The sequence below is a fragment of the Flavobacterium nitrogenifigens genome, from assembly GCF_003254565.1.
Classification (GTDB): domain Bacteria; phylum Bacteroidota; class Bacteroidia; order Flavobacteriales; family Flavobacteriaceae; genus Flavobacterium; species Flavobacterium nitrogenifigens.
In genome coordinates this window covers 1-57,671 of record NZ_QJRI01000175.1, presented here as the reverse complement: position 1 = coordinate 57,671, position 57,671 = coordinate 1, and the positions used below count along the sequence as shown (strand labels likewise).

General features: G+C 34.7%; 52 protein-coding genes, 2 tRNA genes and 1 pseudogene (1 of these 55 running past the window's edge). 27 read left to right on the top strand and 28 right to left on the bottom strand.

All coding sequences use genetic code 11. The features are described 5' to 3' along the window. From DM397_RS12225 to DM397_RS12180, 10 genes are all read right to left on the bottom strand, one after another. Positions 1-2,365: the 5' portion of a hypothetical protein gene (locus tag DM397_RS12225; protein ID WP_111377804.1), read on the bottom strand. The gene continues 146 nt to the left of window position 1, outside the view; 2,365 of the gene's 2,511 nt are visible here — the first part of the coding sequence; it begins with the start codon at positions 2,363-2,365; the stop codon falls past the left edge of the window. Next, positions 2,365-3,570, bottom strand: coding sequence for a hypothetical protein (locus DM397_RS12220; RefSeq protein ID WP_111377803.1), 1,206 nt, complete (start codon positions 3,568-3,570; stop codon positions 2,365-2,367). Before DM397_RS12220 ends, DM397_RS12225 begins: the two co-directional genes overlap by 1 nt. Then, positions 3,563-3,940: a hypothetical protein gene (locus tag DM397_RS12215; RefSeq protein ID WP_111377802.1), complete on the bottom strand. Its 378-nt coding sequence runs from the start codon at positions 3,938-3,940 to the stop codon at positions 3,563-3,565. The genes DM397_RS12220 and DM397_RS12215 overlap by 8 nt, the downstream gene beginning before the upstream one ends. Then, a complete protein-coding gene (locus tag DM397_RS12210) occupies positions 3,921-4,334 on the bottom strand; it encodes a hypothetical protein (protein ID WP_111377801.1) in 414 nt (137 codons plus the stop codon). Before DM397_RS12210 ends, DM397_RS12215 begins: the two co-directional genes overlap by 20 nt. After that, on the bottom strand, positions 4,328-4,780 hold the full coding sequence (locus tag DM397_RS12205) for a hypothetical protein (RefSeq protein ID WP_111377800.1): 453 nt from the start codon (positions 4,778-4,780) through the stop codon (positions 4,328-4,330). Before DM397_RS12205 ends, DM397_RS12210 begins: the two co-directional genes overlap by 7 nt. A 277-nt stretch (positions 4,781-5,057) precedes the next feature. Further along, positions 5,058-5,438: a hypothetical protein gene (locus tag DM397_RS12200; protein ID WP_111377799.1), complete on the bottom strand. Its 381-nt coding sequence runs from the start codon at positions 5,436-5,438 to the stop codon at positions 5,058-5,060. Continuing rightward, positions 5,438-5,680: a hypothetical protein gene (locus tag DM397_RS12195; RefSeq protein ID WP_111377798.1), complete on the bottom strand. Its 243-nt coding sequence runs from the start codon at positions 5,678-5,680 to the stop codon at positions 5,438-5,440. Before DM397_RS12195 ends, DM397_RS12200 begins: the two co-directional genes overlap by 1 nt. Before the next feature lie 10 nt (positions 5,681-5,690). Further along, complete coding sequence (locus DM397_RS12190; RefSeq protein WP_111377797.1) at positions 5,691-6,896, bottom strand: phage terminase large subunit; 1,206 nt, start codon at positions 6,894-6,896, stop codon at positions 5,691-5,693. Continuing rightward, the gene (locus DM397_RS12185; RefSeq protein WP_111377796.1) at positions 6,880-7,335 is read right to left on the bottom strand and encodes a terminase small subunit-like protein; all 456 of its coding nucleotides are present in this window, start codon (positions 7,333-7,335) and stop codon (positions 6,880-6,882) included. The genes DM397_RS12190 and DM397_RS12185 overlap by 17 nt, the downstream gene beginning before the upstream one ends. Positions 7,336-7,372: 37 nt before the next feature. Beyond that, complete coding sequence (locus tag DM397_RS12180; protein WP_111377795.1) at positions 7,373-8,029, bottom strand: sigma-70 family RNA polymerase sigma factor; 657 nt, start codon at positions 8,027-8,029, stop codon at positions 7,373-7,375. A gap of 77 nt (positions 8,030-8,106) precedes the next feature. On the opposite strand from DM397_RS12180, the gene DM397_RS12175 reads away from it, so the two are divergent. From DM397_RS12175 to DM397_RS12165, 3 genes are all read left to right on the top strand, one after another. Further along, positions 8,107-8,868, top strand: a complete 762-nt coding sequence (locus DM397_RS12175) for a hypothetical protein (protein WP_111377794.1) — start codon at positions 8,107-8,109, stop codon at positions 8,866-8,868. 104 nt (positions 8,869-8,972) lie between these two features. After that, positions 8,973-9,620 (top strand): hypothetical protein, encoded by a 648-nt coding sequence (locus DM397_RS12170; protein ID WP_111377793.1) that lies wholly within the window; start codon positions 8,973-8,975, stop codon positions 9,618-9,620. A 92-nt stretch (positions 9,621-9,712) separates the two neighbouring features. Then, positions 9,713-9,919 (top strand): hypothetical protein, encoded by a 207-nt coding sequence (locus DM397_RS12165; RefSeq protein WP_111377792.1) that lies wholly within the window; start codon positions 9,713-9,715, stop codon positions 9,917-9,919. Between the two features lie 124 nt (positions 9,920-10,043). On the opposite strand, the pseudogene DM397_RS12160 reads toward DM397_RS12165, so the two are convergent. After that, a pseudogene (locus DM397_RS12160) lies at positions 10,044-10,892 on the bottom strand (YifB family Mg chelatase-like AAA ATPase); the annotation flags it as partial. 81 nt (positions 10,893-10,973) lie between these two features. Next, positions 10,974-11,948: a Gfo/Idh/MocA family protein gene (locus DM397_RS12155; protein ID WP_111377791.1), complete on the bottom strand. Its 975-nt coding sequence runs from the start codon at positions 11,946-11,948 to the stop codon at positions 10,974-10,976. 315 nt (positions 11,949-12,263) lie between these two features. Here DM397_RS12155 and DM397_RS12150 point away from each other — a divergent pair, with 315 nt between their 5' ends. Continuing rightward, entirely contained in the window at positions 12,264-13,580 is a 1,317-nt protein-coding gene (locus DM397_RS12150) for an ammonium transporter (RefSeq protein ID WP_111377790.1), read from the top strand. Positions 13,581-13,739: 159 nt separating this feature from the next. Here DM397_RS12150 and DM397_RS12145 read toward each other — a convergent pair whose 3' ends face one another. From DM397_RS12145 to DM397_RS12135, 3 genes are all read right to left on the bottom strand, one after another. Then, positions 13,740-15,821 carry a protein-disulfide reductase DsbD family protein gene (locus tag DM397_RS12145; protein ID WP_111377789.1) on the bottom strand — a complete coding sequence of 694 codons (2,082 nt, stop codon included), beginning with the start codon at positions 15,819-15,821 and terminating at the stop codon, positions 13,740-13,742. Then, on the bottom strand, positions 15,821-17,131 hold the full coding sequence (tilS, locus tag DM397_RS12140) for a tRNA lysidine(34) synthetase TilS (RefSeq protein ID WP_111377990.1): 1,311 nt from the start codon (positions 17,129-17,131) through the stop codon (positions 15,821-15,823). Before tilS ends, DM397_RS12145 begins: the two co-directional genes overlap by 1 nt. A gap of 269 nt (positions 17,132-17,400) precedes the next feature. Beyond that, on the bottom strand, positions 17,401-18,687 hold the full coding sequence (locus DM397_RS12135; protein WP_111377788.1) for an anthranilate synthase component I family protein: 1,287 nt from the start codon (positions 18,685-18,687) through the stop codon (positions 17,401-17,403). Between the two features lie 300 nt (positions 18,688-18,987). Between DM397_RS12135 and DM397_RS12130 the strand changes: the two genes are divergently transcribed. Then, on the top strand, positions 18,988-19,362 hold the full coding sequence (locus DM397_RS12130; RefSeq protein WP_111377787.1) for a DoxX family membrane protein: 375 nt from the start codon (positions 18,988-18,990) through the stop codon (positions 19,360-19,362). A gap of 58 nt (positions 19,363-19,420) precedes the next feature. On the opposite strand, the gene DM397_RS12125 is transcribed toward DM397_RS12130, so the two are convergent. The 3 genes from DM397_RS12125 to DM397_RS12115 all read right to left on the bottom strand — a co-directional run bounded on the left by DM397_RS12125 (position 19,421) and on the right by DM397_RS12115 (position 22,354). Further along, positions 19,421-19,963, bottom strand: coding sequence for a lipocalin family protein (locus DM397_RS12125; protein WP_111377786.1), 543 nt, complete (start codon positions 19,961-19,963; stop codon positions 19,421-19,423). Between the two features lie 144 nt (positions 19,964-20,107). Then, positions 20,108-21,511, bottom strand: a complete 1,404-nt coding sequence (lpdA, locus tag DM397_RS12120) for a dihydrolipoyl dehydrogenase (RefSeq protein ID WP_111377785.1) — start codon at positions 21,509-21,511, stop codon at positions 20,108-20,110. Between the two features lie 384 nt (positions 21,512-21,895). Then, a complete protein-coding gene (locus DM397_RS12115; protein ID WP_111377784.1) occupies positions 21,896-22,354 on the bottom strand; it encodes an Lrp/AsnC family transcriptional regulator in 459 nt (152 codons plus the stop codon). Positions 22,355-22,764: 410 nt separating this feature from the next. Between DM397_RS12115 and DM397_RS12110 the strand changes: the two genes are divergently transcribed. Further along, entirely contained in the window at positions 22,765-23,988 is a 1,224-nt protein-coding gene (locus DM397_RS12110; protein WP_111377783.1) for an aminotransferase class I/II-fold pyridoxal phosphate-dependent enzyme, read from the top strand. 291 nt (positions 23,989-24,279) lie between these two features. Beyond that, entirely contained in the window at positions 24,280-28,209 is a 3,930-nt protein-coding gene (locus tag DM397_RS12105; protein WP_111377782.1) for a starch-binding protein, read from the top strand. Positions 28,210-28,273: 64 nt separating this feature from the next. On the opposite strand, the gene DM397_RS12100 is transcribed toward DM397_RS12105, so the two are convergent. Next, a complete protein-coding gene (locus DM397_RS12100; protein ID WP_111377781.1) occupies positions 28,274-29,368 on the bottom strand; it encodes a DUF695 domain-containing protein in 1,095 nt (364 codons plus the stop codon). Positions 29,369-29,602: 234 nt separating this feature from the next. Here DM397_RS12100 and DM397_RS24105 point away from each other — a divergent pair, with 234 nt between their 5' ends. After that, positions 29,603-29,731 carry a hypothetical protein gene (locus tag DM397_RS24105; protein WP_260677849.1) on the top strand — a complete coding sequence of 43 codons (129 nt, stop codon included), beginning with the start codon at positions 29,603-29,605 and terminating at the stop codon, positions 29,729-29,731. A gap of 168 nt (positions 29,732-29,899) precedes the next feature. On the opposite strand, the gene DM397_RS12090 is transcribed toward DM397_RS24105, so the two are convergent. Together DM397_RS12090 and DM397_RS12085 are read right to left on the bottom strand one after the other, a co-directional pair. Next, positions 29,900-31,825 (bottom strand): amino acid permease, encoded by a 1,926-nt coding sequence (locus DM397_RS12090; RefSeq protein ID WP_111377779.1) that lies wholly within the window; start codon positions 31,823-31,825, stop codon positions 29,900-29,902. Between the two features lie 406 nt (positions 31,826-32,231). Next, positions 32,232-35,138, bottom strand: a complete 2,907-nt coding sequence (locus DM397_RS12085; RefSeq protein WP_111377778.1) for an FAD-binding and (Fe-S)-binding domain-containing protein — start codon at positions 35,136-35,138, stop codon at positions 32,232-32,234. Positions 35,139-35,653: 515 nt separating this feature from the next. Here DM397_RS12085 and DM397_RS12080 point away from each other — a divergent pair. Further along, positions 35,654-36,256: a hypothetical protein gene (locus tag DM397_RS12080; RefSeq protein WP_142479039.1), complete on the top strand. Its 603-nt coding sequence runs from the start codon at positions 35,654-35,656 to the stop codon at positions 36,254-36,256. 110 nt (positions 36,257-36,366) lie between these two features. On the opposite strand, the gene DM397_RS12075 is transcribed toward DM397_RS12080, so the two are convergent. After that, positions 36,367-36,801 carry a DUF6896 domain-containing protein gene (locus tag DM397_RS12075; protein WP_111377776.1) on the bottom strand — a complete coding sequence of 145 codons (435 nt, stop codon included), beginning with the start codon at positions 36,799-36,801 and terminating at the stop codon, positions 36,367-36,369. Positions 36,802-37,060: 259 nt separating this feature from the next. On the opposite strand from DM397_RS12075, the gene DM397_RS12070 reads away from it, so the two are divergent. The 17 genes from DM397_RS12070 to DM397_RS11990 all read left to right on the top strand — a co-directional run bounded on the left by DM397_RS12070 (position 37,061) and on the right by DM397_RS11990 (position 53,351). Further along, the gene (locus DM397_RS12070; RefSeq protein WP_111377775.1) at positions 37,061-38,269 is read left to right on the top strand and encodes an anhydro-N-acetylmuramic acid kinase; all 1,209 of its coding nucleotides are present in this window, start codon (positions 37,061-37,063) and stop codon (positions 38,267-38,269) included. A 351-nt stretch (positions 38,270-38,620) separates the two neighbouring features. Continuing rightward, the gene (locus DM397_RS12065) at positions 38,621-40,192 is read left to right on the top strand and encodes a glycoside hydrolase family 10 protein (protein WP_111377774.1); all 1,572 of its coding nucleotides are present in this window, start codon (positions 38,621-38,623) and stop codon (positions 40,190-40,192) included. Continuing rightward, positions 40,179-41,450, top strand: coding sequence for an MFS transporter (locus DM397_RS12060; protein WP_111377773.1), 1,272 nt, complete (start codon positions 40,179-40,181; stop codon positions 41,448-41,450). The genes DM397_RS12065 and DM397_RS12060 overlap by 14 nt, the downstream gene beginning before the upstream one ends. 21 nt (positions 41,451-41,471) lie before the next feature. Next, positions 41,472-41,813, top strand: coding sequence for a tetratricopeptide repeat protein (locus tag DM397_RS12055; RefSeq protein WP_111377772.1), 342 nt, complete (start codon positions 41,472-41,474; stop codon positions 41,811-41,813). 91 nt (positions 41,814-41,904) lie between these two features. Further along, entirely contained in the window at positions 41,905-42,354 is a 450-nt protein-coding gene (locus tag DM397_RS12050) for a GNAT family N-acetyltransferase (RefSeq protein WP_111377771.1), read from the top strand. A gap of 2 nt (positions 42,355-42,356) precedes the next feature. Continuing rightward, a complete protein-coding gene (locus tag DM397_RS12045; RefSeq protein ID WP_111377770.1) occupies positions 42,357-43,970 on the top strand; it encodes a glycoside hydrolase family 3 protein in 1,614 nt (537 codons plus the stop codon). Positions 43,971-44,093: 123 nt separating this feature from the next. Further along, on the top strand, positions 44,094-44,732 hold the full coding sequence (locus DM397_RS12040; protein WP_012024184.1) for a peroxiredoxin: 639 nt from the start codon (positions 44,094-44,096) through the stop codon (positions 44,730-44,732). A gap of 246 nt (positions 44,733-44,978) precedes the next feature. Continuing rightward, on the top strand, positions 44,979-45,287 hold the full coding sequence (locus tag DM397_RS12035; protein ID WP_008462030.1) for a thioredoxin family protein: 309 nt from the start codon (positions 44,979-44,981) through the stop codon (positions 45,285-45,287). A 110-nt stretch (positions 45,288-45,397) separates the two neighbouring features. Then, complete coding sequence (locus tag DM397_RS12030) at positions 45,398-45,655, top strand: DUF6952 family protein (protein ID WP_008462029.1); 258 nt, start codon at positions 45,398-45,400, stop codon at positions 45,653-45,655. A 397-nt stretch (positions 45,656-46,052) separates the two neighbouring features. After that, positions 46,053-46,550, top strand: a complete 498-nt coding sequence (gene tpx / locus DM397_RS12025) for a thiol peroxidase (RefSeq protein WP_111377769.1) — start codon at positions 46,053-46,055, stop codon at positions 46,548-46,550. 13 nt (positions 46,551-46,563) lie between these two features. After that, positions 46,564-46,938, top strand: a complete 375-nt coding sequence (locus DM397_RS12020) for a diacylglycerol kinase (protein WP_111377768.1) — start codon at positions 46,564-46,566, stop codon at positions 46,936-46,938. An 18-nt stretch (positions 46,939-46,956) separates the two neighbouring features. Then, positions 46,957-49,416, top strand: coding sequence for a DNA translocase FtsK (locus tag DM397_RS12015; protein WP_111377767.1), 2,460 nt, complete (start codon positions 46,957-46,959; stop codon positions 49,414-49,416). Between the two features lie 7 nt (positions 49,417-49,423). Continuing rightward, a complete protein-coding gene (locus DM397_RS12010; RefSeq protein WP_111377989.1) occupies positions 49,424-50,116 on the top strand; it encodes a LolA family protein in 693 nt (230 codons plus the stop codon). Between the two features lie 8 nt (positions 50,117-50,124). Continuing rightward, a complete protein-coding gene (locus DM397_RS12005) occupies positions 50,125-51,579 on the top strand; it encodes an LptF/LptG family permease (protein ID WP_111377766.1) in 1,455 nt (484 codons plus the stop codon). Between the two features lie 2 nt (positions 51,580-51,581). Beyond that, on the top strand, positions 51,582-52,715 hold the full coding sequence (gene ribB, locus DM397_RS12000; protein WP_162536276.1) for a 3,4-dihydroxy-2-butanone-4-phosphate synthase: 1,134 nt from the start codon (positions 51,582-51,584) through the stop codon (positions 52,713-52,715). Between the two features lies 1 nt (position 52,716). Continuing rightward, positions 52,717-53,115: an acyl-CoA thioesterase gene (locus DM397_RS11995; protein WP_111377764.1), complete on the top strand. Its 399-nt coding sequence runs from the start codon at positions 52,717-52,719 to the stop codon at positions 53,113-53,115. Positions 53,116-53,266: 151 nt separating this feature from the next. Next, a tRNA-Ser gene (locus tag DM397_RS11990) sits at positions 53,267-53,351 on the top strand. Positions 53,352-53,453: 102 nt separating this feature from the next. On the opposite strand, the gene DM397_RS11985 is transcribed toward DM397_RS11990, so the two are convergent. The 5 genes from DM397_RS11985 to DM397_RS11965 form a co-directional block, all read right to left on the bottom strand. Further along, positions 53,454-53,813, bottom strand: coding sequence for a putative quinol monooxygenase (locus tag DM397_RS11985; RefSeq protein ID WP_111377763.1), 360 nt, complete (start codon positions 53,811-53,813; stop codon positions 53,454-53,456). A 6-nt stretch (positions 53,814-53,819) separates the two neighbouring features. Then, the gene (locus DM397_RS11980; protein WP_111377762.1) at positions 53,820-54,815 is read right to left on the bottom strand and encodes a VOC family protein; all 996 of its coding nucleotides are present in this window, start codon (positions 54,813-54,815) and stop codon (positions 53,820-53,822) included. Between the two features lie 29 nt (positions 54,816-54,844). Further along, a complete protein-coding gene (locus DM397_RS11975; protein ID WP_111377761.1) occupies positions 54,845-55,702 on the bottom strand; it encodes an SDR family NAD(P)-dependent oxidoreductase in 858 nt (285 codons plus the stop codon). Positions 55,703-55,866: 164 nt separating this feature from the next. Further along, positions 55,867-56,445 (bottom strand): Crp/Fnr family transcriptional regulator, encoded by a 579-nt coding sequence (locus DM397_RS11970; RefSeq protein WP_111377760.1) that lies wholly within the window; start codon positions 56,443-56,445, stop codon positions 55,867-55,869. Between the two features lie 177 nt (positions 56,446-56,622). Further along, positions 56,623-56,820, bottom strand: coding sequence for a YqaE/Pmp3 family membrane protein (locus DM397_RS11965; RefSeq protein ID WP_111377759.1), 198 nt, complete (start codon positions 56,818-56,820; stop codon positions 56,623-56,625). Between the two features lie 267 nt (positions 56,821-57,087). On the opposite strand from DM397_RS11965, the gene DM397_RS11960 reads away from it, so the two are divergent. Then, positions 57,088-57,172, top strand: a tRNA-Ser gene (locus tag DM397_RS11960). Positions 57,173-57,469: 297 nt separating this feature from the next. Here the strand turns inward: DM397_RS11960 and DM397_RS11955 are convergent. Beyond that, on the bottom strand, positions 57,470-57,671 hold a 202-nt coding region (locus DM397_RS11955; protein ID WP_162615483.1), incomplete at its 5' end, for an AMP-binding protein.

Below are 57,671 nucleotides of genomic sequence, written 5' to 3'. Positions count from 1 at the left end.
CTAGAACACTGAAACGGGTTTCACCAATAATTATATCATTTTGAAGTCTAAACCCTGTTGGCGGTTCGTTCCCTCTTGTTGGGTTAACATAGATTTCGGAACTAGGCAAGTATAAATCGAACTTGTGAGAAAGTGAATTAACATTTAAAAGTCTTGTCGTTTGCGCCGAATAATATCTTTGGTACAATGATTCAGTTTTCTCTTTGTTTGCGCTGTCACCGCTCACGTCGTCAATTAGCACGCTGAAACCTAGAGACTGTTTAGTATTTGCAAACCAAGGCAACATTAACATATAACTGTTAATTGGGACGATATTCGTATCAGCTAATAAAAAACCAAGCTCCACACCATTAGACAAATATGTAAGATTGTTATTTACAAATAAAACAAGCTCGGTATTGATTGGTTTGTAACGGTTCTGTTCGTCGGCCGCTTCGTTACTAAATCCATAATACGTTTGCAGATTTGTATTTAAAACACCTCTTGGCGGTATGATTGTATAATTAGTCACGACGCTGTACTCGTTAGCCTTACCGCTGTTATTTTCCTGATTTATTTGTCCGTATTCCAACCCTGCTGTATTACCTGCCACGTAGTCAACGTTAGATTTATACTTGCTCGTTGCGTGTTTAAAGTTGTATTTATTGTATTTATCCTGAACCGATTTTGTATAAGTTGAAGCGTTTACATAAGCTGTGTAATCAACTTCTTTCTTAGCGTAAATCTTATGTTCTTCGTTAACGTCCTCAACACTTAAAATCTGCAATTGGTTTGTATTTACAATCGGGTTATAAATCGATAAGTTGAATGTTTTAAGGAATGATTGAAAGAAATCAACAACTTTCATTTTTGGCAGTGACTGCACAAAATCGATACCTCCTGAAGCCTTGAATTTTTCGCTACCATCTGAAAAACAACGCTGTGCAATTGTATTATAACCCTGTAACCACCCCCCGTCAGCACTGGCGTAACCGTATTGTGTGTATATGTTTGTAACTTCCCAGCTTGCTAGGTCGGCTTTAAATAATAAATAGAATTCAATCGATGGATATAGTTCGTAACCTTCTGTATAATTATCGAAAAGTGTGTCAGGAATATCAACAAATATGTTGTTATTACCTGTCACCATATCAACCGAAGCGTTAAGTATTTCTTCACAGTCTGCAGGTGCTTTTGTTCCGTTCGGTCTTCGTAATGAAATGTTTATTTTACCGCTTGTGGTCTGCAATACAAGGTTTGTCAACTGAACACTAAACCTGATATATTTTGTTGTTCTTTGCAACGTGAAAATATCGGGCATACTTGATGTTGCTTTATCACCAATATTGATTTTAATAGTACCGAAACCATTTTTTAAACTATTAGAAACGTGATACTTAAAAGGGTCTGAACCTATTAAAAAACCAGGCGGTACGTCAGTACCAAAAAACGGGATAATCTCAGGTGTGGCAGGAAGTTGCACACCTTGGTTCATTGCATCGAATATCAATAATTGACAATATATTGTATTGAATTGGTTACTAAAATTAATGACGTTGTTGTCGCTAAGCTTTTCTTCCGAAGCTGCACCGTTAACCCAAACATACATTTCATTAAACATCTTGTCATTTCTAAGTGGCATATTAACCTGCAAGCCGTATTTCTTAAACATCATTTCAACCAACGCACGATAACTAACTGCGGGCTTCAATTCAGTTGTTTCAATTGGCATTAACGTTGCACCGCTATACATTGCACTATATGCAATATTGTCGGTTACGTCCTCAACTTGGCTATAACTCCAAACACGGTTATTTGATGCAAGCGGTGTTATGTAGTTAATTACAATGTCGTTTGCGCTGGTTGTTCCGCTGTTAACATAATCTAATTCCTTGTACAATAATTGTTTTGCGTGTATTGAATCTCTTGCAACTGTTGGCGTAAACTGTAAACTGGTTGAACCTGTTAAGACTGTTGCCAAATCGCTGATTAAGTCCTCCCCGATTCGCTCCTTAAGGCTTTTAAAATCTGTTTCAAAACTTCCTTGTATTGAGGTTATACCATTATTATCATATTTCGCCTCTTCAACATTGAAGTTTCCTGTTAGGTTTAAATTTCCATCTGTGTAAATCTTGCAGGGAAAAGAACCCGTAATATTTGCTTTTAAAACGTCCGTATCACCGAAAAATAATAGAGCCTGCCTATTTTTTGGTGTCGCTGGAATTGTAAAAGAAAGCGAATAAGGCGCAAAAACTTTGCTCAAATCGGTTAGGTCTTTTTGCGTGTATTTTAAGTTAATAGATTCGTTATTGAAAAGGTCTAGTTTTACGTAATCTGTTGAACCGCTAAAAGGTGCTATATAAATTTCTGTAACTACTTGTTGCATTATTTTATGTCAAGTATCTTATTGTTAGTTTCATCAAATTTTAAGGTGTATTCGATGTTAACTTTATTATTAAGCCTCGTAAGGTTTATAAGTTCGTCGGGATTGGTCAGCAGTACTGGTATTTGCTGGAACGTTGAAAAGTAACCGACACTCTCGCTTGTCACTGTATCGTTATCAACTGTAATATTTGTGTTGTCTACCGTTATGTATGTGTTGTCAACTGTTATCCCAGTTATTGTGCTGGTCACTTTCTCACCACTGAAACGGATTAAATAAACCTTTGGACTGTAAACCAGCTCTTCTATTAACTGCGTTGCTGATTCATCTATGTGCCCCGTATTAATCGTGTATGTCTGTGAAACGTTTATTGTGTCTCTAAGGCTTGAATGCACTTGCGAGTTGTTAATCGTGCTTGGGTCTCTAAACATACGGTTAGAGCTGCTTGTCTCGGTTTTATTTGAAATAATTGTTTTGCCAAATGGCGTGAAATAATCCCATAAGCCCAACTTGTTTAAAAAAACAATCAAATAACTGTCCAGCGCACAAAACGTTTGTCTTGATAGCGGTATGATTTTGCTTTGCAATATCATATTACCACTTGTACAGGTTTCAACGCTTTGACCAAGATTGAAAGTGTTTTCAAAATAGTTGTCAATTGACTGGTTGTAATATCTGTAAGGCGTTGATTTAAAAATATCTGATTTATTCGGGTTCAATCCGTTTGTTGAACCTGTGTTTTGTTCGTAGTTCCATCGATAGCCAAGCGTTGCGAAGTATGTAGGACTTACAACCGTATTTTGTACTATAGCGTTGGTCGTTGGTTCTTCTTCCAAGACTTCGCTGATAAGTTGATAAAAAACGCCTTGCCCAGTTTGGGCCGCAAGTGTGTAGGGATTCCAAGCAAATTGAGGTTGGTTCGTGTTTCTTGCGTTCTCAGGACTGACAAGCCAAGCTTTGATTAAATCAGCAATGTTAACCGTAATGTAATCGTCTGCACGGCTTACAATTTCTTTTGCTATGATTTGGTTTGCATCACCGAGTGTTTTGCTTTGGTCGGTGTTCCAAATCCAAAGGTAATGCGTTACTTTTTTTATCAGATTTCCAACATTAAGAGCTGTCTGTCTAATGTGAATTGGACTATTGCAAAATTGGATTTTATCAGGTGTATCGATTATTGTTTTTAAGTCATTGGTTAGATTAGGCATTACTTGTGAATGGTTGTAAAAGTATTTGCGTTATGTTGGTTATTATGGTTTTCGTTGCTTCGGGCGTGTGCCTGTCAACCGACACTAATAACTCGTTGGGCTTTTGGTATGCTCCGTAATAAACTTGTCCAAGCATTAGTGTTGTGTCGCCCTCAACCCTGTAGTTTATCGAATCTCTAAGCGTTCCACCTGCTTTGTTAAGCGTTCCAGCTGGGCGCACTCGGTCAGTCGTGTAGTAAGTATCTTTTGCAACCCTAGAATTTTGCTTTGCTTCCTCATAAATGGTTTCGCCAAGCTTAAGAAGTTCTTCTTTGATAATCTTGTCGGCTTCGATTTGTTCTTTGGTTCGTCTAGTTCTCTGAATCGCCATCTTTTTTGCGTCTCTCTTTGAGTGTGTTCAGCAACTTTCTAAGATTTGAAGTTGTCTGTTTATTGCTGGTGCTTGGCGTTGGTGATTTTTCCAACGCTCGACCGCTTTTTAAAACCGTTCTTTCTTTTGTCTTACCGTTGAAGTCTGTACCGATTACCTGATATTCGACACCTTTCGGCATTAGTCTGCGGGCATTCGCTTCCAATTGTGAATTAATCCCACTTGGGTTGTCTTCACCATAAAAACCGTAATACATCTGTCTGAAAATGTACTTGCCGTTAGTTACAGTGTAGCTGATGGAACGTTTTAGCGTTCCTTGGTCAACGTGGGCAGTTCGTTTGGATTCGTCAACAATCTGCTGGGCTATTACTCGTATCTCTGCATCTGTCAGCATATCGTGCCTGCATTAGGGATTGCAAGCTCTAAATCGAATTGCACACCATCTAGCGAATTGCGAGACCAGTTTTTTAATTGTCTTAGAGTTGACTGTGATTGTATTTCAATATTCAAATCATTGTAGCCTCTAAGCAATTTATTTAAAAGCTTGTGAGCGATTGAATGTGTTTCGCTTACGTTGTCGATATAGTTCGAGTTTGTAAGCAGTTTGTTGTCGGTTATATCTGTTCGAGTGTCACGCTGCTGAACTATCGTAATGCGATAATTTGCTGAGATTTGACTTTCTGTTATGTCCGTATCTTGCAGGTCTAAATTAACCAGCGGGTAAATGTTGGCTATTTGGGTATCAATTTGAAGTGTTGGTAACGTTGAAATTGTGTTTACCAGTTCATTCTTTTGAAACTCTTTTACAAGCCAATCGTTGATTTGATATATTTCATTCATTTAATTTTTAAGTGTTAATGCTACTTTATGTTTTCAACCATACGCTTACGCAGTAAGTATTCGGCTTGGAATAAAAAACGGTCGGTGTTCCATTTCTCTACCTCGGGTATCTTTGTAAAGTCTCCGTTGGTAAGCAAATAAAACATTTCCATATAGCCTCCATAATGCTCATTAAACGCTTTACGCTCGTACGTGCCTTGCGTTTCCTCTTGGTGGGGTTGGTAGATGTAAGGCGGGTTGAAGATGTACGGGTAACGCTCTTTATAGTCTAATAAGCTTACAAGAAAGACTTTGTAATTACTTCAACTTCGGCAAGGCTCACTTTATGAACATCAACTGGTATCAATTTGTATTTTGGCTTAAGGAGTATCTGCAAAAGAGCTTCAAAATCATTTTCACGCTGGAATGTATCAACGTCAATAAATTTGTCGATTATGCTTAAATCACCGTCGTATTTGTATCGAAACTTAACCTGCTTCGGGTTGGTGGTTATCGCCTTGTTAAACGCTTCCAAATCGGTTGTTTTGAAATGTTCTTTAACCTTTGCCCTAACAAGTTCCAAATCGGTTTCATTTCCTTTAATTTCTTCGCCAAACTTAACCAGCGTCAAATATGGAATGTCGTTTTTGGTTTTATAAATTCTGTCTGTTACTCTCATTACTTGCTGATATCGTTTTTTAATTGCTGGTACTGGTAAACCGCTTTAAGCAATCCCAAATCAACTGTTGCATTATCGGGAAAAAGTTCTTTGAATACCTTTTCACTTTCTAGCTCTGCTTTTTTCAATTCCCTGTATTCTGCTTTTAGAATCGGAAAAAAGCTAACAAGCATTTTAATGTTATTTTCTTTGTTGTCCGCTGACTGCGATTTGCAACCCGCACAACCTGTATTTTTTGTCATAGTTTTATTTTTATAATACTTGTGATTTCATACCGTAAAGCTTTTTGAAAACTGCATAACCTCCCGCTTCAGTAATGTGGTCATAACCGCCTGACTTGTCAGGAATACCGTTTTTGTAAATTTGATTTTCCAGTGCTTCGGTATAGTTTGGACACTTTTCGTCGTTTACGTAATAGTTCCCATTTTCAAATGCTAAATTGACACCGTTAACCCTGTCGCTGATACTTGGATTTTTACGTGGCGCATCGATTATAAAACCGTTTGACTTGATAATATCGAAATTACTAGCTCCGTTACTGGCTCTTGCTGAACCCGAAGCATCAGGAATAACAAAGATTTTGAAACCTGCAAAGCGTTCTTTCAAAATGTCGCAAACATCTTGGGTATTAAACCCGTTGGTTATCTCGTCCACTGCGTGCAAAACACCGTTTCTTAAGACGTGTACAACCGCATTCATTTTGGTAACGTTAAAATCCAATCCGATAAAAAGAGCATCACCTGATTGGATTACTTCAACGCTCTTATTTATCTTACGATTGAACGATTTATATACGCTCGAACTATTTAAATTGACAAACTCACCGTTGATGTAGGCATTAAATAAAGCTTCGCTGTAAGATTCCCTTAAGGTTTCGATATAATTTGCTGGCAAAAATGGATTGTCATACGTTCTTGCTCTAATTACCCTCTTGTTTGAAGTAAATTCTTTGACAAAAAACTCGTATAACCAGCCGAACCCTTCGGGCGTTGAAACAGTATCGACGCAATTCGGCTCATTATTTGGCAGTTTAAGCCTATTTCGTCCTAGGATTCTAACGAAAATATCAGCCATTTTGCCCTTTGGCAACGTATCTGCTTCGTCAATCATACTGTATGCAACCTCATAACCAACTATCTTGTTGGGGTCTGCCATATTGCGAAGCAGGATTTTACCGTAATCTGTAGTAATTGTATTGTCGTGCTTGTTTATCTTGAACTTAATGCCAAAATCCGTTAGTATTTCACTGAACTTAGGCAAAGCAATATCTTTGATAAGCGCATACGTTGGCAAGTAATACGCTACATTAAGTCCATTGTACTCGATTTTTTTAATGACTGTCTTTAGTACTCCCGCGTGTGACTTTCCAGCACCATAACCGCCAATTAAAGCAGTATGCACCGCTTTGGATAATAAAAACTCCTTTTGGTGTTTAAGTGGTTTAATCGTCAGCTGCATTCACATCAATAAATCTAATAGCCGTTATAGGTGAACTGGTTGCATCGTCAACGATTACTTTCTCACCGTATTTGTTAGGGTTCATTTTACCCAAAGCCCATTTGATTGTATTGATTTTAATACGCCTGTCTTCAACGCTGTCTTTTACAATCGTTTCGTATAGCTCACCGTTGCGATATTTCTTGATTTCTTTCGGGCTTTCGCTGTAAGCGATTCGTAGCATTTCATCAAACAAATGCTGTTCTCTGTGCTTTTGCGCATCGTGGTACAAAAGTTTAAGCTCAGGGTTTTGGTTCAGCCAGTAGTTAAATGTTGAAATAGAAACAACGCCATAGCTTTGCAAGGTCTGCGTTAGCGGGCTGCCTGTTGCTATATCGTCGCAAATGCGCATTACTGCATCCTGTTTCTCTTCATCTGTAAATTTTTTGTATTTGCTCATACTGATATTATAGTATGAGGTCAAAAAAAAGTAAAACCTAAGCGTAGTATTTTTTTAATATTTCATTGCTTCTTAGCTTTTTAAGTATTCCGTTTAGCTTTTTCCACATCAATTGTGTTGGTGCTTTGCTAAGCTGGTCAGGCGCAACATTCCAATTGCTTCCAATCTTGGCAAGCGTTAGTTTTTCCTCATAGCAAAAGCGTTTGAGCAAAATATCGGTTTCCTCTTCGGTGCAAATCTGCTGCACAATAATCCAAAATAGTTGTCTATCAAAATCGCTTTCGTTCTCGGGGTCGGGTTCAAAATCGTCGATACTTAAAAAGCAGGGCTTGGTGTAGTCTTCTTTATTTTGGGCCGCAATTGGAACACTCACAATATTATTTACCTGCTTCAACCCTCTTTGTATTTCATTTGTGATGCATCTAGTTGCGTACGTGGAAAATCTAATATTTTTATCAGGGTCAAAGTTTTCGATTGCATTGACCAGTCCAATAAATCCGTATTGCTCTATGTCGTCAATGTCGGGTGACTGATATTTTTTAGAAATTGAAAAGACCAGCTTAACGTTTGCAAAAAAAATTTTGTCTCTTATCTGTTGGAATTTGTTTTGTTTGTATTCTGAAAAGAGTTTTATAAGTTCTTCGTACTGTAACTCTTTATTTACATTTTTAATTTCTTTATGAAATTGTTTCATTATTTTATATAAGTTTATAAAATAATTATAGTCCTTACTTATAAATTGTAAATACCTCTAAACAACATAAATGTAAAATGACATTAGTTTATATTTTCTTATTAGTAATCGCTGTTTTTGTTATTATGTCTTTTGTGAGTTTACGAAAAATTCAAAAGCAAAATAACCAATACAATTACAATGGAATAAGTGATGACCGATACTATGAATTGAAGTATAAGTTGCAATTCATAACTTCTGTTGGTGTTATAGTGATAGCGGTGGCTGGCTTTTTTGGCGTAGATAAATACGAAAATTTCGTAGCATCATTTCAAAAAAAAACCGATTCCTTGGATACTAAAATAAAATTGTTTGACCAAAAGATAAAATCATTGGATTCTAACATTGTAAAATATGATACTAGAATAAATGCTTATGATATTTTTCTGAGAAAAATGGATTTAAGCAAAGTCAAATTTTCTAAAGAAATGCTTGCATCCAACAAAGGTCTATTAGCATTAAAGGACACAATAAATAACATCAAAAAAAGAAATGTACTAGATAAAAGCTTTTATGTAATCGATAATTTACAAATTAGTAATTATGAAAATAATGCGACAGCTGAAATTAACAAAAAGTTCTATTTCAGAGATATGACAACAATAATCGGCGACCAATTACCAATATTTTTCCAGAAGCCTGTTGTTTTTGTAATACCGCAATCTAGTGCTGATATATCTTTAATCGAAGTCACAAATGAATATATTATTGTTGATTATGGAATGTTTCAACATAACGGTAATAAAGAAGTTCCTAAATCATTTGCTTTTGGATTATTAATTGCAAGAAAATCAGAGTAATCTAGTAAAACTTTCTATAATGAAAAACCCCTAGACAGAAGCAGTTTTGCTAACTACTCAAATTGGCTAATTTCGAATTTTTGTTCAATACAATCAGATATAAAATGACCAAACCAATTACAACAATTATACACGACACCATTGTTATTAGAGATACAATATATAAAACTCTTTCAACAACAAAAATTGATAAAGCAGATATATATAAAGACATACTTGAAAATCAAACTGAAACTTACAATACTATTCTAGTGGTATTTCTTGGAATAATTGCTTTGTTTGCTGGGGCAACTTATCTTTACAATACTAAAATTGCAAAGTCAGAAATGATTAAGCACGCTGATGAAATCTTTAATAAAGAAAAAGATGTCATATTGTCAAAAATCAAGGAAGATTTTGAGGAAGAAATGAATATGATGAAAGGGGACAATGCAAGATTGTATGCAGTAAACTCTAATGGTACAGAAGGTCACAAAATAGCAACTAGCTTACATTGGTGGTGTTTGTGTATAGACTACTATCGCTTAGCAAAAAATGGAGCCGCTGTACGATTCGCTGTCGAAAATGCAATTGTAATGGGAAACAAAAGCCTAACTAAACGGGTAGAATGCAAAGAAAAACTTTTACAAATAGTGCCAAATATTGAAACGTTAATTACAATTTTTGACAAACTCCCTGATGAACTCAGTGATGAAAAAAAAGAACTTAAAAAAATAATAACAGATATATTTTCAACAACAACCAAATCATAAATTTAAATAAACACGATGAAGAAAACTATGCCAAAACTAGGAATATTAATTTGACAAAGAAAATAGACCTGAAAATCTTAATTTAGTGAAAAATGGCTAATCAAGAATTAAAAGCAAAAATAATAGAGTTGGAAAACAAGTTAGCTGCTCTGAAATATTCGAAAGAAGAATTTGGAGATGTACAAGATTCCGAAATACAAACAGTCATTAATGAGATTAAAAAATATAAAAGACAACTTAAATTGAATAACATATTCAATTATATTAACCGCATTTTGAATAGAAAAATTACTAAGTAAACAAGTGAAGTTTTTTTTATCTTCAGCACTTAGATGCAAATAAGAAATAATTCACACTTGGATGTTATCCAGTGTCAAAAGCTTTCTTAAGCGGTCGTAAATCATTTTTAAACTCCATACATTAAATAAATACAAGATTAGAAATAGTATGATGCGGACTTCTAAAAGGTCTCTGATTCATTAATCCGACTTCTTTTAATTTCCCCGCAACGCTATGAATTTTAGTGGTTTCCAAAGCTTCACGCAAAGTCATTGGAGGCAAAATACTCGGAACACGTTTGGCCAGCATGGTTTTTCCTGCTCCTGGCGGACCAATCAAAATAATATTATGTCCGCCCGCTGCTGCGATTTCCATACAGCGTTTTATACTTTCTTGCCCTCGTACATCTGAAAAATCATGTTCTGGAAAATCTAATGTTTTATAAAATTCTGCGCGTGTATCAATAACTGTGGGTTCTAACGTTCCTTTTCCTTTAAAAAAATCAACTATTTCTTGAAGATTAGAAACCCCATACACATCTAAACCTGCTACAATAGCCGCTTCTTTTACATTCTGAATTGGGAGAAAAAATCCTTTATAACCTTCTTCTTTGGCTTTGATTGCAATGGGCAATGCACCTCGAATAGGCTGCAAACTTCCATCTAGAGAAAGTTCTCCCATAATAATATACTGTTCAATTTCTGGCGCTTTTATCTGATCTGAACCGACCAAAATTCCCATTGCCAATGTCAAATCGTATGAAGAGCCTTCTTTTCGAAGGTCGGCAGGAGCCATATTGACTGTAATTTTCTTTCCCGGAAAATTAAACCCGTTATTTTTTAAAGCAGCCGCAATTCTAAAACTGCTTTCTTTTATAGCATTATCTGGAAGTCCAACTAAATGATAACCAATCCCTTTATCCATATGAACCTCAACTGTAATCGTTGTGGCCTCAACTCCAAATACGGCACTTCCGTAAACTTTTACTAACATAAATTATCCTTTCATTAATTGTTTTTAAAACTAATGAAAAAATAATTAAATGTAAATATTTTATTACAAAATAATTTAATACTAAAAAGGCAACCCGATTTGATTTTTAATCTCCTCCACTATTCTACTCAAATCCAAACAATTCTGATGTGACCAAAGTGTACTTTCAATTTCATTATTCAGAATACAATTTTGACATTCTATTATTTCATGCGAATATCCTTTTCCTAAAGTTGGTAAAGTAAAAGTGGCTTCTTTTTCTTCATTTATAAATAGAGAATAACCATTGGCTATAAACCACGGAGCATTTAATTCTATTCGACCTTTTGTTCCTGAAATGATCGCTTTCATATCAGATTCAGAAACTATAGAAGCATGCAAAACAGATTGAGCTGTTTCGTATTGCAAAATCATCGAAGTCTGCAAATCGATATCATTTTTATGTTTGATTGCTTTTGCTACGATCTCTTTTGGTTTTCCTAATAGTATATAAGACAGAAATAAAGGATAAACACCAATGTCAAACAAAGCTCCGCCACCCAATTCTTTATCAAAAAGTCTTTTGTTTTCTGTTTCACTTCCGTGAAAGGCAAAATCGGCTTTTATATAATTTACGTCTCCAATTATTCCGTTTCCAATTTTTTGAAGAACATCTTGAACTGAAGGGATAAATCTTGTCCAAAAAGCTTCCATAAAGAATACATTATGTTTTTTAGACGCTCCTATCATTCTTTGGGCATCTTGATAAGACAAAGACATCGGCTTTTCGCAAAGTACATGTTTACCTTTTTCTAAAGCTTTTATAGATAATTCGGCGTGCGAATTATGAGGAGTTGCAATGTAAACAACCTCAACTTCTGAATCTTCAAAAAGCAAATCATAAGAATTGTATATTCTTGAAGCATTAAATTTTCCTCCAAATTCCTCGGCTTTAGCTAAATCTCTTGAAGCAACTGCTGTCAGCTCAGCGTTTTCAACCAATAATAAGTCTGACGCAAATTGGCTTGCAATGTTTCCCAATCCTACTATTCCCCATTTAATTCTTCTATTTCCCATTCTTATATTATAATCATCAAAATTGTTAAAAAGATTAAAAAATATCCTTTACAACATGTATAGAGCATTTTTTAAACAACAAATATCTATTATCCTACAAAAAATAGCAATCAATTACCCCAAAAATTATCAAAAATGACAGTAAGTGAAAAAAAAATGTTGCCAAATTGTAAATTTTAAGTTTGTTTTAAGAAATTCACGCAAAATCATGGGGGTTAAATTTTAAATTTAACAAAAATTAAACATCAAACCCTATTTTTTTATGGGGTATTAAATCATTTTATACTTTTATAAAAAATTTAAAACTAAATAACTATGCGAAAAATTATTTTAAGTGTGATTCTTATCACGATTTTGGTCCTAACCTTTATTTCGAACTTTATCATTGCAGACAACCCAATTCCTGCAGAAGCTGTAAAGTTTGATACGGGAGATACTGCTTGGATGATCGTTGCAACTGCTTTTGTATTGTTAATGACACCAGGACTAGGATTTTTCTACGGAGGTATGGTAGGTAAGAAGAACGTAATTAGTACTATGCTTCAAAGTTTTATGGCAATGGTAATTGTTACAATTTTATGGGTTGTTGTTGCTTTTGGATTGGCTTTTGGTCCTACAATTGGAGGAATCATCGGGAATCCATCTTCTAATTTATTCTTTGAAGGTGTTGGAACTAGCACTGCTTGGAGCCTTGCCCCAACGATTCCTTTTATGTTATTCGCATTATTTCAAGCAAAATTCGCCATCATTACACCTGCTTTAATTACAGGTGCTTTTGCAGAACGTATTCGTTTCTGGGCTTACTTGTTATTCATGGTTTTATTCATAATCCTTATATATGCTCCATTATGCCACATGACTTGGCATCCTGATGGATATTTCTTTAAAATGGGAGTTCTTGATTTTGCTGGAGGAACTGTAGTTCACATGAGCGCTGGATGGGCGGCATTGGCTGGAGCTATCTTCTTAGGAAAAAGAAAAGTTCAAAAAGTTAATCCTGCTAGAATTACTTATGTATTATTAGGAACTGGTTTACTTTGGTTCGGATGGTTTGGTTTCAATGCTGGATCTGCATTAGGAGCAAATGGTCTTGCTACTCAAGCTTTAGGAACAACTACTGTTGCTGCTGCAGCTGCTGCAATGGCTTGGGTTTTTCTTGATAAAATCTTAGGACATAAATTATCTGCTCTTGGAGCTTGTATCGGAGCTGTTGTAGGTCTTGTTGCTATTACGCCTGCTGCTGGTTTCGTAAGTATTCCTCACGCCATCTTTATTGGTTTATTCTCTGCAATTGTAAGTAACATTGTTGTGAGCAAATTCCCTAAAGGAAAAATCGATGATGCTCTTGACGTATTTGCTTGTCACGGTGTTGGTGGTATGGTAGGTATGCTTTTAACAGGTGTTTTTGCTTCAAAAGCTATCAACCCTGCAGTTGGCGATAATCAAGGTTTAATCTTCGGAACTCCAACTTTATTCATCAACCAATTAACTGCTCTTGTTGTGGTTTCGATCTTTGCTTTTGTTGCTTCTTATGCATTGTTTTTCATCGTAAACAAAATTACTCCGCTAAGAGTTACAGAAGAAAAAGAAGAACTAGGATTAGACATCTCTCAACACGGAGAATTCTTATAAGAATAAATTCCCTTTCTCACATTACTTGATAAATAAAAAAGCACTCTAAATTTGACTTAGAGTGCTTTTGCTTTTGAATTAATCCCTTTTATATTTTAGATTTTAGAATGTAGATTTTAGATTTTCTTATCTTGCTTCTACAATCTTTCTTCTATTCTCTTATTTAAAATTCGAAATTCCTTCTTTTAGCCATTGCAAATATTCTTCTGTACTCACATAACTAATTGTTGGCTTTTTACTGTTCAAATTATTCCCTTCTAAATCTGTAATTACATACAAAGGCTGCGTGTTGGTTTTATATTTAGAAATCATAAAATCTGTCCATTTATCTCCAACAGTGATGATTTTATCTCCTGCTTCAGTTGTAAACTGTTCTTCTTTCGGCAATTCACGTTTATCATCAACATAAAGCGAAATCAAAACCACATCATTTTTAAGAATTGGCAAAACTGAAGGATCAGACCAAACGTTGTTTTCCATTTTTCTACAGTTCACGCAAGCATAACCAGTAAAATCAAGCATAATTGGCTTATTGATTTCTTTTGCATACGCTAATCCGTCTTCGTAATCATGAAAAACCATAATTCCGTGAGGGCCTAATTCTGCTCCTTCCGGCATGCCTTTTATAGATTCTGCAGAAACCGCTCCGTTTCCTGAACCCCCTACTCCAAACGGACTTTCGCTATATTGCGGAGGTGGCGGAAATGCACTGATTAATTTTAAAGGAGCTCCCCAAAGTCCAGGAATTAAATACATGGTAAATACAAATGTCAATAATCCTAAATACAATCTTCCAACAGAAATATGATTGGTCGGACTATCGTGAGGCAATGTAATTTTTCCGAATAAATATAAAGTCAAAGCTCCGAAAATGGCAATCCAAATAGCAATAAATACTTCTCTTTCTAAGAAATGCAATTGTAAAACCAAATCGGCATTTGATAAAAATTTGAATGCCAACGCCAGCTCTAAAAATCCTAAAACTACTTTTACAGTATTTAACCATCCTCCAGATTTTGGTAAAGAGTTTAACCATCCTGGGAACATTGCAAATAACATAAACGGAAGCGCTAATGCCAAAGAGAATCCTAACATTCCAACAATTGGAGCAATTCCACCATTTGAAGCGGCTTCAACCAATAAGGTTCCAACAATTGGTCCTGTACAAGAGAATGACACAATTGCCAAAGCCAAAGCCATAAATAATATTCCGATCAAACCGCCTTTATCTGCTTGCTGATCTGCCTTATTTGCCCATGAATTTGGAAGCATAATTTCGAAAGCTCCCAAAAATGAAGTAGCAAAAATGACCAAAATCACAAAGAAAATCAGGTTAAACCAAACATCGGTTGATAAAGCATTTAGAGCATCTGCACCAAATATTTTAGTTACAATAAGACCTAAAATCACATAAATTGCAATGATCGAAAATCCGTAAATAATCGCGTTTCTAATTCCTTTTGCACGGCTTTTACTCTGTTTTGTAAAGAAGCTCACCGTCATTGGAATCATTGGGAAAACGCAAGGCGTTAACAATGCTGCAAATCCTGATAAAAAGGCAATAAAAAAGATTGACCACAAACTTCTTGCAGGTGCCGGTGCAGGAATTTCTTCTTTAGCAGTTTCTACTGTTTTCTCTACTTTTTGCTGTACAGCTTCTTCCTTTTTAACGGTATCAACCGCCAAGCCAGCAACTTTTGTTTCGTCTAATTTTGCCTCAGCTACAACTGGAACCTCATCCATTTTAAAAGTTGAAGGAACTGCAATAGAGAATTTTTTATTTGAATTGATACAAACTTCTTTACAAACCTGAAAATCAAACTCTACATCTACCGTTTTTAAATTTGGGTTTATGATTTTAATTTCTTGTTCAATATGTGCTTTTCCTTCAAAGAAAGTTTCATCTACACCAAAAACGTCATTAAAAGCTGTTCTTGTTTTACCTTCTTTGGCTTTTCCAACCAACTCGTAATTTCCTTTTTGGTTTTTAAACGAAATTTCCAAAGCAAGCGGGCCGCCGTCTGGTGTAAACTGAGAATACATATGCCAGTCTTTTTCGATCGTTCCATCAAAAATCAAAATGACTTTATCTCCTTTTTTCTCCATTTTAGAAGTCCATTTTACTGGTTCTAATATTTGAGCATTACTTGCTAATGCAAAAAAGAAAAAGAGTAAAAAAGCAGTTATTTTATTCCAGATACTTTTCGAAATTATCGACTGATGGGCTTGAGTAAAGTTCATTATTGTAATTCTATTTTTAGTATTTTATTTGTGGCTTTTTCTATTTTAAAACGTTCGTCCTGTCTCATTCCAACTACCCAGACTATTTGATCGTCTGAGCACAAAATCCATGTTTTCTCCTTTTCGATCAAGGATAGTTTTTCATCTTTAAAAAGCTTGCTTACTTTTTTCGATTTTCCATGCATTCCAAAAGGCTGAAAAACATCGCCTTCTTTCCATTTACGCAAAATCAAAGGATAGCGGATTTTATCAGAATCGACAAATATAACTTTATTTGAACCGAATGTTGTGTGACCTACGTTACAAAGACTCATTTTTAAGGGAAAATTAACTTCTGTATCGCTTTCGCCGATTTCATATTCGTCTTTTTCTGATGTTTCAAAAAACGGACTTAAAATGAGTGTTTCTCTATTCTTCAACAATCTAAATTCCTCTGAAAGAACTTGTTTACCCGATTGGCTTTCTATTAAATCATAAATATCATTCCAAGCCGAAAAACCAAATTCTTTCAGCCATTGATACAAATACGATTTATAATTAGGGAGTTTTTTTAGCTGATTTAAATCGAAATGAATATCATCTCCTTCTTCTTTTGCTACTTGCTGATACACCATAATCGATGCATCTTCAACCATTTCTTTTGATTCTTGAAGAAAAGATTGTGTTTTCTGAAAAGCATCCAAAAAATTCGGGTTGATTTCTTTTAAAACAGGAACCAAATTATGGCGGATTTTATTTCTGAGATATTTTGTCGATGCATTACTGCTATCTTCTCTCCATTCTATCTTATTTTCTTCTGCATATTTCAAAATTTCTTCTCTTGAAAAAGGAAGCAACGGACGAATAATTTTATCGTTTTGCTCAGGAATTCCGGTTAAGCCTTCTAGACCTGTTCCGCGAGTTAAGTTGATGATAAAAGTTTCCAGATTATCATCGGCATGATGTGCCGTTAGAATATAATCGAAGTTTTTTTCTTCTAATAATTCATAAAACCAACTATAACGAAGTTCCCTTGCCGCAACTTGCGTAGAGAGTTTATAATCTTTAGCAAAAGCTTCTGTATCAAAATGAGTGGTAAAAATCAGGATATTATTCTGATCGCAATAGTTCTGAATAAATTCCTGATCTCCAAAACTTTCTAGTCCGCGAAGTTGGAAATTGCAATGTAAAACGGCAATTTCATAAGGTAATTGATTCATTAAATGTAACAAAACCATACTGTCTAAACCTCCACTTACAGCCAGAAAAAGCTTTTTTTCGGCTAAAAACGGAAATCTGGATACGATATGATTTTGAAATTTTAAAAACATCTGATAAAAGTAAAAAATTAAATTTGATCTATTTTTAAACGAAATGTTAAGCATTGTTTTTCTGCCACGAATTCACGAATTATTTTTTTATGCTCATGGCGCATATTTTTTTTTACCACAAATTTCCACAAATTATTTTCTTCAACTAATAGCCACAGATTAAAGGATTAAAAAGGATTTAAAAAATCTGCGTAAATCTTTTTTAATCTGAGGCGAAAAAATATGCGTCATGATTAAAAATAATTCGTGAATTCGTGGCGAAAAAAAAATTACTGCAAAACTTCGTGCATTGCTTTTGCTTTCAATAAACATTCTTCATATTCTTTTTCTGGAATTGAAAGTGATGTTATAGCACTTCCAACCGAAAAAGAAACATATTTATTTTCCTGACTATATAAAATGCTTCTGATTACGACATTAAAATCAAAATCGCCTTCAGGCGTAAAATAACCAACCGCACCGCTATATAATCCTCTTTTGGTTTCTTCTATTTTTTCGACAATTTCCATTACTGAAATTTTTGGCGCGCCAGTCATGCTCCCCATAGGAAAAGTCGTTTTCAAAACCTCCACTGCCGAATATTTAGGATCTAATTTTGAAGTAATCGTAGAAATCATCTGATGTACTTGCAAAAACGAATAAATTCCGCAAAGTTCTTCAACCTCAACCGAGCCTTTTTGCGCTGTATGCGATAAATCATTTCGAACCAAATCGGTTATCATGATATTTTCAGCACGTTCTTTGACATCAGAGGCTAAAATATTTTTTGATTTTTCGTCTTCAGCTAAATCAGCAAAACGTTTTGAAGTTCCCTTAATTGGCTGCGAAATAATCTTATCTCCCACTTTTTTCAAATAGCGTTCAGGAGAAGCAGAAAGCAAATATTGTTGGTAATTTTTAAAGAAAACCGAAAAAGGCGCTTGCGAAATCTCATTCAGTTTCAAAAACTTTTCTAATGGATTTATAACGGCATTTTCAGCATAAAATTCCATACAGAAATTGGCTTCGTACATATCCCCAATATGAATATGATGGAGCATTTGATTCACTTTTTCAACATACAATTCTTTCGAAATGCGTTGCTGTATGATTATCGTTTCTTGACTTTCGCCTTTTGACTTTTGACTTTCGATTATCTCATTAAAATCTTCTTCAAGCTCATCATCGCAAAGCATTAAATACTGAATTTCGAGTTCATTTCCTTTTAGTATAAAAACCTTTTTAGGCTGAAAGAAAAACAAATCGGGAAAATGTAAACCATCAAAATTATTAGACTGAAGATTTTCAATATCGTTCTTTAAATCATAAGAAAGATATCCAAAAAGCCAGTCTTTTGTGTTTTGCTGATATTGTTTTAAATCTTCAAAAGCATTATAATAATCTGTTTTTAAAGAGGTAAAAGCATCAACTGCCAAAATGCAGTCAAAACTTGAATACTGCTGCGGATAAGAATTACTGTCTAGAAAAACGACTTCGCGAAATTGCTGCGCCCAACTTAAAAGCTGTTCCTTAAACAGTCTCGGATTGGCAATATTTTTATGGATGGAAACTCTCAAAAATGGTAATTTTAAAGGTCAAAATTACGACAAAATTATTTCATTAGAAGAAAACAAAAAAATATTCAAAATGATTTGGATTACATTGCAAAACTGTTAAAAAGACATTCATTTTATAAGAAAAAATTCGTTATATTTGATATACAATTAGATTAATCCAAAAACAGTATTGATTTGATTATAGAATCCTTAAAAAAGAACCTCAAAAAAAGTTAATTTGTGATTCTCTTTTAGGCTTTTAGATTGCATTTCTTCCAATAACTTAATTAATTTTTTAACCTTAAAAAAATCCTAAGTATTATGAAAATTGCCACAATTATTGTCCGCGTTTTAATTGGCCTTTTGCTACTGTTCGCCTCTATCAGTTATTTTTTCCACCTAATGCCTGAGCCTGAAACTACAGGGAATTTTAAAGCATTTAATGTAGGTTTAATGGCTTCGACGTATTTAATGCCAATGGCAAAATCTATCGAGTTATTGTGTGGTATTGCATTTGTATCTGGGCGTTATGTAACTTTAGCAAACATCTTGATCTTACCGATTACGGTAAATATTTTGTTTATCAATTATTTCCTTACTCCAGATGGTCTGCCAATTGCAGCTCTTCTTTTTCTAGGAAACCTATTCTTGATTTACAGATACTGGGATAATTATAAAAGTGTTTTTACTGCATAAGTATTTTTCAAATCGAAATAAAAAAGTCCGTCAATGTTATCTGACGGACTTTTTATTTTTAATTTACCTTATCGTGTTTTACCCAAACCAAATCGGTTACTATATATCCGATTTCCTGAGCTTTGATAAGAAAATCTGCTTTTACACTTTCCGGAATTGTTTTTTCTCTAGAAAGTATCCACATATATTTTAAGCTTTCACCAGCCACAAGTGCGTATTTGTAATCAGAATCGATTGCTACGACATTGTAACCAGAATAAAAAGGACCAAAAAATGAGACTTTCAGCATACCAATGTTGTCTTTTTTGACAAATCTAGCTTTCCCGACACTTTGTTCCCATTTGTCTTTTTTGACATTATAGCCCTTATTATCGACTTTTATTGTTTTATCTTCATTTAAAGAATACTCGGCCGTTACATTATTGAGATCTTTTTCCCATTTGTAATCCAATCTGGCAATTTCATACCATTTTCCGAGATATTTTTTGCTGTCAAAGTTTGCAACAGCTTGTGCATTTTTGGGAATTCCGCCTCCGCATGAGTACAGCGCGAGTCCAATTCCTGCTCCGATCAAAACCGGTACTACATATTTCGTTTTCATAATCCTATCTTTTTAATTATCATAAAGATAGCACCTGAAATACACATCTAATTTACAAAATTATTTTTGATTATTATATTATACAAAGCATAAAAAAACCGTCTCGTTTTTTAACGAGACGGTTTAAATATCTTTGAACGTAAATTATACGTGTAAAGCTCTATTTTCTGTCGCTGCCAATGCCGCTTCTTTTACCGCTTCCGCGAAAGTTGGATGCGCGTGGCTCATTCTTGAAATATCCTCAGCAGAAGCTTTGAATTCCATTGCAGTAACTGCTTCAGCAATTAAATCTGCTGTACGAGCACCAATCATGTGAACACCTAAAACCTCATCTGTTTTCTCATCAGCCAAGATTTTTACGAATCCGTCTAAGTCAGCACTTGCTCTTGCACGTCCTAAAGCTTTGAATGGGAAACTTCCAGATTTGTATTTTACTCCAGCAGCTTTCAATTGCTCCTCAGTTTGTCCAACTGCAGCAACTTCTGGCCAAGTGTAAACTACACCAGGAATTAAGTTATAATCGATATGTGGTTTTTGACCAGCTAAAATTTCAGCAACCATTACTCCTTCCTCCTCTGCTTTGTGTGCTAACATCGCTCCACGAACAACGTCACCAATTGCATAAATATTTGGAGTACTAGTTTGTAAATGGTCGTTTACTTCAACTTGACCTCTATCTGAAATTTTAACTCCAGCTTTGTCAGCGTTTAATCCGTCTGTATAAGGACGACGACCAACAGAAACTAATGAATAATCTCCTTCTAATGTAATAGTTTCTCCTTTTGCATTTTCAGCCTGAACTACAACAGCATCACCGTTTCTTTCAACCGATTTTACTTTGTGAGAAACGTAAAATTTCATTCCTTGTTTTTTCAATACTTTAGTCAATTCTTTAGAAAGAGCTCCGTCCATTCCAGGAATGATTCTGTCCATGAATTCAACTACAGAAACCTGAGCTCCTAAACGAAGGTAAACTTGTCCAAGCTCGATTCCGATAACACCACCACCGATGATAACTAAATGTTTTGGAACTTCTTTTAAAGCCAACGCTTCAGTAGAAGTGATGATTCTTTCTTTGTCAATTTTGATAAATGGCAAAGAAGATGGTTTTGATCCTGTAGCAATTACAGTATATTTTGCTTCGATAGTTTCAGAAGTTCCGTCAGCTTTTGCAACAGCAATGTGAGTTGCGTCTACGAATGAACCTAAACCATTGAAAACAGTAATTTTATTTTTATCCATTAGGTAGTTAATTCCACCTACAGTTTGATCTACAACAGCTTGTTTGCGTGCGATCATTTTCTCTAAATTGATTTTTACATCTCCAGAAACTTCGATTCCGTGATCTGCAAAATGAGCGATTTCTGAATAATGATGAGAAGAAGATAATAATGCTTTTGAAGGAATACAACCTACGTTAAGGCAAGTTCCGCCTAATGAATTATATTTTTCTACAATTGCAGTTTTGAAACCTAATTGTGCGCAACGAATTGCTGATACATATCCTCCAGGACCTGAACCTATAATGACTACGTCAAATGAACTCATAGTATTTTGTTTTTATTTTAGCGGTTACAAAATTAAGCAATAAAGTTCTGTTTGAGGTTTAATTTTCAATGTTTTTTGTGTGAAATATTAGCCTGTTTTAATCTTGAAGAAGTTAAGATCGTATAAGGATTGCTAAGTTTTGTTTTTAGTCTCGCAAAGACGCAGAGTCGCAAAGTTTTTACTCGTGCAAGAATGAATAGCGTCCAGCTTTAGCTGGATGGTAAATATTGTCAACACTAAAAGGGCTTTAGCCAAACTGTAGTAGATTTGGCTAAAGCCCTTTTCTATCTAAATATAAATCCTCCAGCTGAAGCTGGAGGCAACTTATAAATACTTTGCGACTCTGCGTCTTTGCGAGATTAAAAAACTTAGAACCTTAGCATCTTAGAAAGAAATCACTGTAGAATTCTTCACTTCACTAATCATGAACATACTTTGCGTACTTCCGATATGTTGCAGTGAAGTCAGTTTTGTGACTAAAAATTCTCTATACGCTTCCATATCTTTTACCAGAACTTTTAGAATATAATCGTAATCACCGCTTACATGATGACATTCTAAAACTTCATTGAGTTTGACGACTTCGCTTTCAAATTTGGTTAGAAATTCTTTTGTGTGTTGAATCAGTTTTAGGTGGCAGAAAACCACAAATCCTTTTTCAATTTTAGATTTATCGACTAAGGCTACATAGTTTTTTATTATGCCTTCGCGTTCTAACTTTTTAATTCGTTCGTAAACTGCTGTAACCGAAAGATCAAGTTTTAAGGATAATTCTTTGGTTGTTTTTTTACTATCGGTTTGAAGTAAAACCAGAAGCTTTTTATCTGTAGCGTCTAAAGTCATTTTTAGTTGATGGTTTTTGGTTGATGGTTGATAGTTTATCACAAAAGAAAGAAAATCTATTCAACTGTGCTTTTTACATCAAATTTAGATTAAAAATCAGTACAAATATATTTTTATAGTTTTAAAATCTAATTTTTCATTTTATAGTTGATTAATTTTCTTATTAAACCTTATTTTGGATAGAATTTCTTTTGAAAACGAGTGTCCTAGCCCTGATTGAAGTGGAAAGCCCGGAGTAAAAAAGGCATAAGTTTCTTGTTCTAAAAAAGCGACCAACGGAAGCTCTTTTTAGAACATTAGAAACTTTGCATTTTTTATGAGGACTTGAAACGGAAAGCAGGAAATAGCTTCTAAAAATCAATACAAGGCTCAAAAAACTTGAAACAAATAAAAACTTGAAACTAACTATAATGAAAAACTTCAACCCAGCAGATAAAATTCAAGATTTGCAATATTTTGGTGAATTTGGCGGTGTAAATCCGTCGATTTCTGATTCTTCGACTTATACTTTTCTTTCGGCTAAAACCATGTTTGATACTTTTGAAGGCAATATGGAAGGCTGTTATTTATATTCGCGTCATTCATCTCCAAGCAATTTATACTTAGATCAGGCTTTGGCGGCGATGGAAGGAACGGAAACAGCAAACGTTTCGGCTTCGGGAATGGGAGCGATTACGCCTACTTTATTGCAATTGTGCGGTGCGGGCGATCATATCGTTTCGAGCCGAACGATTTATGGCGGAACTTATGCTTTCTTGAAAAACTTTACACCAAGATTCGGAATTGAAACAAGTTTTGTTGATATTACAAAATTGAATGTTGTTGAAGCTGCGATTACTCCTAAAACTAAAGTTTTGTATTGCGAAACGGTTAGTAACCCTCTTTTGGAAGTTGCCAATATTGCTGGCTTGGCAGAAATTGCTAAAAAGCACAATTTAAAATTAGTTGTCGATAATACGTTTTCGCCATTATCGGTTTCTCCTGCAAAATTGGGTGCTGATATCGTGATTCATAGTTTGACAAAATACATTAACGGAAGTAGCGATACGGTTGGCGGTGTAACTTGCGCTTCTAAAGAATTTATCAATTCTCTGAAAAATGTAAATTCTGGAGCAAGCATGCTTTTAGGTCCAACAATGGACAGTTTGCGTTCTGCAAGTGTGATGAAAAACCTTCGAACACTTCATATTAGAATTAAACAGCACAGCCATAATGCACATTATTTGGCGGATCAGTTTGAAAAAGACGGTTTAAAAACGGTTTATCCGGGATTGAAAAGTCACCCGAGTCATGAATTATATAAAACGATGATTAATCCAGAATATGGTTTTGGCGGAATGCTGACAATTGACGTAGGTTCTTTGCAAAAAGCCAATGAACTAATGGAATTAATGCAAGAACGAAACTTAGGATATCTAGCAGTAAGCTTAGGTTTTTATAAAACATTGTTCAGTGCGCCTGGAACTTCGACTTCTAGTGAGATTCCGTTAGAAGAACAGAAAGAAATGGGATTAACAGATGGCTTAATTCGTTTCTCTATTGGCTTAGATAATGATATCCAACGTACTTATGAAATGATGAAGGCTTGTATGAAAGAGCTTGGAATCTTAAAAAAAGAAACATCACTCTATTAATAAATTTGCACATTTTTTTTAGATTGTTTTGGATCCGCTGGAGATTTTCTCTGAGCGGATTTTTTTATTTGCTAAAAACACTCATTTACAATCATTTAAAATTTATAAATATCAATTTCATATTAAAAAATAACAAATTTTACGATTAATGTTTTTTAACTCATTATTTCTAAAAAAGTTTTAAACACTAAAACGTTGTAGTAATTGAATTTCAAATCATTAGGTATTTTAAGTGTTAATAAAATATACTTTTATCAGAAATTTAACCATTTAACCAACTAAACTAAAATTATGAAGAAAAACCTACTCTTGTTTTATGCCTTGTGCATTCCCCTTGCTTTTCTGCAAGCACAGGTGCATACTTCTTACTTATGGCATCTGCATCAACCGACTTATTGGGGAGATATAAGTAAGAAAAATCCAAATCGATACCAAATCGTAAAAGAATCTCAAGACTTAAAAGTCTCAGGTGCCAATAACGACAAAAACGGATTGGCTCACCCAACAAACAATCTTGAAGAAATTTTTGGAGCAGGCGATCGGGTTGCCGCTTATCAATTTGCACCAAAAAATGCTATTAATTCTATTCGTGATTTAAGCAAAGCTGGCGCACAAATAACCTATGGTGGCTCTTTGATGGAAAACGTTAATGAATTGGCACAAGCAAATCAATGGGGCTATTCGAATTCTTGGACACAGAATATCAAAGACGCAAAAGCTTGGAAAACTTCTGGCGGATTTTCTCGAATGGAAGTAGTTTCTTTTACAATGCATCATGCGCTTTCTCCTTTGTTAAGCGACGAGGCTTTGAAGAAAGAAATAAAAGCGCATCAATATTATAGCGCTCAATTATTTGGAACTCATGATTCTAAAGGATATTGGCCTGCTGAATGTGCTTTTTCTGAAAGAATTATAAAAACTTTAGCTGAATGCGGTATTGAATGGTCTGTAATCGCCAACAGTCATCTATCAAGAACTTTGGCCGACTACCCTATAAAATATGGCTCTGGCGGAAGCATGTGTGATCTTCCAAATAAGGCAGATCAGGTAGAAACTCTTGGAGGAACTTGGTTCTCTGCGCAAAAAGATGCCCGTGGCGGACAGTTTGCCGTACCTTATTCTTATCTTCCCTATAAAGCCAAATATGTTGATCCTGAAACTGCTCAAGAATATAAGATTACTGTAGTTCCAATGGCTGATTATGAAAGTTACGAAGATGGATATGCTACAATAGGCACTTCATTAATTGCTCCAATTGTGGCAAAAGCATCGACTTCACCTCGACCTCCACTGGTATTATTTGCTCATGATGGTGATAATGCTTGGGGCGGTGGATCGTCTTATTACAACGAATCGGTGACGGGATTTTCTCATGCATCGTCTGCTAATGGAAACATTGCAACTACAATTCCACAATATTTATATGACAATCCTGTTCCAGAATCGGCGGTTGTACACGTTGAAGACGGCGCGTGGGTAAACGCAGATGGAGATTTTGGACATCCGCAGTTCACCAATTGGCTTTGGCCTTTCTTTGATCCAGTTACCAAAAAATTCAATCCAAATGGCTGGACTGAAGATATGATGAATCAAGCGATAACAACTGCTGGAGAAAACCACGCAATTATGGCTGAACAATTGGAAGGCAATAATCTTAGAATGAGCGAAATTGTAAATCCGACCTCTGCAGTAAGTCCAGCTGAAAAAGCATGGCACTTTTTAATGGCTGGCTATGACAGTGGAAATGCTTATTATGGGCTAGCTGAAGATTTAGAAATTAAAACCACTCTTGCTGTTAATAGATGCGTGCAATTTGCAAAACCTACTTTAGATGCACATCCAGGAGTTGATGCAACAAAACCATCTGTTTTTATTCCGCAGCGCTGGCCTTATAATCCTGGTGAAAAAGGATATGGAGCGCCTTATGCGTACAAAGATTTCTTAAACTCTGCCGATTTTACCGTATATACTTTTGCTTATGATGTGAGCGGAATTGAAAGGGCAGAATTAAAATATAGAATTGATGTTGACGGAAAAAACAATCTGAATTCCAATCAAAATGAAACTTATGCTGGCGGAGGCGAAGTAGGAAGCTGGATAACATTGTCTATGGCAGAAAGAGTTTTTCCGAAAGGAAATGTTACCAATAATCCGCAAGCTGATTTATACATGCTTCCAGATGTAATTGCAAATCAATATTCTGCTGAAATTGCAGGAATATCAGAAAAATTATTAGACTACTATGTAGAAGTGACTGATAAAAAAGGAAATACCACTAAATCTAAAATTCAACACGTTTGGGTTGGGAAAAACCTTGATGTTGCGCCAAAAATTGCTTTTACACCAGACGCTGGAAATTCGACTACAGCTATAGATGTAACTATTACAGCAACAGACAGCACAGATCCTAAACCAAAATTATATTACACTATTGACGGTTCTACTCCAACGACAGCTTCACCAGTTGTGGAGTCGACAAAAACAATCAACATTACGCAAACTACAACGATTAAAGCTTTTGCTGTTGACAAAGATGGCAATCAATCTGATATTGTAACCAAAACATATACTATTGGAGCACTTCCAGAATTTACGGTTTATTTCAAAAAACCATCTAACTGGAACTCTGCTGTAAAAATTTATTATTGGTCACCAACGGGAACAGCTCCTGCGGTAACTTATCCTGGAGTTGCAATGACTCAAGATTGTGGGGATTGGTATAAATATACGTTCCCATCGACAGTAAGCGCTTCAAATTTATTGTTTAATGATGGTTCACTAAAAACAGGCGATTTAAGTTCAACTGGTGGAATCAAATTTTATGATAACGGTTGGTTAAGCGCTGAACCAGCAAACAGATGCCCTTCTGTTGCACCAGATTTCACATTCTCGCAAGCAGGTGGAAATTTCACTACAGGAACCACTTTAAATCTGACTTTAACAGCAAACGAAAGCACTTCTGTAATTTATTATACTATTGATGGAACAAATCCCACTACAGCTTCTGCTTCTGCGGTGGGTTCAAAAGCAATTACAATAACTAGTACAACGACACTTAAAGCTTTTGTCAAGAATGCTGCGGGAGTTAGTTCTGCCATAAAAACAGAAACCTATACTTTTAGTACTCCTGCTGCTTTTACGGTATATTTTAAGAAACCATCCAATTGGAGTTCTTCAGTTAAAATTTATTATTGGTCGCCAACAGGAACTGCCCCCGCAGTAACTTATCCAGGAGTTGCTATGACGCAAGATTGTGGAGATTGGTATAAATATACTTTTCCGTCAACAGTAAGTGCTTCAAATTTATTATTTAATGATGGAAACCTAAAAACTGGAGATTTAAGTACTACAGCAGGAATTAAATATTACGATTCTGGCTGGCTAAGTGCAGAACCTGCAAACAGATGTCCTGTTATTGCTCCAGATTTTACGAATTCTAAACCAGGAGGAACATTTGCAACTGGAACCACTGTCAATGTTGTTTTAACCGCAAACGAAACTTCTTCTACTCTATATTATACTTTAGACGGTACAACTCCTACTACAAGCTCTGCATCGGCAATTGGCAGTAAATCTTTTGCTTTTACCACTAATACAACTTTAAAGGCTTTTGTTGTCAATACATCTGGAGTTTCATCAGCTGTAAAAACAGAAACTTACACTTTTACTGTAGTTCCAACACTTACAGTATATTTTAAACCTCCAACAACTTGGACTACTGCTCCAAAAGTATATTATTGGAATGCTGTTCCGTCAGGAAGTGTCGCTAATGCTACTTGGCCAGGTGTAACAATGACATCTGATACAAACGGTTTTTACAAATACACCATCACTGGACCAACATCAATCAATCTTATTTTCAACAATGGTTCTAGCGGTTCTGCAAATCAAACTGCAGATCTATTAAGTAAAACTGATGGCTACTCGTACACATGGGGAGCAAGTACAGCAAAAACGGCAATTAATGTAGCTACTAAAGAAGAAGCGCAGGAAACCTATGCTGTTCGTTTATACCCTAATCCGGTAGATCAGACACTTCTTGTAAATTCAACTGTTGCAATAAGCAATTACACTATTATTTCTGCACAAGGAAGTATTGTTCAGGAAGGGAAATCGAATACAAGCAGTATTGATGTAAGCCGTCTAAGCTCTGGATTATATTTTATTACCATCCGTTTAGAAAATGGTGCAGAAACAATGCAAAAGATTGTAAAAAAATAAATCTATTAAATTATTATTTCAATAAAAAAGCCGTTCTGAATAATTCCAGAACGGCTTTTGCAATTTATCTCGGCTCAAAATGTCTAAACGACTGCCAGTATTTGTCTTTATAAATTTCGTAACTTATTTCAAAAACACCATTGTATTTTTTAATTAACTCGTCAGCAATTTTGGCAGGTTTTCTAAAGTCCTTGCAAGCAAAAAAGATTTCTCTTTTATTGTTTGCGGTTTCTCTTCCGATATTTAAATAACCTTCAGAATCCGGCAAACTATAGATGATTTCTTCTTCGATTTCCTCTAACAGCTTGTATGTCTTTTCATCTGGCAATCCGCCGTTGTCACAGTCATCAAAAGGAATTCCTAGTATAAAAACCCAAGGATGAGACGCTTTTTTATCCCACTCAATAATTGTGGTATTGATCAAAGCCAAAACGATTGAACCATCTTGCTTTTTACCTTCAAAATTGGCATAACTGTCATTCTCTGTATGATGTCGTGTCCCTTCGTATTTCTCAACAAATTCCTTCTCTCTCCAAATTAAATAATCTTTTAATTTTTCTATCGGAATTAATTCTTCAGAAACATTTTCTGGACCTGTAACAACCAAATTATCAATTAAAGTTACAGAATGCAGTTCTCCCAAATAATTATCTAGAAAAATATACACTCCGTTAGCTATATTAGACTTTTTCTCTTCAACAAAGTGATCATAAACAATTACCAGATCTATTTCGTCTGGATACCCCTCATGAATGCGAGGATAAAATTTCAGGTTTTCTTTACTGAACTCAAAATCCTGATACGTAATACCTATATTGTTGATATCTGAGGCTGGTTTGAGAGCTGTAAATTTCCAGCCTTCAATTTTAGGAGCGTTAGCAACTAATTCTTCAATTGCGTAAATGTTTCTAATTGCTCCATCTGGCGTTAAAACTAATTCAGCTGTCTGATCATCAAACATTCCAGTAAGAAAATAGATTCCTTCGTGAATCTCATCCAGTTTTGGAGCTAGTTTATCAAAAAAACCTTGGTGTATATTTTCTCCGCTTTGAACGGTTTTAAAAAACGCTTTTTCATTTCCTGAAAACCAATTCCAGAAATCACTATAAGATTGTATTGGCGCTTCTTTTTTGCCCAATATTTTATCTAGAAAACCCATGTATTACTAATTAAATTTAAAATTTCACTAGAAACAAACTTAAGGAAAAGCGTTTTTAAAACATAGGAATATTTCTATGAAATATTAAAAATGCAAAAAGCCGTTCTGAAGTACTCAGAACGGCTTTTATATATAATTTTCAACTTTTCTCAAATAAAATTTAACAAAATTCGAACCAAAAAGAGTGCATAGAAAATAACTAAAATAAACAAGAATATTCTAATAAATCTTTTTTTGTATGAAAGCACTTTATTCATAAAAAGTGCAATTACAGCAGCTATAAAAGCAAAAAGTAAAGGAAAAGAAATTACAATTCCGAACAAAACACTTACAATTAATCCAACACTATTAGCTTCACTATAACTACCATTTAAATTATAAGCTCCAGTTTTTTGTGTTTGGAAAATCAATCCAATTATATCTAATATTAACAGGACGGCAAATATTGAGAATAGTTTTTTATTCGAGATATTTTTCAAATGATTTTAATATTAAGTGTAGAAATAAATGTCTAAGTCTTTAAAAAAACTTCTAAATAGTATTCAGCTTACTGTTTTTTCTACTGTAAGTAAAGTAAATCAGCAACCCAATAATTAACCAAATTGTAAAATAAATCCAGTTCCAAACGCTTAATTCGGCCATCATATAAAGACAGCAGATTAATCCTAAAAGCGGAATTAAAGACAGATTTTTTCTAAAAGCCCAAACAGCTAATCCAACTAAAACAAACAAGAATATCCACATCGGAATTTTGTGTTTGAATAAGCTAAATCCTGATTCATATTTTGCAGAATCAGCAATTGGAAGGCCTTTTACCACCTCAACATATTTGGCTTCATCATCTTGATATTGTCCTAATAAATGTTCTAAATCTGAGGTTTCGGCTGTTTTATTGTTTACTTCTATACTTTCCAAATATTTAAAAACCTGCTCAGATTCTGATTTATCTAAAGAAGTAACAATTGAAGTTGCATCATAAATCTGAGGATCGTTATTGATAAACGCCATTGTCGCTTTGTTGTTGAAAGCAAAAGCATAATACAATCCCGCAATCATTAATACTGGCAAAATGAATTTTGAATTGATATAAGGTGTTTTAAATTTCCCTCTCGGAATTTCAGGTTTATTCTGCAATACTAAAACTCCTGCGCAAACCAATACAAAGGCAAATAAAGTCCCGATACTACATAAATCGGTTACCATTGTTAAATTCAAAAATAAAGCTGGAATTGCTACTACGAATCCTGTTACGATTGTAGCGAAAGAAGGTGTTTTGAATTTTGGGTGAACAGTAGAGAATTTCTTTGGCAATAAACCATCACGGCTCATACTCATCCAGATACGTGGCTGTCCCATTTGGAAAACCAATAAAACGCTCGCCATAGCCACTACTGCACTCACAGCAATAATTCCAGACATCCATTTCAAGTCTAATTTATCGAATACAAATGCAAGGGGATCGCCCACATTCAATTCGTGATACTGTACCATTCCTGTTAAAACTAAAGCAATAGCAATGTATAAAAGTGTACAAATAATAATGGCCCACATCATGCCACGTGGTAAATCTCTCTGAGGATTTTTACATTCTTCAGCAGTTGTTGAAATAGCATCAAAACCAATATAAGCAAAGAATACAGCCGAAACTCCTTTTAAAACACCACTAACACCATTTGGCGCAAACGGATCCCAGTTTGCTGTATCTACATAAAAAACACCAACTGCAATAACTAAAAGAACCACGCAAAGTTTTACCACAACCATTAAGTTACTAGCATTACGAGATTCTTTCATTCCTCTGTAAACCAAAGCTGTAATCAAAATAATAATAAATAAAGCTGGTATATCAGTAACAAAATGAAAAGATCCTATTGTTGGAGCTGTCGCCCATGCTGTATGAGCCTGTTGTAAAGCAACACTTAAATTTTCGAATGATTTTCCGCCACGCATTAAAGCTTCGGCATCTTTAAATCCGTTTGAAGCAGTTAAGTAATCCATCTGAATCCATTGCGGCAAATGAATTCCGCCACTCTGGAGAAGTCCCGTAAAATAATCACTCCACGATATGGCAACGGTTATATTTCCAACGGCATATTCCATGATCAAAGCCCAACCGATAATCCAGGCAATTAATTCTCCAAAAGCTACATAAGAGTACGTGTAAGCACTTCCTGAAACTGGAACCATAGAAGCAAATTCTGCGTAAGCAAAAGCAGCAAAACTACACGCCAAAGCAGTAAATAAGAATAAGAAAATTACAGCTGGACCACCATCTGCACTGGCTTTTCCGATGGTACTAAAAATTCCCGCTCCAACAATCGCCGCTATTCCAAAAGCCGTTAAATCCCTAGTTGTCAAATGTTTCCCTAAGGCATTATGACCGTCTGTTTCGTTCTGTGCAACCTGCTTCAGAATATCCTGTACTGTTTTCTTTCGGAATAAACTTGAAAATGCCATATAATGTTTTACTGTTATAAATTAATTTAATTCAATTCTTTTTGTTTTATTTTGCAAATAATGCAAAAATTATCTTGATTTCAAATATATAAAACGATTTTGTTTTCGATGAAGTTTTTTTTGCCACGAATTACGCTAATTTCTCGAATTATTTTTTTCTGCCACAGATTAAAATGATTAACACAGATTTTTTTTAAATATTTATTTCACGCAGATTTAAAAAGATTTAAGCTGATGTTCGCAGATTATTTTTTAATAAAAATCTAAATTAAATCTGCTCAATCTGCCAAATCTGCGCGAAACAAAATCATTCTAATCTTAATAATCTGTGGCTAAACGTAAAATAAAAAATCCGTATTAATCCGCGTTTTCACGAAGTGAATCCGTTTCATCAGCGTGCCATTTCTCAACGCAAACAGTTTCTCAAAATACTAACCGGATGTTGCGCCTCGCGTTTTGTTCCGTCATAAATTTGATGACGACAGCTCGTTCCTGCAGCGGCGATTTTTACGTTTTCAGACGTATTACGCACTTTTGGGAAAAGCGTATCCTCTCCCATTTGCATACTTACCTGATAATGTTCTTTTTCGTATCCAAACGAACCCGCCATTCCGCAACAGCCCGAATTGTAAATTGTAACTGTGTTATTTTTAGGAAGATTCAGCATCGCAAAAGTCGCTTCAACCGAACTCAAAGATTTCTGGTGGCAATGTCCGTGAATTTTAATTTCTTTGGTTTCTTCTGAGAATGAATCCGAAGTGATTTTACCGTCTATGATTTCTTTTTTGAAGAATTCTTCAATCGTAAAAGCATTTTGCGAAATACGTTCTGCATTTTCTTTATCCGATGCCAATCGCAAATATTCATCCCTAAAAGTCAAAATCGCCGAAGGTTCAATTCCGATTAAAGGCGTATTGCTTGAAATTAAATCCTTGAAAATATTGACATTGATATCCGTGATCTTTTTAGCTTCTTCCAAAAATCCTTTTGAAAGATACGTTCTACCACTTTCTTCATGATCTACAACCAAAACCTGATAACCTAATTTCGTCAATAATTCAAAAGCATCAATTCCGATATTTACATCATAGTAATTCGTAAATTCATCCACAAACAGATACAATTTCCCATTTGGAAAATCTGATAAAGCAGGTTTATTGTTTTGATACCATTTTCTAAAAGTCTTTTTCGCCAATAACGGAACTTGTCTTTCTGGCGCAATTCCCACTGTTTTTTTTACCAAAGACTGATTCGAAATAAAATTCGTAATCGCAGGGAATTTGCTTCCCATTTTGTTCAATTTTGCATTGTTGGCAAAAATCTTATTTCTAGTCGAGAAACCGTTTGCTTTTTGATATTGATACAAAAATTCGGCTTTTAGAGTGGCAACGTCAACATTACTCGGACATTCGCTCGCGCACGCTTTACAGCTTACACACAACTCAAAAACTTCATATAATTCTTTCTGGTCAAATTTGTTTTCTTTTTCAGAATAGGTCAAATATTCGCGTAAAGCGTTTGCTCTTGCACGAGTTGTTTCTTTCTCGTTTCTAGTCGCACGATAACTTGGACACATCGCTCCGCCTGCCGATGGCATTTTTCTACAATCGCCAGAACCGTTGCATTTTTCAGCTGCACGCAAAATCCCCAAACTATCTGAAAAATCCTGAAACGTTTTAATATCTGGTTCTACTCTACCCGAAACTACACGATGATTTTCGTCCATTTTCAAGGCGTTAACAATCTTCCCGATATTTAAAACCGAATTCGGGTCAAACGCCAATTTGATTCTTTTCAGCAATTCGTAATTTTTATCACCAATCATAAACGGAATAAACTCTCCGCGCACAATTCCGTCGCCGTGTTCACCGCTTAACGAGCCTCTATATTTTTTTACCAAATGCGCTACTTCTGTCGCTATGGTTCTAAATAATTTTAGATCTTCCGTTTTCTTCAAATTCAAAACCGGACGCAAGTGCAATTCTCCCGCACCCGCATGCGCATAATAAATCGCTTCCTGTCCGTGACGCAACATCATTGCAGAAAACTCCGCAATATAAGCTGGCAAATCGCTTAATTCTACCGCTGTATCTTCAATCGAATCGGCTGCTTTGTCGTCGCCTACAATACTTCCTAAAAGTCCAAGACCCGCTTTTCTCAATTCATTGGCTTTGTCAATATCAGCTCCAAATAATTTAACGCTAGCATATCCAAAATTATGTTTCTCTAAATCGGCAATTAAAGCGTTTGCTTGATTTTCTGCATCTTCAAGATTATGCGAAGCCACTTCAAAAAGCATAATCGCTTTTGGTTCGCCAACCAAAAAGAAACGATTTTTAATATGTTCACGATTGGTTTTGGTACAATCCAAAATCGTGTCGTCGATCATTTCGCAAGTGTATAAATGATGTTTCATTGCTACGACAACAGATTCCAAAGATTCCTGAATCGTATGATAATGCGCCACAACCATAATACTGTGAGGTGGCGGCAAATCGTCAACTTTTAAAGTAATTTCGGTTGTAAAGGCCAAAGTTCCTTCACTTCCGCAAAGCAGTTTCCCTAGATTTATTGTAGGTTCAATTCCGCCAAATAATTCTGATTTTAACAGAATATCAACTGCATAACCTGTATTTCGTCTGTGAATTTCTGGTTTCGGAAACTCTTTTATAATTTCTTCCTGAGCTTCTTTTATAGTAAGCTCGTCGTAAATCGTTTTGTAAATTTTATTTTCTAAAGTATCGCCTTTGGTTTTCTCTATAAATTCGGCCGAAGTCAATTCGCCAAAAGCCACTTCAGTTCCGTCACTCAAAATCGCTTTTACCTCAGCAATTTTATCGCGCGTAACGCCATAACGAATCGAAGTGGTTCCAGACGAATTATTTCCTACCATTCCGCCAATCATGGCGCGGTTTGAAGTTGATGTAATTGGAGCAAAAAATACTCCGTAAGGTTTCAAAAATAAATTCAATTCATCGCGAATTACGCCAGGCTGAACCGTAACCGTTTTTTTCTCAGCATCGTAACCTAATATTTTGGTAAAATGTTTCGAAACATCTACCACAAGTCCGTCTCCTACTGCTTGTCCCGCAAGTGAAGTTCCTGCTGTTCTTGGCGTAATCGAAATATTATGTTCTCCCGCAAAGCGAATTAACTTGCTAATATCGGCCGTAGATTTAGGCAAAGCCACTGCATTTGGCCGAATCCGATACACCGACGCATCTGTCGAATAAAGTGTTTTATGAAGATCATCGTATAAAAGTGTGCCTTCGAGTTCGCTGGCTAATTGCTCTAAATCGTTAAGTAGTAACATTTTTTCTGAATATGATTTCACAAAAATACTTATTTTTTTAGGTTCTGAGGTTCTAAGGTTCCAAGGTTTTTTTGTGATTGTTTTTGGAGTTGGAATTTGGAATTTACATTCAATTGACACTAGTAACGATAGTGCGGATTTGTGTCGAAATAGATATTCAAAGATTTAGAATGTCAAAGATTTTTTTACTTATTTATTTTATTCGTAATATTATCTTCAAATTCAAAAACATCTAAATGGGAGATCATTTTTTCGACATTCAAACAGACAAATTATTCAAAAGAATTTCTTTTTTTATTTTGTTTGGAATTCTACTAAACCTGCTCTTATTTTTTGGAACCTCTTATCTTGAGAACAAAATAACAAATAGGTCATTTATTAATTCGTATGTAATTTATTGCGTTTTTTTAGGCATTTTTCATTGTTGTTTTTATAGAAAATTCATTCGCAATTTTCTAGCTATGACTATTATATTCTTTTTCATAGGATTAGCATTTTGTCTCTTTTATTTCGCAATGCTCATATTCAGTTTCGGAATTGAGGTCTTTGCTTTTCTTGCAGTCTTAATTATCTATCTATCCATTCAGTTAATCACTTTAAGACTATGCTTTAATCTAAAACCTACTGCTAGCATAAGTTTTATAACCATTTTAATTTTCATCGCAGGTTTTAGCATAACCTATATAAAAAAAGACTATGACCTTTATTATTATGGATTTTCATTTATCTGTTCTGTCTGGTCTCTAAATATTATCTTATCTGCATTACTTTTCTCTGATTTTGTATTTGACAAAAAACAAGAAAATGCATCAAAAGATCGTTCTAATACAGGAGAAATAAATGTAGAAAACTTCAAGGATTACTTAAAAACCATATTTGGCTCACAAATAACCTTTTACGAAGCCTTCAACGAATTTCAGATTTATGAAATTGATTGTTTTCCAGAAAATTTCGAACATAAATTAGCAATCGAATTTTCAAATGAAAACATCAAATTTGCAACCGTTACAAAAGAACCCAGTGTTGATTTTTCTTTATATGATTATGTAATCGAAACCAACAAAGAAGCCGAAGACTTTATACAACATATTTTAAAATTTGGGTGGCCAATCAAATAAGATATTTTTCAGAAGCTATTCCTGCTGTCCGCTATATCTTTTGTGGTGAACCCCACCACAAAAGGATGCCGCTTCCATCAGGGCTAGGGCACTTGGTTTCATAAGAAGGTTCATTGAAGAAAAAACGATTCCTGAACAACTCTATAACATTTAAAAACACATCCAAAAGCTTTTCCTTCAATTCTTTCGAAAGTCAACCATTCTAAAATTCCTTTATTTATAAGTTGGTAAAGTTCATACTCGATGTAATCTTCACTATAATTTAGTTTCTGATATTCTGGATGAGTTCTAATAAGCTCTGTAAGATCCCATTGTGTGAAAGTAATTTCATTTATTGAAATATCATAAGTATAAATAATTCCATCTTTTTTGACGGTGCATCCACTTCCATGAAAATAATATTCAATACCGTTAATTGAACCTAATCTTTCAAAGAAAGTAATTGAAAACGAACATGGATTTATGTCTTTTTGGTATTTATCTTTTAATAAAGCTTCGAAGCTTCTGATAAATGTGATGTAGTCGGTTAAGATTTTTTCGATCATAATTAAATCAAATGTAAATTGAATTTATTTGATTTACAACCATAATAGCACAACGTTAGCGCGGATTTGCAATCCGTGCCCACAAAGCATATCCTTCTTAACTTATATTGTGTCCAATCTTTGCGGGCACGGATTGCAAATCCGCGCTATCGGATTAAAAAATCATTCATAAATAAAGTAAACCAATAAAATCACTTTTTTCTAAATTTATCCCCAAATAAATCCCATTTTAGCATTATCAAAAAAGCATTCCATCAAAATGAATAAAAATATAAAAGCCCTCTACAATATAGCTCAAAAAGAAACCCGAAAAATACTCGGTTTAATGTCAGGAACTTCACTTGACGGACTTGACTTAGCAATGTGTGAAGTTTCGGGCGAAGGTGGAAATACGGTTGTCAAAATCCAGCAGTTTGAAACCATCGACTACAACGACGATATTAAAACCGAGATTAGAAAAGTATTTGCGCAGAAAACAATCGATTTTCAGCATTTGGTTTTATTAAACGAATGGATCGCTGATTTACATGCAGGAATGATTAATGATTGTCTAGCAAAATGGAATATTCCCGCAACCGAAGTCGATTTGATTGCTTCGCACGGACAAACGGTTCTGCACGCGCCAAAGTTTTTGCATCAGCAGGAAAAATTTCCAAATGCGACTTTACAGATTGGAGACGGCGATCATATTGCGGTAAAAACGGGAATTATCACTTTATCAGATTTCAGACAAAAACACGTTGCTGCGGGTGGCGAAGGCGCGCCTTTGGCTGTTTATGGCGATTATTTATTATTCAGCAAAAAAGGAGAAAACCGAATTATGCTTAACATGGGAGGAATCGCCAATTTCACTTATTTGCCCGCTTCTCAAAACGCCGAAGAAGTCTTTGTAACCGATACGGGAACCGCAAATACTTTAATCGATATTTTTACCAAACAATTTTTCCCAGAAAAAAGTTTCGACAAAGACGCCGAAATTGCTAAAAAGGGAACTGTAAATCAGGAACTTTTAAGCGAATTAAAAAGTGATCCTTTCTTCAAACAAAGCTTTCCAAAAACAATCGGTCAGGAATTGTTTAATCATGAATTTGTGAATTCGGCTTTGGTAAAACTAGGCTTACAGAATATTTCGGCACCAGATTTGCTGGCCACTTTAACACGTCTGAGTGCAGAAACGATTGCCGAAGCGGTTTTGTTTGTTGTAGAAAATACTAAAACACCAATCGAAGAGTTTACAGTTTATATGTCTGGCGGTGGCGCTCGAAATCCGTTATTGGTGAAGTGGTTACAGGAATTATTGTCTTGTAAATTTGAAAAAAGCGACGTTCTCGGAATTTCAGGCGATGCAAAAGAAGCGGTTTTATTTGCTGTTTTGGCTAATGAAACGGTTGCAGGCGGAAATTACAATTTTGGTTCACAAAAAGGAATTCCATCAGTAACCATGGGGAAAATTTCTTTCCCAGATTAAAAGATAGCCACGAATTCACGAATTTATTTAAAAATCTATGCGGAAAAAACGTTATTAATTAAACGAATTGTAATTACTTGGATTATATTTAATCTTTGAAAAAAAATAATTCGTGAATTCATGGCGGAAAAACTTTGAAAAAAATAATTCGTGAATTCGTGGCGGAAAAACTTTGAAAAAATAAAATTCGTGAATTCGTGGCGGAAAAACTTTGAAAAAAATAATTCGTGAATTCGTGGCGGAAAAACTTTGAAAAAAAATAATTCGTGAATTCGTGGCGGAAAAAACCCAACGTTATTAATTATAATCAGCTAAAAAAACTATTTTTGGTTTTTGTTTAAAAAGATTGAAATGCATAAAAATCAGCACTTACTATACTCTATCATATTTTTATTTTTCTTTGGATGGAATTCTTTTTCTCAGGAAAAAATACTGCATCCTAAAAATGAATTTAGAGGTGTCTGGATTGCAACAGTCGTAAACATTGACTGGCCACAAAAAGCGACAGACAACGTAGAAAAAGAAAAAGCTGATTATCTTGAAATTTTAGAAGCTTACAAAAAACTGAATTATAACGCTGTTATTGTTCAGATTAGAAGCGTGGGCGATGCTATTTATCCTTCAGAATTTGCGCCTTGGTCACGATTTTTGACAGGAAAAGAAGGTTTGGCTCCAAACCCATATTACGATACTTTGGCTTGGATGATTGAACAGGCGCATAACCGCGGATTTGAATTTCACGCTTGGCTAAATCCGTATCGTGCTACTTTCGATTTGAATAAAAATCTTTTAAGTCCAAACCACGATCTTTTTAAACATCCAGAATGGATGATCGAATACGGCGGAAAATACTATTACGATCCTGCGCTTCCAGAAGTTCAGGCGCATTTAACCAAAGTCGTTAAAGAAGTGGTTGACAAATATGATGTTGACGCAATTCATTTTGACGATTATTTTTATCCTTACGCTGTTCCAGGAAAAGTCTTTAATGATAACGCTTCTTATCAAAAATATGGCGCAGGCTTAAGCCGTTCAGATTGGCGCCGTGCCAATGTGAGCAATTTTGTTCATGCTATTTCAAACACTATAAAAGAAAGTAAGCCTTGGGTTCAATTCGGAATTAGTCCGTTTGGAGTTTGGCGAAACAAATATCAAGATCCAAGAGGTTCTGAAACTCAGTCTACTTCAAATTACGATGATTTATACGCAGATCCAATGCTTTGGATGGATCAAAAATGGATCGATTATATTCTGCCACAATTATACTGGAGCATGAACAATACGAGAGCTTCTTATTCTAAATTGGTAAAATGGTGGTCTGAAAACTCCAATAATACAGCTATTTATATCGGTCACGCTACCTACAAAATTAGAGCTGACGGTGATAAAAACTGGAACTATATGACCGAAATTCCAAATCAGATTGATCTTCTTAGAACTTTTAAAAATGTTTCTGGAAGCGCTTATTTCAGTTCAAAATGGTTTATGGGCAAAAACTTTGATGTAGTTCGTCATTTAGAAGAAAACCAATATAAATATCCTGCACTTCCTGCGGCAGTTCCAAATTTAAAACACGTCATTATCGATACTCCAAAAGTTTTGGAATATAGTAAGGATAGCATTAAATATAACTTCACATTCCAAAGTCCGTTAAATACAAAGGTTCGTTATATGGTGGTTTATGGAGGCGAACATATTTCGAAAATCGATATTAACGATGCTACAAAAATTATCGAAAAAGTAACGGTAAAAGAAGTTGACGGAAAAATTACTTTCGCAATAGCGGCCGGAAAACTAAATCTTTACAAAGCCTGTGCTGTAACTTTTATTGATTATTATGCTAATGAAAGTACTCCAACTGCTATTGACCTAAAAAAACCTTATAAAAACTATACACCAAATCAACCTAATGAAAACAGATAACAAACCTTGGTTTTGGATTCCGCTTCTAAACTTCGCTTCAGGATTACCGTATGCCATAATTATTTCGGTTTCGGTAATTATGTACAAAAATCTAGGAATTTCTAACGAAGACATTGGCGTCTATACCAGTTTGCTCTATCTGCCGTGGGTTATTAAACCGCTTTGGAGTCCGCTAATTGAATTGATCGGAACCAAGAGAAAATGGTTTCTGCTAATGCAATTAATCATTTCGATTGCTTTTCTGCTAGTTGGTTTCACGATTCCGCTCAACGGATTTTTCATCATGACATTATCCATTTTCTGGGTTGCCGCTTTTGCTTCGGCTTCCAATGATATTGCAACTGATGGCTTTTATTTATTGGTTTTACCAGAAGACAAACAATCTTTCTTTATCGGAATCAGAAGTACTTTTTACAGACTTTCTATGCTTGCAGGAAACGGTTTGGTAGTACTTTTTGCCGGATATTTGGAACATAAATTTGGAGACAACACCAAAGCATGGTCGTATACCATGATTTGTGTAGGTTTATTGATGATGTTTATTACTGCTTACAATTTCATTTTCACACCAAAAAATGAAATCAATGTTGTAGAGAGCAATAAAGAAACATCACATCAAAACTTTGGAACGATATTTATCAGTTTCTTCAAGAAAAAACAAATCGGATTAATTCTTGCCTTTGTTTTAGTTTTCAGATTAGGAGAATCGCAATTGCTAAAAATGTTAAGTCCTTTTTTACTAGATTCTAAAGAACTTGGAGGAATGGGATTAGACACCGAAGCCGTTGGAATCATTTACGGAACATTTGGAGTTGCTGCATTGACTTTAGGAGGAATTCTGGGAGGAATTGCCATTTCACGACATGGCCTTACCAAATGGATGTTTCCAATGTTTTTAGCCATGCATTTACCAATTATTGGCTTTATTCTATTAGCATTTTTTCACCCAACCTCAATTTATTACATTTATATCGTCGTTATTTTAGAACAATTTGGCTATGGTTTTGGTTTTACGGCATTTATGATGTATTTAATCCATGTTGCCGAAGGAGAATCAAAAACTGCACATTATGCATTGGCAACAGGATTTATGGCAATGGGAATGATGCTGCCAGGAATGTTAAGTGGCTACATTCAACAATATTTAGGCTATGGAAACTTCTTTATTTGGGTTTTAATAGCTACAATTCCAGGTCTTATTTTATCACGTTTTTTAACTTTCCCAAAAGATTTTGGGAAGAAATCAGAAGAAGTTTAAACCCCAAATCAAACTTTACCTATGGAAATCAATGAGAATTTGCAGAACGAACGCAATCTGAAAGGATCGGAGTTCGAAAAAAATGGAAATCTTGAAAAAGCGATTGAGTTGTATGAAGAAAATGTTGCAGAAGGCTTTAAAGGAAATCACCCGTACGATCGACTAGCTACGATCTACAAAAACGAAAACGACCTCGAAAATGAAATTCGAGTTTTAGAAAAAGCAATTGTGGTTTATGAAATTATCACAATTGAAGACCGATTGGAAGGATTACCGAAACTTTTCCGTTTTAAAAACCGATTGGAAAAAGCTCTTGAAACCAAAAAACAATTGGCTAAACAAAAGAAAGCAAAGTTGAAATAATTTTTACCATTAAGACATTAAGCAATTTAAGCCACAGCTTTATGAACTTAATGCCTTAATGGTAAAAACAAGATAACTAAATTTATTTGGCATGGTTACTTTAAAACGTACAAATTCAGACGATATCGATTTTATAAATCTGGTTGTTTTATTAGACCAGGATTTAGCAATTAGAGATGGCGAAGATCACGCGTTTTATAATCAGTTCAATAAAACCGATAAAATAAAACACACGATTGTTTATTACGAAAACGGAATTCCTGTTGGCTGTGGCGCTTTTCGCGAAAAAGAACCTGGAACAACAGAAATTAAACGAATGTATGTTCATCCAGATCACAGAAAAAAAGGAATCGCTTCTGCCGTTTTAGCAGCACTTGAAATCTGGGCAAAAGAAGTGGGTTATACCTATACTATTTTGGAAACTGGAAAAAATCAGCCAGAAGCCATCAACTTATATCAAAAATTAAATTATACCATCATTCCCAATTATCCTCCTTACGAAAAAATGGATAATAGTGTTTGCATGAAAAAGACTTTATAATAATGAAAATCACAGCCGAAGCATTACGACAAAAAATAGGACAATTTTTCTTTCCAGCAGTATTCATCAACGATACCGAAGAAAATATTCAGGAAACCGAACGCCTTATAAAAGAGCATAATATTGGCGGACTGACCTTTTTTCACAGCCGTGCGAGTGCTGCAACCAATTACGAAAGCAAGAAAAAAGTAGTTTTTAATGACAATAGCTACGAAAAAATCAAAGCTCTGATTGTTCGTTATCAAAAAGCAGCTTCTACTCCGCTTTTAATCAGTATTGATGCAGAATGGGGATTGGCGATGCGAATTGAAAAAACACCGCAATATCCGTATGCTATTACGCTTGGCGCTTTACCAGAAAACAAAGCAAACTTAGTTTACGAAGCTGGAAAACAAATTGGTTTAGATTTAAAAGCTGCTGGAATTCAGTATAATTTATCGCCTTTGGCTGACATTAACAACAATCCAAATAATCCCGTTATTGGTTATCGTTCTTTTGGAGAAGATAAAAAGAAAGTAGCCGATTTTTCTATTGAATATTTAAAAGGAATGTCGGAAGTTGGTGTTTTAGGCTGTCTGAAACATTTTCCAGGACACGGAAATACGAATGTCGATTCGCATTTAGGATTGCCTGTTTTGAAAGAAACTTTAGAAGAATTAATGGATAACGAATTATATCCATTCATTAAAGGAATCGAAAACAATGTCGATTCGATTATGATTGGACATTTGGCTGTTCCGAGTTTAAACGACGGAAAAGATACTTCTGCCACTTTATCAAAAGCCGTTATTCAGGATCTTTTGCGTGACAAATTAGGTTATGATGGTTTGGTAATTTCTGATGCCCTGAACATGCACAGCGTTTCTAAATTGTACGAAAGCAAAGGCCAATTAGAATGGGAAGCTTTCAATGCAGGAAATGATATTTTATGCTTCGCTGAAAATGTTCCTGAAGGAATTGAAGCTATTTATAAAAACGCTTCTCCAGATCGCATTTTTGAAAGCTATAACCGAATCATGAAAGCCAAAGAAAAAGCTGGAATTCTTTCTGGAAATACAGCTATTTCGGGCGAATTAGATTTCGAAAAAACATCAAAATTAAACCTGGAAATTGCTCAAAATGCGATTACAACAATCATTGATAATTCAAGTTCAGAATTAGCTTTTGAAGCTCAGAAAAACAACAAATTAGCCAAACTAAGTTTATATAAAAATACTGAAAATACATTTTTCAAAACTTTAAATACAAAACTTAATTCGCCAGAATTTGCTTTTGAAAATTTAGAAGTTTCGGATATTCCATTAATCCAAAAAGAATTAGAAAATTTTGAAACGATTATCATTTCATTATTTGTTCCAAAAGCAAAACCGCTAAATAATTTCGAAATTGATGACGAAGTTTTAAACTTGCTTTCTAAACTATTGCAAACCAAAAAGTGTATTGTTTTTGTTTTCGGAAATCCGTATGCATTGCCTTTAATTCCTAACCTAAAAAAAGCTTCAGGATTAATTCAGGCGTATCAAGATTTTGAAGAATTTCAAAAAACAGCGGGAGTTCAATTTTTAGAAAAAAATAATTTCAACGGCGCTTTACCCGTAAATATTGACATTCAATAAATTACAACTGAAAATAGCCAAAACTTATTAACTTATAAATTTTTATAATCACATCTTATTGTAAGAACCTGTACTTATGCCCTATTTTTGCAGCAAATAAATATTAAACGTAAAACGAAAATTATGTCTTTAGTAGGAAAAAAATTCCCAAGTATTGCAGTAGATGCTATCTCAGAAATGGGTGACAATTTAAAAATCAACATTTTTGAAGAAGCAGTAAACAACAACAAAAAAGTATTATTGTTTTGGTACCCAAAAGATTTCACTTTTGTTTGCCCAACTGAATTACACGCCTTTCAAGCTGCATTACCAGAATTTGAAAAAAGAAATACTATCGTAATTGGTGCTTCTTGCGATACTAACGAAGTTCACTTTGCTTGGTTAAATACTCCAAAAAACAATGGTGGAATCGAAGGTGTTACTTACCCAATTTTAGCAGATACAAACCGTAACTTAGCTAACATTTTAGGTATTCTTGATATCGAATCTACAAGCTATAGCGAAGATACTGATTCAGTTATCATCGAAGGTTCAAACGTAACTTACAGAGCGACTTACCTAATCGACGAAACTGGAAAAATCTTCCACGAAAGCGTAAACGATATGCCATTAGGACGTAACGTAAACGAATACTTAAGAATGGTTGACGCTTACACTCACATCCAAACTAAAGGTGAAGTTTGTCCAGCAAACTGGGAAGCTGGTAAAGAAGCAATGTCTGCAGACAGAATCAGTACTGCTGAATACTTAAGCGCTAACTAAGCTGCTTTTTAAGGTTCTGAGGTTCTAAGTTGCTAAGCTTCTAAGCTTTTTTAACTAAACTTTTGAAACTTAAAATGCAATTCTACAATACAGTCATTGGGTTCTAAGACTAACACTTAGAATCTTAGAACCTTGATGACTTTTAAATCTCAAAAAATAATTTTAACGTTAAGTCATTTTATGGACTAAGGACTAAAAACTTAGAACCTTAGTACCTCAGCGACTTAGCACCTTAAAAAAAAACAAATGTTAATCGACTTAAACGAAGATACGTTAGCAGATTTAGTTGCTAAAAACGAAAAAGTAGTAGTACAATATTCAGCTTCATGGTGTGGAAATTGTCGTATTATGAAACCAAAATTCAAAAAATTAGCTACAGAAAATGAAGCTATCACTTTTGTTTTGGTTGATGCAGAAAATTCTCCTGAGTCTAGAAAATTAGCTAATGTGAGCAACTTGCCAACATTTGCTACTTTCGTAAACGGACAATTAGTTGGCGAAACGCAAACTAACAAACAAGAAGTATTAATTGACTTAGTAAACGCTATTGTTTAATTTTAGATCGTTAGACTGACTTAGATTTTTAGACTTCTTAGAAGTTGTCTAAATCTTTAAAAAAGTCTAAGAATGTCTAAACAAGTCTAAAAATCTAAGAAGTCTAAACTATGAAATTACCAGTAATTAAGCATTTAACACAATTCATCGAAGAAAACGATCAGGATTATATCATTGAAACAATCGAAGTTCTAGAAGCGATGACTGAAATTCCTTCTCTAAAAGACGAAGAATTGGACGTAATTGGTGAATTGATTTCAAATATGTATGGTGCCCTTGAAGTGCAAAAATTAGTTGCTCAAGGAACTGATAAAAAAGAAGCTCTAAATACGTTCATGAAACGTGTTTTAGGTTCAATCGATAAATAAATCGACCTCCTCCCAAGAATAAATAAAAAAATAAAGCTGAGAAAGCGTTTCTAATTTAGGGACGCTTTTTTTAGTTTACAGTGTTCAGTTGCAGTATTCAGTCACAGTTTTACGAAATCTTTGTCAGGCTGAGCGGAGTCGAAGCCCACATGAGTAGCTTCCCATTTTATATTGATAATCTTTGATGATTTGCTATGCGTGGGCTTCGACTCCGTTCAGCCTGACATGCACAATAAATCCAAAATTTACCATCTAAAATCTAAAATTATTTAGATAAATTCGTGAATTCGTGGCTATCCAAAAACGATCCTTAATCTCTCCTTAAACCCTTAACAAATACTTTTAGATTAAAATATTAATCCTTACTTTTGAGCCTCATTAATTTTAATCAAAAATCATGGCATCTATCACATTAGGAGGAAATCCAGTTCATACATCAGGCGAATTACCAGCAGTTGGATCACAACTAGCTGACTTCAAATTAGTTCAAAACGATTTATCAGTTGCATCTTTAAGCAATTTTGCTGGTAAAAAATTAGTTTTAAATATTTTCCCAAGTGTTGATACAGGAACTTGCGCAACGTCTGTTAGAACTTTCAACGCAAGTGCAAGCGGATTGGAAAACACAACCGTATTATGTATTTCTAGAGATTTACCTTTCGCTCAAAAACGTTTCTGTGGTGCTGAAGGTTTAGAAAATGTGGTAAACTTATCAGATTTTCAAACTGGTGCTTTTGGTAAAGCAAACGGATTAGAAATCGTTGACGGGCCTTTAGCAGGTTTACACTCAAGAGCAATCATTGTTGTTGATGCCAACGGAAAAATCGTTCATACAGAACAAGTAGCAGAAATTGCAAACGAACCAAATTACGAAGCAGCTTTAGCAGCACTATAATATTTTCCAATAAATGGAGTTTCAAAAAGATAATACATTTGTTACAGGCCGATTAAAAAGTATGACTTATGCTTTTAACGGAGCTGTAAAATTGATTAAGACAGAGCACAGCATTATGGTTCAATTCTCATTGGGAATTATCATGACGATTGCTGGGTTCTATTTTCATATTTCTCAAACCGAATGGCTATGTCAAACCTTAGCCATTGGTTTAGTTTTAGCTGTCGAAGGATTAAATACAGCAGTTGAAAAAATTGCCGATTTCATCCATCCTGATTACAGCAGACGAATCGGATTTATTAAAGATATTGCTGCCGGAGCGGTATTTTTTGCCGCAATGACTGCAATTGCAATAGGCTTGATTATTTATATTCCAAAATTTATTTAGGCAAAGGAAAACGCAAGAATGGCAAAAAATAAAAAAGAAACTGTAGATAAAAAAAACGACAAACAAGAAGGGAATAAAAGATCTTTTAAAATTTCTAAACAACAAAAATTTGTTTTAGGATGTCTTTTGGTACTTTTTTCTATTGCACTATTAGTCGCATTTATTTCTTTTTATGTTAATGGACAATGGCAAAACGACCAAAGTGTTGTAGACCAACTTGGAGATCGCACTGAAGTTGCTGAGAACTGGCTCGGAAAATTTGGGGCTTATCTAGCAGATTTAATTATTTACAGAGGCTTTGGACTTGCCTCTTTCATTTTCGTACGTTTATTTTTCCTTACCGGAATGTTTTTAGCATTGGAGCTTTCGACTCAAAAACTTAAAAACACTTGGTTTTGGGATATTTTTGCTATTATCGTTGTTTCTGTCTTATTTGGTTTCTTTGCTACTTCGGCACCAGAATTAGGCGGAACTATTGGTTATGAATTAAATTTATTCCTTCAAGATTATATCGGAAAAACAGGTACACTGCTTACACTGCTTTTTGGTTTAATCATTTATCTGATTTTCAAAATCAAATTATCGCCAGAAAAAATTCAATCGTATTTTGATTCGACAAAAAAAGAATTCAAATCAGAATTAGACACATTAAAACCAGCTGTAAATCAGCCGGAAAGTGCTTATAATCTGGAAGAATTTGCAATTGTAGAAGAAAAACAAGAAGAAGACGATCCTGAATTGGATAACATTCACATAAAAACTGTCGATTCTCAATTCGAAATTAATAAAGAAGCTTTAAAGCCAACTATTTCTCATTCATCTGAAATTGAGTTAAATCCAGTTTTAAAGCCAATTACACCAAAACAAGAATTGCCATTAGTTTCTCCTGATGAAGCATTTGTAATTGAAAAAGCAGAGGAAGAAGATATTATCGAAGAAAACTTAGCTTCTCGCCTAGTTGCCGATTTCGGATTATTTGATCCGACCTTGGATTTATCCAATTACAAATTCCCAACTATCGATCTACTAAAAGAGTATTCAACAGGCGGAATTACAATTAATCAGGAAGAATTAGAAGAAAATAAAAACAGAATTGTAGATACACTTCGTAACTACAAAATTGAAATTGCACAAATTAAAGCAACCGTTGGGCCATCGGTTACTTTATATGAAATTGTACCAGAAGCAGGAATCAGAATTTCTAAAATTAAGAGTTTAGAAGACGATATCGCTTTATCATTGTCAGCACTAGGAATTCGTATTATTGCGCCAATTCCAGGAAAAGGTACTATCGGTATTGAGGTTCCGAACAAGAACCCAACTATGGTTTCTATGAAGAGCGTTATTGGAGCCGCAAAGTTCCAAGAAGCCGAAATGGAATTGCCAATTGCATTAGGAAAAACCATTTCGAACGAAACTTTTGTTGTCGACCTTGCCAAAATGCCTCACTTATTGATGGCTGGAGCAACTGGACAAGGAAAATCTGTTGGATTAAACGCAGTTTTAACTTCACTTTTATACAAAAAACATCCAGCTGAAGTAAAATTTGTTTTAGTCGATCCGAAAAAAGTAGAGCTTACGCTTTTCAACAAAATTGAAAGACATTATTTGGCTAAACTTCCAGATACGGAAGATGCTATTATTACAGACAATGCTAAAGTTGTAAATACTCTGAATTCACTTTGCGTGGAAATGGATAATCGCTATTCTTTATTAAAAGATGCGATGGTTCGTAATATTAAGGAATACAACGAAAAATTCAAGTCTAGAAAATTAAATCCAGAGGCCGGACATCGATTTTTACCTTACATTGTTTTGGTTGTCGATGAGTTCGCAGATTTAATTATGACCGCAGGAAAAGAAGTTGAAGTTCCGATCGCGCGTCTGGCTCAATTGGCCCGTGCTATTGGTATTCACTTAATTATTGCAACACAAAGACCGTCTGTAAACGTTATTACAGGTTTAATCAAAGCCAATTTCCCTGCCAGAATTGCGTTTAGAGTAACTTCAAAAATTGACTCTAGAACTATTTTAGATACTCAAGGAGCTGATCAGCTTATTGGACGCGGAGATTTATTATACACCAACGGAAATGACGTAATTCGTGTTCAATGTGCTTTCATTGACACTCCTGAAGTTGAAAAAATTACAGATTTTATTGGAGGACAAAAGGCATATGCTACAGCTTATTTGCTTCCAGAGTTTGTTGGAGAGGAAAGTGGCATTAATCTTGATATAGATATTTCCGAAAGAGATACTTTATTTAGAGAAGCGGCAGAGATAATTGTCAATGCACAGCAGGGTTCTGCTTCTTTATTGCAACGAAAATTAAAATTAGGATACAACAGAGCGGGTCGTTTGATCGATCAACTTGAGGCAGCAGGTATTGTTGGTCCGTTTGAAGGCAGTAAAGCACGCAGCGTAAACATCTTAGATTTAAATGCTCTTGATCAATTTTTTAATAATGAACAAAATTAATCCAATCATGAAAGCAAAAATTCAAGAAATCAACAACAATTCTATCACAAACATGACTAAAAAGTGCTTCCAAATGGCAATTATTTTGCTTTTGAGCTTCACTTCTATTCAAGCTCAAGATAAAAAAGCGAAAGATTTATTGAACGAAGTAACTTCTAAAATAAAAAGCTACGACAATATTGTTATCGATTTTAAATATTCTTTGAATAATGCCAAAGAAAACATCAATCAAGACAGTAAAGGAAACGTAACAATGAAAGGAAACCAGTACGTTTTGAATTTTATGGGCGTTACTAAAATTTTTGACGGTCAAAAAACATACACTATTGTTCCTGAAGATGAAGAAGTTACTATTTCTAAAGTAAACGAGAAAGATGATAACGCAATCACTCCTTCTAAAATGCTTACTTTCTTCAATTCTGGCTACAAATACAACATGGACATTGTTCAGAATGTAAAAGGAAGAAAAATTCAATATATCAAATTAGTTCCAACTAGCGGAAAAGACCAAAGAAAAGAAATTTTGTTAGGTGTTGACGTTCAGACAAAACACATTTACAATTTGATTGAAACTGGAAAAAACGGAACAAAAACAACTTTAACCGTTAATTCTTTTAAAACCAATCAGCCATTATCAAAAAATCAATTTACCTTTGTAGCGAGTAAATACCCGAAATACTACATCAATAAATTAGATTAATCAGAAGGTTGAAAATTCTAGACAAATACTTATTAAAAACATTCTTACTTACATTTACTACGGTATTTGTAATCTTATTTTTCATATTCATACTGCAAACAGTATGGCTATTTATTTCAGAACTAGCAGGTAAAGATCTCGACTTAATATTGGTCGTGAAATTCCTGCTTTTTTCTATGCCACGAATTATCCCGCTGGTTTTACCGCTTTCGGTTTTATTAGCATCTATCATGACTTTCGGAAATCTGGCCGAAAATTACGAATTCGCAGCCATGAAATCTTCTGGAATCTCACTGCAAAGAGCAATGAGAGTACTGATTATTTTTATTTTCGTTTTAAGCATTGTTGCCTTTTGGTTTGCAAACAACGTTATTCCGTATGCCGAATATAAATTTGTCAATTTTAGAAAAAATATTGCTCAAGCTAAACCAGCTATGGCAATCGCAGAAGGTCAGTTTAACGATGTTGGCACTTACAACATTAAAGTAAACAAAAAGACTGGCGAAAACGGCAATCATCTTACTGGTGTAACTATTCACGAGAAAGCGAATAATATGGGTGAAAATAAAACCGTAATTAAAGCTAAAACTGGTGAATTAGTCAGTAATGAAAAATCTAGTATTCTAAAATTGGTTTTAAATGATGGTTATTACTATCAAGACGTTACTCCAAAAAAATATGAGGATCGTGCTAAAATGCCTTTTATAAAAGGAAAATTTAAAACACAGATCATCAATATCGATTTATCTGAATTAAACAAAGTTGACGACAGCAAAGAAAACATTGCAGGAACAAATGGAATGTTGAATGTTAATGAACTTCGCTATACTTTAGATTCATTGAACAAAAATTTAGACAACGAAATTGTTTCTTTTTCTGAAAATATCAATCAGCGAGTGGGGATTAAAAGATTTCCCGGAAATACTCAAAAAAACATCAAAAAGAAACCGCTTCCAAATGATGTTTTGTCTATTTACTCTAACAAAGACAAAGTTGATATTTTAAAAATGGCGGGAAGCAATATTACCAGCAACATTTATTCTATAGAAACGACGCAGAAAGATTTAAAAGACAAGGAACGAGAAATCAACAAACACTATAATGCATTATACGAGAAATTCGTTATTGCTTTTGCTTGTTTCTTAATGTTCTTTATCGGAGCTCCGCTTGGCGCTATTATTAGAAAAGGAGGGCTTGGGCTTCCTATTGTATTTGCCGTTTTAATTTTCATTACTTTCCATTTCATCAATACGTTCGGAAAAAGGTTATCTCAAGAAGGCGGCATGACTCCGTTTATGGGATCATGGATGTCATCTTTTGTCCTCTCTCCGCTAGCAGTTTTATTAACCTATCGCGCTACAAACGATAACGGATTAATTAATTTTGATGCAATTACAACCCCAATTTCACAACTAATTCAGAAAATCTCTGAGCGGTTTTTATCTGCTCAAAAGCAAAAATAATTATGTCAACAACAAAAATACAACTGAATACCATTGAAGAAGCTATTGAAGATATTCGTCAAGGTAAAGTAATCATTGTAGTCGATGACGAAGATCGTGAAAATGAAGGTGATTTTTTGGCTGCTGCCGAAAAAGTAACTCCAGAAATGATCAACTTTATGGCTACTCATGGACGTGGTTTAATTTGTACACCACTTACAGAAAGTCGATGCAAGGAATTAGATCTTCGTGCGATGGTTACCAACAATACAGATCATATGGAAACCGCTTTTACTGTTTCTGTTGATTTAAAAGGTCAAGGCGTTACAACTGGAATTTCTGCTGCTGATAGGTCAAAAACAGTTCAGTCATTAGTTGATCCAAATACAAAACCACACGATTTAGCTCGTCCTGGTCATATTTTCCCTTTAATTGCTAAACAAGGCGGTGTCTTAAGAAGAACGGGACATACTGAAGCAGCAATTGATTTTGCGCGTCTTGCAGGATTTAAACCTGCTGGTGTAATCTGCGAAATCTTAAACGAAGACGGAACTATGTCGCGTTTACCAGAATTAGTTAAAGTGGCTAAGAAATTCAATCTGAAATTAGTTTCTATTGAAGACTTAGTTGCTTACAGAATGCAGCACGATAGCTTAATCGTTAAAAAAGAAGACTTTGATATCGAAACTCGTTTTGGAACTTTCCGTTTAAGAGCTTACGAACAAACTACAAACAAACAAATTCATATTGCTTTAACCAAAGGAACTTGGAATCTTGGCGAACCAATTTTGACAAGAATTCACTCTTCTCAGGTAAATAATGATTTATTAGGCACATTGACTAACAATGCAGAACAGCAGCTAGACGATATGTTTAAAGTAATTAATGAAAACGGAAAAGGTGCTGTTATTTTTATCAATCAAGATATGACGGCTGTTAATCTTTTAAACAGAATTTCTGAGCTAAAATCGTTACAAGCTAACGGAACTTTAAAAGCTCCGAAAGTCATTATTGACAGCAAAGATTACGGTATCGGAGCACAAATTCTTCATGATATAGATATTTCTAAAATCAGATTGGTTTCGAATACAGAACAAACAAAACGAGTGGGTATGATTGGATACGGACTTGAAATTACAGAATACGTTAATTATTAATATGGGAACAGTAGAAGAAAGAATCCAAAAATCAGAAACTCGTATTTTTAAAGCCGTTTTTCCTAGCACAACAAATCATTATGACACTTTATTCGGAGGAACCGCTCTTCATTTAATGGACGAAGTTGCTTTTATTTGCGCTACACGTTTCAGCCGTAAAAAAGTAGTTACGATTTCGACAGGTCAAATTGATTTCAAAAAAGCAATTCCTGCGGGAACTTTAATCGAATTAGTAGCAAAAGTAGATAGCGTAGGAAGAACCAGCTGTAAAATTCACGTTGATATTTTTATGGAACAGATGTATTCTGAACTTCGCGAAACGGTAGTTTCAGGAACTTTTTCGTTTGTTGCAGTCGACGAACATAAAAAACCAACGCCAATTTTAGACCATTTAGATTAATTTTTCAAAAAAAACCACTTTCGGAAATACTGATAATTAGACACTTGAAAATTATCTTAAAAAACTTCAAAAAAAAGTTCGAAAAAAGTTTTTATAACCAAAAAACCGTCTTATATTTGCACCCGCAATCAGGCACTGATAGCGACATACTGGAGAAATGGCAGAGCGGTCGAATGCGGCAGTCTTGAAAACTGTTGACTGTAACAGGTCCGGGGGTTCGAATCCCTCTTTCTCCGCTGAAATTTGAAACCCTTAACTTTTGTTAAGGGTTTCGTCATTTTTAGAGATATCCAAAAAACTCTCTGGCTATTTTAATATTTAATGACATTCTATGATGATCAAACTTTCCCTCTTGGATCGTCAATATGCATTTTTTTAACCTCATAACGTACTCCTTCTCTATCTAGTATCCTTACATTTTTAACCACTGTACTCAAAGCAGTTAAAAATATTTCAGAAGTTTCATGTCTTTCGTATGCTTCTTCATCCCTCCAGCCTTCTAAAAGATGAAAAGTATTTTCATCTGTCAAATCCTGAGAAAAAGCATAATAAATACAGCCTTCTAATTTATTGGCAGCAATCATATCGGGCACAACAGCATCTATAAAAACCCGTCTATCCTCTGGATGAACTCTATAATAAGCACTTACTGTTATTGCTGTCGTTTTTGTTTTATCATGGTGATTAGAACTTTCCATTTCCTTTTATTTTTTATTATCTACAAATACATACAACTTAACCACTTTTCCATTTTCAAAAACAAAAAGATCCATACCAGTAGTCGCATCAGGTTTTTCTGCAGAGCCATGCTGCCAATAAAGCCTTGCCGTATTATGATTTACATCAATTGCTTTGATGCGTGAAAATCTCGAATTTTTATTTTTATTATGAAGACCATCTATAAATTCATTTATTTCTTTATAACCAACAGCTACAAAATGACTGTCTACCATTTCAATATTTTCATTGTAGACTTTTTTCATTAAGTCTTCACGTTTTTTAATTTCTTTTTCATTCCATATTAAAAGATGCGAGTCAACTAAAGATTTAATTTCAGATTCAGAAATTGGGGTATCAATCTGCTTTTTAGGAGACCAGAGAATTTTGGCAGGTTTATTCTTCTCATATCCTTTTCCGTTTGGATAAGAAACTAATTCCATTTTTGAACCCCATGGCGTTTCAAAGTAAACCCATGATTCCCCAGCCGTATCACCAGAAGGCGTTGTAAAAGGTTCTCCTAAAACTTTAACTCCTTTATTTTTCAAATACTGCACAGCCGCATTAATATCCTCTACATAAAAAGCAATATGTGACGCTCCAATATCATCAGTATTTGGATGATTCAAACTTCCTTTGCTATCTGTGTATTCAAACACTTCAATGCTGGCTCCATTTCCCGCATTTATCATTTTTATAGTAACAGCGCCTGTTGCAGGATTAATATGATTCATTTTTTTCCATTCAGCATCTAGCGGAATTGGCCCTAACTGTGTTACAGGTGTAAAGCCAAGTACATCGTTAAAAAATGCAACTGCTTTATTCAAGTCTGGAACATTGATTCCGACATGATCAATCCCAACAATTCCTGCAGTATTTTGCGCCACTGTTTTTTCCGAAGCAGAAAAGAGTATTAATAAATTAAGCATTGCTGCAGCTGAAGTCTGTACTTTTTTGTTTGATTTTTTATGATTTGTTTTCATGATTATTGTAAATGTATTTTGTGAATAAATTAATTAGTATAAGCTGCTACCCATTTTGCTTTAATATTGGCACGAGCTTCAATAAATTCTTTATCTGTTCCTTGAGCAATGGCATCTAGCGGAAAACGAAGAGGTCTTTCTCCTTTTTTCATGCTGACCAATTCTAAAATACCATTAGCAATAGTTTGCGGATTCATATCAAATTGAGCCATTTTACCAAATAATGCTGTTCCTAAAGCATTAAATTTTTCGGTTGCAGCTTCTCCATATTCTTCAACAATTTCTGTTTTGTCTGCGTGAATACCGGCTTTAGAACCATTATTCATTTCTGTTGGATAAACCCCTGGCTGAATACTTACGTTTTCAATTCCATAATCTGCCAACTCATCTTGAAGCCCTTCTGTAAAACTTTCTACAACAAGTTTTGAAGCGATATAAGGAACCATAAAAGGAAGTGTGTGTCCGCTTGCTCCTGTTGTAATATTAATTACAAGTCCGTTTTTTTCTTTTCTCATTGAAGGAAGCACTGCCTGATACATACGAAGTACACTGTATACGTTTACGTCGAACATTTTACGAACCTGATCAATAGAATAGCCTTCAAGCAAACCAAAACCGCTTACAGCTGCATTATTGATAAGAACATCAATTTTTCCATATTTCGAGATTACTTTTTCGATAGCTTTATTTGCTGATACATCATCGGTAACGTCAATATCTACCACTTCAATATTTTCTATTGCTTCTAGCTCTTTAGCTGGCACTGCATTTTTATCTTTTGTGTTGCGCATTCCAGCAATAACAGAGTGACCTGCATTAGCTAATGTTAAAGCCGTAAGTTTTCCAAAACCTGTACTTGTTCCTGTAATAAAAATTGTTTTTGACATGATTTCTAATATTAAAATGTTTATAATGTTTGTTTCTTTTGAACATTACAAAGTTGCGCTTTATGCAAAACCTGCACATTGATTAGAAATAAGTAAAAACTTGATATAGATCAAGAGTCTAAATGGAACATAAAAAAAGGAGCTTTAGAAGCTCCTTTTGCAGTTTATTTTTTTGCGGTCTGTTTACGAATACGGCTTAATGTTTCTGGCGTCATTCCCAGATATGAAGCGATCATAGTCTGAGGAATTCGCGAAGCAAAGCCTGGATATTTTTTTATAAAGTTTAAGTATTTTTCTTCTGCAGTTAAAGTCAGCGAAGCTTGTATTCTATTTTGGGCAGCAATAAAACTTCTTTGCAGAATAGTATTAACCATGTTATTAAAAGCAGGGATTTCTCTGCACAACAATTCAAAATTTTCATGAGTAAAAAGAACAAGCTCTGTATCTTCAATTGCATCAATATTAAATCGTGACGGTTGCTGCATCATTAAACTCTCGCGATCGCCTGTCCACCAATTTTCAATACTGAAGCTATTTACATGTTCGCTTCCTTTATCATCAACGGTATAGGTTCTTACACAGCCTTGAGTTATGAAAGCATCGTACTTCCAGACATCTCCTTCCTGCAATAAATATTGCCTTTTTCGAAGTTTTTTAATAATGGCAAAAGATTGTATACGTTGAGATTCTTCCTGAGTTAATTCAGTTTTTTCTTCAAGATATTTTTGGAATATTTCATACATAATATGTAAAATTATGTAAAAACATCTAAAGAACAAATTTTATCCTTTTCAATGAAATGCCTGCTGCAAAATAGCATATTCCTTAATTTATGAAATCCATATAATTCAAAACTCCTTTTTATTTTATTTTCAATTCTAGATTTTTCACATTTGTGTATACTGTGAGCATACAAGCAATTATCTATTTCGCATTGCTTTTATTAATCTTGCATTACGTCTGTCGGCTCTAGAATTCTGAAGTGATATAACGGCCCATATCGCAGCAGGCAGCCAACCGATTAAAGTTAGCTGTAAAATCAAGCAAAGTAAAGACGTCAAAATTTTACCTCTTAAAAGAAAAGAGATGCATGGAAAAAATATTGCAATAAGTGTCATCATTTTTATACCTTTTAGATATATGTCTCAAATTTTGCAATTTGTTACTTAAAATCTGGCTATAAAATAAAATATTTCACCAAGCAAATTAATACTCTCAAATTATACTCATTCCGTTTTAGCTTCAATTTGAAACCCTTAGCTTCACCATAAATTTTCTTTTTGTACATCATCAAAGTTTCTTTGCAAATAGTTCCAAAAAAATTTTCACAATTCAAAAAACAGCTTATCTTTGCACTCGCAATCAGAAAATGAGAGCAACATACTGGAGAAATGGCAGAGCGGTCGAATGCGGCAGTCTTGAAAACTGTTGACTGTAACAGGTCCGGGGGTTCGAATCCCTCTTTCTCCGCTGACAACGAGACCCCTGTGAATACAGGGGCCTCCAAGTTTTAGGAAGTGCCGGAAACTCTTGAACCCAGCTTTAAAAAAGGGCTCCACCCCTGTCAAATTGCCGAAAAAACTGAAATCCGCAGTTCAGCGGCTTTCTTACCAAATTTACAAAATATGTTAATTCTGCAGAGCATGGTGCACCTATTAGTGCACTTTTTACCGATACTTTAGTTTCTTTTAAAAAACGTATAAATTGATGTTTATTTTTATTCTTCCTCTGTTGGAATACGGAGTGTAACACCACTATACAAACTCATCATAATTTCATGTATAGAGGCATCATCTCCTGGGTAAGCTCCGGCTTGTTCAAATACCCGCGCGCTACTCCAGCCCCTGATATAAACAGCTTTCCGGGGGTTCCTATCGGAACAATCTGCAAAGAATCATCCAATATGTAAATCTGGGTGTTCGATATTGGCTTTCCGATAGGAATAGCTCTTTTCTCTACAGCATGTCCT

Bases quoted from the DNA above. Each gene is read 5' to 3' on its own strand.
- DM397_RS12190 (WP_111377797.1), bottom strand. From the start codon at position 6,896: ATGCAGCTGACGATTAAACCACTTAAACACCAAAAGGAGTTTTTATTA.
- DM397_RS12100 (WP_111377781.1), bottom strand. From the start codon at position 29,368: ATGGGTTTTCTAGATAAAATATTGGGCAAAAAAGAAGCGCCAATACAA.
- DM397_RS12200 (WP_111377799.1), bottom strand. From the start codon at position 5,438: ATGAGAGTAACAGACAGAATTTATAAAACCAAAAACGACATTCCATAT.
- tpx (WP_111377769.1), top strand. From the start codon at position 46,053: ATGGCATCTATCACATTAGGAGGAAATCCAGTTCATACATCAGGCGAA.
- DM397_RS12210 (WP_111377801.1), bottom strand. From the start codon at position 4,334: ATGCTGACAGATGCAGAGATACGAGTAATAGCCCAGCAGATTGTTGAC.
- lpdA (WP_111377785.1), bottom strand. From the start codon at position 21,511: ATGAGTTCATTTGACGTAGTCATTATAGGTTCAGGTCCTGGAGGATAT.
- DM397_RS12085 (WP_111377778.1), bottom strand. From the start codon at position 35,138: ATGTTACTACTTAACGATTTAGAGCAATTAGCCAGCGAACTCGAAGGC.
- DM397_RS12185 (WP_111377796.1), bottom strand. From the start codon at position 7,335: ATGAGCAAATACAAAAAATTTACAGATGAAGAGAAACAGGATGCAGTA.
- tilS (WP_111377990.1), bottom strand. From the start codon at position 17,131: ATGTTTTTAAAATTTCAAAATCATATCGTATCCAGATTTCCGTTTTTA.
- DM397_RS12155 (WP_111377791.1), bottom strand. From the start codon at position 11,948: ATGGGAAATAGAAGAATTAAATGGGGAATAGTAGGATTGGGAAACATT.
- DM397_RS12050 (WP_111377771.1), top strand. From the start codon at position 41,905: ATGGTTACTTTAAAACGTACAAATTCAGACGATATCGATTTTATAAAT.
- DM397_RS12150 (WP_111377790.1), top strand. From the start codon at position 12,264: ATGCGAAAAATTATTTTAAGTGTGATTCTTATCACGATTTTGGTCCTA.
- DM397_RS12055 (WP_111377772.1), top strand. From the start codon at position 41,472: ATGGAAATCAATGAGAATTTGCAGAACGAACGCAATCTGAAAGGATCG.
- DM397_RS11985 (WP_111377763.1), bottom strand. From the start codon at position 53,813: ATGGAAAGTTCTAATCACCATGATAAAACAAAAACGACAGCAATAACA.
- DM397_RS12040 (WP_012024184.1), top strand. From the start codon at position 44,094: ATGTCTTTAGTAGGAAAAAAATTCCCAAGTATTGCAGTAGATGCTATC.
- DM397_RS11980 (WP_111377762.1), bottom strand. From the start codon at position 54,815: ATGAAAACAAATCATAAAAAATCAAACAAAAAAGTACAGACTTCAGCT.
- DM397_RS12110 (WP_111377783.1), top strand. From the start codon at position 22,765: ATGAAAAACTTCAACCCAGCAGATAAAATTCAAGATTTGCAATATTTT.
- DM397_RS12035 (WP_008462030.1), top strand. From the start codon at position 44,979: ATGTTAATCGACTTAAACGAAGATACGTTAGCAGATTTAGTTGCTAAA.
- DM397_RS12205 (WP_111377800.1), bottom strand. From the start codon at position 4,780: ATGAATGAAATATATCAAATCAACGATTGGCTTGTAAAAGAGTTTCAA.
- DM397_RS12165 (WP_111377792.1), top strand. From the start codon at position 9,713: ATGGCTAATCAAGAATTAAAAGCAAAAATAATAGAGTTGGAAAACAAG.
- DM397_RS12145 (WP_111377789.1), bottom strand. From the start codon at position 15,821: ATGAACTTTACTCAAGCCCATCAGTCGATAATTTCGAAAAGTATCTGG.
- DM397_RS12090 (WP_111377779.1), bottom strand. From the start codon at position 31,825: ATGGCATTTTCAAGTTTATTCCGAAAGAAAACAGTACAGGATATTCTG.
- DM397_RS12010 (WP_111377989.1), top strand. From the start codon at position 49,424: ATGAAAGCAAAAATTCAAGAAATCAACAACAATTCTATCACAAACATG.
- DM397_RS12175 (WP_111377794.1), top strand. From the start codon at position 8,107: ATGACATTAGTTTATATTTTCTTATTAGTAATCGCTGTTTTTGTTATT.
- DM397_RS11965 (WP_111377759.1), bottom strand. From the start codon at position 56,820: ATGACACTTATTGCAATATTTTTTCCATGCATCTCTTTTCTTTTAAGA.
- DM397_RS12070 (WP_111377775.1), top strand. From the start codon at position 37,061: ATGAATAAAAATATAAAAGCCCTCTACAATATAGCTCAAAAAGAAACC.
- DM397_RS12045 (WP_111377770.1), top strand. From the start codon at position 42,357: ATGAAAATCACAGCCGAAGCATTACGACAAAAAATAGGACAATTTTTC.
- DM397_RS12015 (WP_111377767.1), top strand. From the start codon at position 46,957: ATGGCAAAAAATAAAAAAGAAACTGTAGATAAAAAAAACGACAAACAA.
- DM397_RS12170 (WP_111377793.1), top strand. From the start codon at position 8,973: ATGACCAAACCAATTACAACAATTATACACGACACCATTGTTATTAGA.
- DM397_RS12065 (WP_111377774.1), top strand. From the start codon at position 38,621: ATGCATAAAAATCAGCACTTACTATACTCTATCATATTTTTATTTTTC.
- DM397_RS12030 (WP_008462029.1), top strand. From the start codon at position 45,398: ATGAAATTACCAGTAATTAAGCATTTAACACAATTCATCGAAGAAAAC.
- DM397_RS11970 (WP_111377760.1), bottom strand. From the start codon at position 56,445: ATGTATGAAATATTCCAAAAATATCTTGAAGAAAAAACTGAATTAACT.
- DM397_RS11975 (WP_111377761.1), bottom strand. From the start codon at position 55,702: ATGTCAAAAACAATTTTTATTACAGGAACAAGTACAGGTTTTGGAAAA.
- DM397_RS12060 (WP_111377773.1), top strand. From the start codon at position 40,179: ATGAAAACAGATAACAAACCTTGGTTTTGGATTCCGCTTCTAAACTTC.
- DM397_RS12215 (WP_111377802.1), bottom strand. From the start codon at position 3,940: ATGGCGATTCAGAGAACTAGACGAACCAAAGAACAAATCGAAGCCGAC.
- DM397_RS12020 (WP_111377768.1), top strand. From the start codon at position 46,564: ATGGAGTTTCAAAAAGATAATACATTTGTTACAGGCCGATTAAAAAGT.
- DM397_RS12220 (WP_111377803.1), bottom strand. From the start codon at position 3,570: ATGCCTAATCTAACCAATGACTTAAAAACAATAATCGATACACCTGAT.
- DM397_RS12075 (WP_111377776.1), bottom strand. From the start codon at position 36,801: ATGATCGAAAAAATCTTAACCGACTACATCACATTTATCAGAAGCTTC.
- DM397_RS12130 (WP_111377787.1), top strand. From the start codon at position 18,988: ATGAAAATTGCCACAATTATTGTCCGCGTTTTAATTGGCCTTTTGCTA.
- DM397_RS12180 (WP_111377795.1), bottom strand. From the start codon at position 8,029: ATGAAACAATTTCATAAAGAAATTAAAAATGTAAATAAAGAGTTACAG.
- DM397_RS12080 (WP_142479039.1), top strand. From the start codon at position 35,654: ATGCTCATATTCAGTTTCGGAATTGAGGTCTTTGCTTTTCTTGCAGTC.
- DM397_RS11995 (WP_111377764.1), top strand. From the start codon at position 52,717: ATGGGAACAGTAGAAGAAAGAATCCAAAAATCAGAAACTCGTATTTTT.
- DM397_RS12125 (WP_111377786.1), bottom strand. From the start codon at position 19,963: ATGAAAACGAAATATGTAGTACCGGTTTTGATCGGAGCAGGAATTGGA.
- DM397_RS12115 (WP_111377784.1), bottom strand. From the start codon at position 22,354: ATGACTTTAGACGCTACAGATAAAAAGCTTCTGGTTTTACTTCAAACC.
- DM397_RS12195 (WP_111377798.1), bottom strand. From the start codon at position 5,680: ATGACAAAAAATACAGGTTGTGCGGGTTGCAAATCGCAGTCAGCGGAC.
- DM397_RS12105 (WP_111377782.1), top strand. From the start codon at position 24,280: ATGAAGAAAAACCTACTCTTGTTTTATGCCTTGTGCATTCCCCTTGCT.
- ribB (WP_162536276.1), top strand. From the start codon at position 51,582: ATGTCAACAACAAAAATACAACTGAATACCATTGAAGAAGCTATTGAA.